The sequence below is a fragment of the Oribacterium sp. Sow4_G1_1 genome, from assembly GCF_052116105.1.
Lineage (GTDB): Bacteria > Bacillota > Clostridia > Lachnospirales > Lachnospiraceae > Oribacterium.
In genome coordinates, this window is record NZ_JBQKLS010000019.1 from 1 (window position 1) to 41,016 (window position 41,016).

Annotated in this window: 35 protein-coding genes; 2 read left to right on the forward strand and 33 right to left on the reverse strand. The window is 54.3% G+C overall.

The annotated features are described in order from the left end of the window. Window positions 1–299 precede the first annotated feature (299 nt). From ACTQ52_RS10580 to mtaB, 30 genes are all read right to left on the reverse strand, one after another. Entirely contained in the window at window positions 300–1,352 is a 1,053-nt protein-coding gene (locus ACTQ52_RS10580; protein ID WP_441226769.1) for an NAD(P)H-dependent flavin oxidoreductase, read from the reverse strand. A 192-nt stretch (window positions 1,353–1,544) separates the two neighbouring features. Beyond that, a complete protein-coding gene (locus ACTQ52_RS10585; protein WP_410042962.1) occupies window positions 1,545–1,925 on the reverse strand; it encodes a PqqD family protein in 381 nt (126 codons plus the stop codon). Between the two features lie 10 nt (window positions 1,926–1,935). Next, entirely contained in the window at window positions 1,936–3,855 is a 1,920-nt protein-coding gene (locus ACTQ52_RS10590; RefSeq protein WP_441226770.1) for an OPT family oligopeptide transporter, read from the reverse strand. A 282-nt stretch (window positions 3,856–4,137) separates the two neighbouring features. Then, the gene (locus ACTQ52_RS10595; RefSeq protein WP_441982614.1) at window positions 4,138–6,315 is read right to left on the reverse strand and encodes a Tex family protein; all 2,178 of its coding nucleotides are present in this window, start codon (window positions 6,313–6,315) and stop codon (window positions 4,138–4,140) included. Window positions 6,316–6,642: 327 nt separating this feature from the next. Continuing rightward, window positions 6,643–6,876, reverse strand: a complete 234-nt coding sequence (locus tag ACTQ52_RS10600; protein ID WP_441226772.1) for a hypothetical protein — start codon at window positions 6,874–6,876, stop codon at window positions 6,643–6,645. A gap of 239 nt (window positions 6,877–7,115) precedes the next feature. After that, the gene (locus ACTQ52_RS10605; RefSeq protein ID WP_441982615.1) at window positions 7,116–8,702 is read right to left on the reverse strand and encodes an aminotransferase class I/II-fold pyridoxal phosphate-dependent enzyme; all 1,587 of its coding nucleotides are present in this window, start codon (window positions 8,700–8,702) and stop codon (window positions 7,116–7,118) included. After that, window positions 8,689–10,083: a thioether cross-link-forming SCIFF peptide maturase gene (gene scfB / locus ACTQ52_RS10610; RefSeq protein WP_441226774.1), complete on the reverse strand. Its 1,395-nt coding sequence runs from the start codon at window positions 10,081–10,083 to the stop codon at window positions 8,689–8,691. Before scfB ends, ACTQ52_RS10605 begins: the two co-directional genes overlap by 14 nt. A 116-nt stretch (window positions 10,084–10,199) precedes the next feature. Beyond that, window positions 10,200–10,346 (reverse strand): six-cysteine ranthipeptide SCIFF, encoded by a 147-nt coding sequence (gene scfA, locus ACTQ52_RS10615; RefSeq protein WP_410042956.1) that lies wholly within the window; start codon window positions 10,344–10,346, stop codon window positions 10,200–10,202. 69 nt (window positions 10,347–10,415) lie between these two features. Then, window positions 10,416–10,919, reverse strand: a complete 504-nt coding sequence (locus ACTQ52_RS10620) for a DNA-deoxyinosine glycosylase (protein ID WP_410042955.1) — start codon at window positions 10,917–10,919, stop codon at window positions 10,416–10,418. Between the two features lie 78 nt (window positions 10,920–10,997). Beyond that, on the reverse strand, window positions 10,998–11,774 hold the full coding sequence (locus ACTQ52_RS10625) for an enhanced serine sensitivity protein SseB C-terminal domain-containing protein (RefSeq protein ID WP_441982616.1): 777 nt from the start codon (window positions 11,772–11,774) through the stop codon (window positions 10,998–11,000). Between the two features lie 118 nt (window positions 11,775–11,892). After that, on the reverse strand, window positions 11,893–12,765 hold the full coding sequence (locus ACTQ52_RS10630; RefSeq protein WP_441982617.1) for a gluconate 5-dehydrogenase: 873 nt from the start codon (window positions 12,763–12,765) through the stop codon (window positions 11,893–11,895). Window positions 12,766–13,063: 298 nt separating this feature from the next. Beyond that, a complete protein-coding gene (locus ACTQ52_RS10635; protein WP_441226777.1) occupies window positions 13,064–14,491 on the reverse strand; it encodes an APC family permease in 1,428 nt (475 codons plus the stop codon). A gap of 112 nt (window positions 14,492–14,603) precedes the next feature. Continuing rightward, entirely contained in the window at window positions 14,604–15,923 is a 1,320-nt protein-coding gene (locus ACTQ52_RS10640) for a M18 family aminopeptidase (protein ID WP_410042951.1), read from the reverse strand. A gap of 212 nt (window positions 15,924–16,135) precedes the next feature. After that, entirely contained in the window at window positions 16,136–16,684 is a 549-nt protein-coding gene (locus tag ACTQ52_RS10645; RefSeq protein ID WP_441226778.1) for a shikimate kinase, read from the reverse strand. A 103-nt stretch (window positions 16,685–16,787) separates the two neighbouring features. Further along, window positions 16,788–19,421, reverse strand: coding sequence for a pyruvate, phosphate dikinase (gene ppdK, locus ACTQ52_RS10650; protein ID WP_441982618.1), 2,634 nt, complete (start codon window positions 19,419–19,421; stop codon window positions 16,788–16,790). A gap of 277 nt (window positions 19,422–19,698) precedes the next feature. Beyond that, the gene (locus tag ACTQ52_RS10655) at window positions 19,699–20,400 is read right to left on the reverse strand and encodes a response regulator transcription factor (RefSeq protein WP_441982619.1); all 702 of its coding nucleotides are present in this window, start codon (window positions 20,398–20,400) and stop codon (window positions 19,699–19,701) included. A 3-nt stretch (window positions 20,401–20,403) separates the two neighbouring features. Then, window positions 20,404–21,450 carry a sensor histidine kinase gene (locus ACTQ52_RS10660; protein ID WP_410042947.1) on the reverse strand — a complete coding sequence of 349 codons (1,047 nt, stop codon included), beginning with the start codon at window positions 21,448–21,450 and terminating at the stop codon, window positions 20,404–20,406. Between the two features lie 167 nt (window positions 21,451–21,617). Continuing rightward, on the reverse strand, window positions 21,618–23,012 hold the full coding sequence (locus ACTQ52_RS10665; protein ID WP_410042946.1) for a glycine--tRNA ligase: 1,395 nt from the start codon (window positions 23,010–23,012) through the stop codon (window positions 21,618–21,620). Between the two features lie 144 nt (window positions 23,013–23,156). Continuing rightward, entirely contained in the window at window positions 23,157–23,801 is a 645-nt protein-coding gene (gene recO / locus ACTQ52_RS10670) for a DNA repair protein RecO (RefSeq protein WP_410042945.1), read from the reverse strand. A 5-nt stretch (window positions 23,802–23,806) separates the two neighbouring features. Further along, window positions 23,807–24,703, reverse strand: a complete 897-nt coding sequence (gene era, locus ACTQ52_RS10675; protein ID WP_410042944.1) for a GTPase Era — start codon at window positions 24,701–24,703, stop codon at window positions 23,807–23,809. After that, a complete protein-coding gene (locus ACTQ52_RS10680) occupies window positions 24,700–27,666 on the reverse strand; it encodes an insulinase family protein (RefSeq protein WP_441982620.1) in 2,967 nt (988 codons plus the stop codon). The genes era and ACTQ52_RS10680 overlap by 4 nt, the downstream gene beginning before the upstream one ends. A 16-nt stretch (window positions 27,667–27,682) precedes the next feature. Next, entirely contained in the window at window positions 27,683–28,540 is an 858-nt protein-coding gene (locus ACTQ52_RS10685) for a YdcF family protein (RefSeq protein ID WP_441226780.1), read from the reverse strand. A gap of 5 nt (window positions 28,541–28,545) precedes the next feature. Next, the gene (locus ACTQ52_RS10690; protein ID WP_441982623.1) at window positions 28,546–29,796 is read right to left on the reverse strand and encodes a peptidase U32 family protein; all 1,251 of its coding nucleotides are present in this window, start codon (window positions 29,794–29,796) and stop codon (window positions 28,546–28,548) included. Between the two features lie 84 nt (window positions 29,797–29,880). Continuing rightward, a complete protein-coding gene (locus ACTQ52_RS10695; RefSeq protein ID WP_410042941.1) occupies window positions 29,881–30,510 on the reverse strand; it encodes an O-methyltransferase in 630 nt (209 codons plus the stop codon). Window positions 30,511–30,527: 17 nt separating this feature from the next. Further along, complete coding sequence (locus tag ACTQ52_RS10700; RefSeq protein WP_441226781.1) at window positions 30,528–31,076, reverse strand: endolytic transglycosylase MltG; 549 nt, start codon at window positions 31,074–31,076, stop codon at window positions 30,528–30,530. A 3-nt stretch (window positions 31,077–31,079) separates the two neighbouring features. After that, window positions 31,080–32,750: a ribonuclease J gene (locus ACTQ52_RS10705; protein WP_441982624.1), complete on the reverse strand. Its 1,671-nt coding sequence runs from the start codon at window positions 32,748–32,750 to the stop codon at window positions 31,080–31,082. A gap of 400 nt (window positions 32,751–33,150) precedes the next feature. After that, window positions 33,151–33,417 carry a DUF1292 domain-containing protein gene (locus ACTQ52_RS10710; RefSeq protein ID WP_410042939.1) on the reverse strand — a complete coding sequence of 89 codons (267 nt, stop codon included), beginning with the start codon at window positions 33,415–33,417 and terminating at the stop codon, window positions 33,151–33,153. 79 nt (window positions 33,418–33,496) lie between these two features. Then, window positions 33,497–33,910, reverse strand: coding sequence for a Holliday junction resolvase RuvX (gene ruvX / locus ACTQ52_RS10715; protein WP_410042938.1), 414 nt, complete (start codon window positions 33,908–33,910; stop codon window positions 33,497–33,499). 145 nt (window positions 33,911–34,055) lie between these two features. After that, window positions 34,056–34,319, reverse strand: a complete 264-nt coding sequence (locus ACTQ52_RS10720) for an IreB family regulatory phosphoprotein (protein ID WP_441982621.1) — start codon at window positions 34,317–34,319, stop codon at window positions 34,056–34,058. A gap of 41 nt (window positions 34,320–34,360) precedes the next feature. Beyond that, on the reverse strand, window positions 34,361–35,890 hold the full coding sequence (gene mtaB / locus ACTQ52_RS10725; RefSeq protein ID WP_441982622.1) for a tRNA (N(6)-L-threonylcarbamoyladenosine(37)-C(2))-methylthiotransferase MtaB: 1,530 nt from the start codon (window positions 35,888–35,890) through the stop codon (window positions 34,361–34,363). Window positions 35,891–35,964: 74 nt separating this feature from the next. On the opposite strand from mtaB, the gene ACTQ52_RS10730 reads away from it, so the two are divergent. Together ACTQ52_RS10730 and thiI are read left to right on the forward strand one after the other, a co-directional pair. Then, the gene (locus ACTQ52_RS10730) at window positions 35,965–36,207 is read left to right on the forward strand and encodes an HPr family phosphocarrier protein (RefSeq protein ID WP_410042935.1); all 243 of its coding nucleotides are present in this window, start codon (window positions 35,965–35,967) and stop codon (window positions 36,205–36,207) included. A 135-nt stretch (window positions 36,208–36,342) separates the two neighbouring features. Beyond that, on the forward strand, window positions 36,343–37,536 hold the full coding sequence (gene thiI / locus ACTQ52_RS10735; protein WP_410042934.1) for a tRNA uracil 4-sulfurtransferase ThiI: 1,194 nt from the start codon (window positions 36,343–36,345) through the stop codon (window positions 37,534–37,536). Window positions 37,537–37,637: 101 nt separating this feature from the next. On the opposite strand, the gene prmA is transcribed toward thiI, so the two are convergent. The 3 genes from prmA to ACTQ52_RS10750 all read right to left on the reverse strand — a co-directional run bounded on the left by prmA (window position 37,638) and on the right by ACTQ52_RS10750 (window position 40,776). After that, on the reverse strand, window positions 37,638–38,702 hold the full coding sequence (gene prmA, locus ACTQ52_RS10740; RefSeq protein WP_441226783.1) for a 50S ribosomal protein L11 methyltransferase: 1,065 nt from the start codon (window positions 38,700–38,702) through the stop codon (window positions 37,638–37,640). Between the two features lie 60 nt (window positions 38,703–38,762). Further along, a complete protein-coding gene (locus tag ACTQ52_RS10745; RefSeq protein WP_410042932.1) occupies window positions 38,763–39,920 on the reverse strand; it encodes a cysteine desulfurase family protein in 1,158 nt (385 codons plus the stop codon). 73 nt (window positions 39,921–39,993) lie between these two features. Beyond that, the gene (locus ACTQ52_RS10750; RefSeq protein WP_410042931.1) at window positions 39,994–40,776 is read right to left on the reverse strand and encodes a 16S rRNA (uracil(1498)-N(3))-methyltransferase; all 783 of its coding nucleotides are present in this window, start codon (window positions 40,774–40,776) and stop codon (window positions 39,994–39,996) included. Window positions 40,777–41,016: the final 240 nt, after the last annotated feature.

Sequence of the window (41,016 nt, forward strand, 5' to 3'; positions counted from 1 at the left end):
ACCATTGCTGGTCTCTGAAAATTCTTTAGAATCTTCAGGGTCTGTGTATTAATCGATCTTTGATTTTCAAGGTTCGTTGTGCTCTCGTCTCGCGACAGCTTGTATATATTAGCAAACCGTTTCGCTTGTGTCAAGCACTTTTTAAAATTTCTTTTTGTCATTCGCTTGCGATGGAGCTTTGTGTCCGTTTCGCTTGCGGCGACAGTTGCATACTTTAACAGACAAACCAGGGCATGTCAAGCGTCATTTTCACTTTTTTCAAAATATTTTCAGGGTGTCAGAAGGGGCGGCATACCGTTTTATATCTCTCCTGCTACATCCTGAATGATGTCTTTTACGTGTTCCATCTTTGTGAGCCGTTCGACGTTGGCGCCGGAGAAGAAGAGCCCGTGCTCTACGTCGCCGAGTACGGCGTCTGTGAGGGCCTGTGTGATGCAGTATTTCGTTTCTGCCGGATTGCATACGGAGATGCAACGGTAGCAGTGGGTTGGGGCAACGCGGCCCTCCTCTTCCATGCGCTGAAGGAGCGGGGTGTACACGGCGCGTCCAGGCATACCGACCGGGCTCTGAATGATACGGAGATCTTCTGCCTTTGCGTTCAGAAGGACATCCTTATAGGCCTGAGAGGCGTCGCATTCATAGCTTCCGATGAAACGGGTGGCGAGCTGCACACCAGCCGCTCCGGCCGCCTGCATTGCCCGAAAATCGTCATGGTCCCAGATACCGCCCGCGGCGAACACAGGGATCGGATGGCCTGCAGCTTCCTCAAACGGCTTCAGTGCCGAAATGAGCTCCGGGATGATGTCTTCATTTCTGCGGCATCTGCCTTCCTGCAAATCCGCACGATCGAAGCCGAGATGTCCGCCGGCTTTGTATCCTTCCATCACAACGAAATCAGGATAGCGCTTATATTTCCGCTGCCACATGCGTATGATGACCGTCGCCGCCTTCGCGCTCGAGACGATCGGGGCGATCAGCGCGCTTCCCTCCGGTACAAATTCCGGCAGGTTCAGTGGTAGACCCGCACCGCAAATCACGGCATCGATGCCTGCCTTTACCGCTGCGCGGATCGCATCGCCAAACTGGCGTGTCACGACCATCGCATTGATGGCGATGAGGCCATGCCCGCCGGCGATGTCCTTCGCCTTTCGGATTTCCTTCTCCAGCGCACGCAGATTCGCCTCCTCCGGATGCTGCCTGAAATCCGGCTCGCGGAAGCCGACATCGGCTGTGCTGATACAGCCCATGGCCCCTTCCCGGGCCACAGCGCCTGCGAGTCCGCCCAGCGACACACCGACGCCCATTCCGCCCTGTAAAAGCGGCACCATCAGTTCCTTCGTTCCCAGTTTCATCTCTTCTCCTATAAAGCCTCGAATATTTTAGTTAAATTTATTTAACTATATCATCATAATGGAGCTTCATTTGATTGTCAAGACATCGATGGTGATACGCTTCGTTCTGCCTTTCCTGCCGGACCCCCTCAGCGGCACTATTACAAAAAAGGCAGCGGAGTCTCCTCCACTGCCTTCAGAGCATATTCTGTTTTATCTCACATCCGGCTTCAGCCAGAAGATGAAGTCATAGCTTTCGACGATTTCAAAGAATTTCAGCAGACGTTCATAGAGAGGCTCCGCCTTCTCTCCGAAGTGTGCGTGGACCGCCTGTGCGATGCCTGCCACGTTTGTTTTCCCATCCAGCTGCTGCCAGATATAGCTTCCCGTTTCGTCCAGATGGACATAGGAGATGCGTGGTTTTCGGAAGAGCTTCTGCATGATGGTATTCATCGCGCCCTTATTCTCGATACTGAGGGTCACGAGTCCATCCTCGCCCATCTTCCACTCTTTGATTTTCTGAGAGATCACCGGTACATAGCTGTTGTACAGTGCGATGGTCTCGTCTTTACTAAGCTTCGGCTTTTTACCCATAGAGAATTCCTTATGCGTTCTTCCTGCCGCCAAGTGTGAACTTGAACACAAGAAGAATCATCACCGCAAATACGACAGCAGAAGCGATGTTGCCAGCGCCTGCGCTGAGATTCAGTACGCCTGCCATGTTGATCTTATCGGATACACCGATAACAGCAAGAATCGCCAGAACGATGCCGACGAGACCCTCACCGGCGATCATACCAGAGCAGTAAAGTACGCCACGATTGGTCACTCTGGTCTGCTCCTGTTCGGAAGCATACTTCTTACGATCGAAGTACAGACGAACGAGACCACCGATCATGATGCATGCGTTGAGCTGAACCGGAAGATAAACACCGATGGCAAACGGAAGCACCGGGATACCGAGGATCTCAACCACACATGCAAGAACGACACCCACGATGACCAGACTCCATGGAAGCTTACCACCCATAACGCCCTCAACGATCATCTTCATCAGGGTCGCCTGCGGTGCACCGAGCTGCTCCGAGCCGAAGCCCCAGGCTGCATCGAGAAGGTAGAGAACACCACCGATGGCGATCGCCGATACGATGGTACCGATGATCTCACCATACTGCTGCTTGATCGGTGTCGCACCTACGAGGTAACCGGTCTTCAGATCCTGTGAGGTATCACCGGCGATGGCTGCTACGATACAGATCACCGTGCCGATGGCAATCGCTGCCTTCATGCCTGCTGCACCCTCTGCGCCGGTGGCCTTCAGGATGATGGTGGAGAATAGAAGTGTCGCAATCGCCATACCGGATACCGGGTTGTTGGAAGAACCAACGATACCAACCATGCGGGATGAAACGGCCGCAAAGAAGAAACCGAAGATCGCGATCAGGACTGCGCCGCCGATGCCAACCGGGATCTGCGGAAGAACACCGGTCAGAACGATAAGAACTGCAAGACAGATGACAACCACCTTCATGCTGATATTCTTATCTGTACGAAGCTCACTTCCACCCTGGCCACCCGCGAGTGCCTTCATGGAATCACGGAAGGTGGTCACGATCATCGGAAGAGACTTGATGAGGGAAATGATACCACCGGTTGCCAGTGCGCCGGCACCGATGTAGCGGATATAGCTTCCCCAGATGGCGCTCACACCACCCTGTGCAAACATCTCACCGATCGGTGCTGTGCCAGGATACAGTACGGCGTCTGAACCGAACATAACGATCAGCGGAATCAGCATCATCCAGGAGATGACACCACCGCAGAACATATAAGAAGAAATCTTCGGTCCGCAGATATAACCTACAGAGAAGACCGCCGGGTAGATCTGGGTACCTATCTGGCCCTTGAAGCTGCCGAGACCGGTACTCGGTGTGTTGATCTCACTCGGAACGAGGCCGAGACCGTCGATGACGAACTTGAAAGCAGCAGAAATTCCGAGACCCGCAAATACAACGGAAGCGGAATCGCCACCCTCCTCACCAGCGAGCAGTACCTCTGCACAGGCCTGACCTTCCGGATACGGAAGTGTGCCGTGCTCCTTCACGATCAGCGCGTTACGAAGTGGTACCATGAAGAATACACCGAGAAGACCGCCGATGAGACAGATAATCATGATCTCTACGAGATTCGGCTTCTCCATGAGACCATCCTTCGCCCACAGGAACATCGCCGGAAGCGTGAAGATCGCGCCGGCAGCCAGTGATTCACCGGCGGAACCTACGGTCTGAACGAAATTGTTCTCGAGAATAGAATCACGATGAAGAATCACACGAATGACACCCATCGAGATAACGGCTGCCGGGATCGAAGCGGACACGGTCATACCAACTCGTAATCCCAGGTAAGCATTGGCTGCACCAAAGATCACGGCGAGAATGGCACCCATAATGATCGAGAAAGCGGTCATTTCAGGAACGATCTTCTCAGCCGGGATAAATGGCTTGAACTGTTCTTTGTTATCCATTTGATAACCCCCTAATAAAAAATATCACGGCCAATTATAACACATATAACTGTTATTACAATCGATTTAAATTTTTAATGTCGGAAAGTGTTACAATTCAACGTGCTAATACATCTCGGTATCCACGGTGTCCGCAGGCAAAAATCCGGCAGAGCCCCGGAGGGCTATGCATCCGGCGCATTCGGTCCTGCCGACGGTTCAAGAATTAAGCAGGGCCCCGGAGGGATGACTTCTGTTGCCTTCCCTCCGGAGCCCTGCTTGATTTTCATCGCTATGCCGCCCTTAGCGGTGCTGGTCTACGCCTTTCATCGTGAGTGAGATCTTTTTCCGTGTCTTATCCACCGACAGCACCCGGACGCGAACGATGTCGCCGACCTTTACGACGTCGAGCGGATGCTTCACAAATCGATCCGCGAGCTGCGAGATATGCACGAGTCCATCCTGGTGCACACCGATATCGACGAACGCGCCGAAATCCACGATATTTCGAACGGTTCCCTGAAGCTCCATCTCCGGCTTCAGATCATCAAAATCGAGCACATCCGAGCGAAGCACCGGTACCGGTACATCCTCCCGAGGGTCACGTCCCGGCCGGATCAGCTCCTGCACGATATCCTCGAGCGTATAGACACCGACCTGTAGCTGTTCTGCCAGTGCCGGAATCGAGCTCTTCGCAGACTGCAGCTTCGCCGCCAGCTGCGCATTCTTCCCACTCTGAAGATCCTCCTCCGTATATCCCATCGATGTGAGAAGTGCCTTCGCAACAGCATAGCTTTCCGGATGCACCGCTGTGTTATCCAGCGCTTCCTTTCCATTCCGTATCCGCAGGAAGCCGGCACACTGCTCGTATGCCTTCGGGCCGAGCTTCGCCACCTTCAGGAGCTCCTTACGGGAGCGAAAGGCGCCCTTCTCCTCGCGGTAGGCGACGATGTTTCGTGCGATGGTCTTATTGATGCCTGACACATACGACAGGAGCGCGAAGCTTGCGGTGTTCACATCGACACCGACGCTGTTGACGCTGTCCTCGACGACACTCGACAGCTGCTCACTCAGCTTCGTCTGGTTCATATCATGCTGATACTGTCCGACACCGATCGACTTCGGATCGATCTTAACAAGTTCTGCCAGCGGATCCTGCAGCCGTCGCGCCATCGAGGTCGCCGAGCGCTGCCCTACATCGAAATTCGGGAACTCCTCTGTCGCAAGTGCGGACGCAGAATAGACAGACGCCCCCGCCTCGTTCACGATCACATACTGCACTGGCAGATGATCCTTCTTTATATAATCTGCGATGATCTGCTCGGATTCACGGGAGGCTGTACCATTGCCGAGTGAAATCACATCCACATGATACTTTCGGATCAGGTCTTCGATGGTCCGCATCGCCTCCTCCACGCGGTTCTGCGGTGCCGTCGGGAAAACCACCGTCGTATCCAGCACCTTTCCGGTCGGATCCACCACCGCGATCTTACAGCCGGTACGGAAGGCCGGATCCCAGCCCAGTACGGTCTTTCCGCTCAGCGGGGCCTGCATCAGCAGCTGCCGCAGGTTCTCACGGAAGACCTGAATCGCTCCATCCTCTGCCCGATCCGTCAGATCATTCCGGATCTCCGTCTCGATCGACGGCCCGATGAGCCGCTTATAGGCATCAACACAGGCCTCGCGAATATAGGACGCACTCGATGGATGCTGTTCTGCGCCCATCTTCTGCGCCATAAAGTGAAGAATCTCCGCCTCCGGCACCTCCAGCCGGATGCTGAGGATCTTCTCCTTTTCACCACGATTCAGTGCCAGTACACGGTGGCCCGGAATCCTACGAATCGGCTCTGAATATGCATAGTAGTTATCATATACGCTGTGTTCCGCAGCCTGCTGCTTCGTCCGGCCAGCGGATACGATGCAGCCCTCCTCCACACTCTTCCGGCGGATCCAGGCACGCAGCGCTGCACTATCCGACATCGTCTCTGCGATGATATCCTCTGCGCCCTGGATCGCCGCCTTTACATCCGGTACTTCATGCTCCGCATCGACATACTTCTCCGCCTCCACCGGAACCGCCGGCTTCCCCTGCCCCGAGAGAATGTAAAGCGCCAACGGTTCCAAGCCACGCTCACGGGCGATCATCGCACGGGTGCGACGCTTCGGCTTATATGGACGGTAGATATCCTCGAGCTTCACCGCCGTCTCTGCTTCCTCGATTTCCTTCCGCAGGGCAGCCGTCAGCTTTCCCTGCTCCTCGATCGAGGCGAGAATCGTCTCCTTCCGCTCCTCCAGATTCCGAAGATAACGCAGACGCTCATCGAAGGCACGCAGCACGTCATCGTGCATCGCACCCGTCGCCTCCTTGCGGTAACGTGCGATAAACGGGATCGTATTTCCCTCATCGATCAGTCGGATGACCGCCTCCGTCTGCCAGGTCTTCAGTCCGAGCTCCTGCGTGATTTTCTCTACTATTTTCATATATAAAAACCTTTCTCACTTTTTCCGCAGGCAACGCTCGACAGCCTCTCTCGCTACCTGCTGCCATGATCCTGCCCTCGTTTTTTCTGTTATAATGACGTTTTTTCCAGCACGGACATTATAACATGATTTTTATTCGCACTTAAACCATCTTCTCCAGATGGCAACGTCTCGGATACAGACACGGCATCAACATCCTGTAGTTTCTCCATCTCTTCAAAAAACAGAACGCGCCCAGCACTGCACTTTTTCATGCAGCGGTGGGCGCGTATATATCATATGATGCAGCTTCAGCTGGTTTTTCTGACAGAGCCTGCCGATCTTCTCTCAGATCGTATCCGCCAGTCTGGACTCCACGATCCGTCCCATGCGTCTGTAAAACGCCGCGCGATGACGCTGGCGCGCACGCTCCCGGTCGATCTCATACAGCAGATACACACTGCCCGCGCTCAGGACATAACCGATCCAGCGCACCTGGTGGAACTCACACAGGGATGCCATCACGCCCATCCCTAAAATAATCATCGCTACCAGCTCGAAAGTTTTCAGATTAATTCTCATGTGCTCTGCCTCCTTCATCAACTATCCACGTCATAACACGGTACGTTTGTTTTGTAAACAGTCGTTTGCAAATATTTGTTCTAAAAATGTATGTTTGCCTTACAGGTATAAAGATAGCATGCAGCTATGCAAAAAATTGCACATCCGCATGCTTTTACGTAAGATGCTGAAAAACCGGCGGCATCGCCACCGGTTTTTCAGCCTGTTTATATATTTTTATCACAGACAGCAGGAGCACTTCATACCTGCGTGAGACAGGCGACCCTTCCAGGCACAGCTTCCGAGCGCGAATAACGAAGTTCATCATATCGCTTATCTGCCTGCTGCAGGTAGCGGACCATCGCCTCGGTGATGCGTTCCCCCGGTACCAGAAGTGGAATCCCAGGTGGGTAGCTATAGACATACTCTCCGGAAACGCGTCCCTGGAGCGCCGCGACCGGCACCATCTCCACAGCCGCTTCCACCGCCTCGCACGGAGTCTGTACCATTTCCTTCGGTGTCGCCTCCTGCAGGCTCGGGATGTCCACCATCGCGAGGCGTGCCGATTCAGCGCTGTTTCGCACTTCCGCCATCGTATCGGTCGCACATTTTCTCCGTACGGCTTCTCTCAAGGCGGACATATCCACATCCGTCCACGTGCCATCCACCAAAGTGCGTACCGAATCTGCATTTTCATCCTCATCCAGTACCTGGTCGATCATCCGCAGCGCCTCTGCGAAACGCGGAAGCTCCGCAAAATCATCGCCCGGCCCGGTCATCGCGAGCGCATAGCCCGGCTGCGCCATCTCCAGCTCATAGTGAAAGTACATCCGCAGGAGATCCATCAGCGCATAGCCGCTGAGCCGCGTTGCGCTGCAGTCGATCACGAGCTTACTCTGATCAAATGCATAAAACGCATGTGCATTCACCGTATCTTCACCATGGCAGAGCACGCGCAGGTGTCGAAGTGACCGGATCGTTTCATCAAAGGCCCGAAGTGCTGCTGCCCAGTCCATAAAGCACTGCCGTCCCTCCTGCTCCATCCATTCGGTACAGCCCGCCAGCGACAGCATCAGCGGATACGATGGCGAAGAGCTTTCAAAGATCGACAGCTTTTCCTCGATGACGCTTTCCGATACCCGCTCTCCACGCAGATGAAGATACGCCGTCTGCGTCATGCCCAGCAGGGTTTTGTGTGCTGACTGCACACTGATGTCCGCGCCCTGGCGGGTCGCACTGTCCGGGAAGCCCGCCTCCGGCATGAGGCCGAGATGCGCGCCATGTGCTTCATCCACCATCAGCGGGATCCCATGCAGATGACAGAGATCCGCGATGCGCCGGATATCCGAAACCACGCCCTCATAGCTCGGACTCGTCAGTACCACCGCGCGGCTCTCCGGATACTCGTCGAGCAGTGCTTCCACCGCCTCCGGCCGGATGCTGTCGAAAATGCCGGTTGCCGGATCCATGGATGGCCAGAGCCAGTGCGGATGCGCATGGCGAAGCTCGATCGCATGGAACACCGAACGATGGCAGTTTCGCGCGACGATCAGTTCTCCATCATAGGGCACGATAGCAGAAACACCTGCGAGATTCCCGCAGGTGCTTCCATTGACCAGATACCAGCTTCGGTCCGCGCCATGCAGTGCACTCGTTCGTGCCATGGCGTCCTTCAGGATCCCCGACGCATGGTGGAGGTCATCCGTCCCGGAGACCTCCGTCAGATCATAACGCAGAACACACTCCGGTACGACCGCCACGCGGCGCTTATGTCCCGGCATATGCATCGGATAATACTGTTGATTCAGATACTGATCCAGCTGATCTTTCAGATTATGCTTCTTCATCTGCTTCCTGAGCCATCTCGGCCTCCGCTACCTTCATCATGAGCGCACACTCCATCCGCTTACGGAAGAGCTTACAGCCATACTCATAGACACCGTGGATATCACCGGTAGCATGCAGGGCATTGGCTGCGCAGCCGCCGGCACAGTACATACGTGCCCAGCACTCCTTACACTCCGGACGGGAGTAAACATTACACTCCTTAAACTCATCACGGATGTTCTCATGCTGCACACCATCCCAGATGTTACCGAGCTTATACTCCGGATCGTTTACGAACTGATGGCAAGGATAGAGGTCGCCCCAGGCAGTCACGGCCATATACTCCGTTCCTGAACCACAGCCGGACACACGCTTGTACACGCATGGACCGTGCTCGAGATCGATCATGTAATGATAGAAGGTGATCGGCTTACCGTCCTTCTCACGACGCAGCATATCCTTCGCGAGAATCTCATACTGCTCGTACAGAACCGGAAGGTCCTCCTCGGTCAGCGCACTCGGGCTGGACGGATCGGTGACAACCGGCTCCATAGAGAGCTCGGAGAAGCCGAGATCATCCGCCATGTGGAAGATATCGTTTGTAAAATCCGTGTTGTAGTGGGAGAAGGTTCCGCGCATATAGTAGCTCTTATCACCACGGGACTCGACGAACTTCTGGAAGTTCGGCACGATACGGTCATAGGAGCCGCGACCTGCACGATCGACACGGAAGCGGTCATGGACCTCCTTCCGTCCATCCAGTGAAAGAACGACATTGTAGCACTCCTTATTCGCCCACTCGATGACCTCGTCTGTCAGCTTGACACCGTTTGTCGTCAGCGTGAAGCGGAAGTTCTTATTGTGCGCCTTCTCGATGGAACGCGCGTACGCCACGGTTTCCTTACAGAGCTCAAAGTTCAGCAGCGGCTCACCACCGAAGAAATCGACCTCGAGATTCCGACGGTTGCCGGAATTCTCTACCAGGAAGTCGATCGCACGCTTTGCGGTCTCGATGGTCATGATCCCTTCCTTACCATGAAACTTTCCCTGGGATGCGAAGCAGTAGCTGCAGTTCAGATCACAGGTATGTGCCACGAGGAGACAGAGTGCCTTCACCACCGTGGACTGCTGCTTGAGATAGCCGGCGGCCTTCTCATAGACATCCTTCGTAAAGAGCTTTCCCTGCTCCGTCAGCTCATGGATATCCGCGAAGGTATCCGCGAGCTCCTCCGCCGATGCTTCCGGATGCACCGTGCGAAGCTCTTCCGTCGCCGCCTCCTCACTCATGCCGCTGTCGATCAGATGGATCGCGTCATAAGCCAGGTCGTCGGTCACATGAACGCTTGCGCTGTATACATCGAGAACGATGTTATAACCATTGAGTTTATACTGATGAATCATGAAATCTCCTACTCTAATGATCGAAAAACGATCAGAAAATCGATACAAAAAACCAAAATCGATAAGCAATAAAAAACCGGGGCTGTTCATGCCCCGGTCGATACACGAACCTGATATTAAGCGTTCTTGTTCTCACACTGCTGGTTAGCGATACCACAGCTGGTCTTGCAAGCAGACTGGCAGGATGTCTGGCACTCGCCACAGCCGCCCTTCTCCTCGGATCTCTTCATATCTCTTGTGTTTAATGTCATAATATGCTTCATAGAAATACCTCTTTCCTAACAGTAACTGTTATGTAATATGCCCATAATACATTTCCTTACATAAGTAAGTCAAGAATTATTTGCGATGATCTGCTGATATTCCGTCACCAGACGCTCAAAAGATACCGCACAGTTCGCCGGCGACGTCGACGAAAGCTTCACCGCATGGATACCGGTCCGCGGGTACTGATACTTTTCATAGTACTTATACGAGCTCGCACCCGTGCAGAAGATGCGCGTGATCTTCGTCTTCTTCAGGAGTCCCTCGATGTCCGTCGGAACCGGATTTCGGATGCTGGCATCCGATGCGCCCACGATATCGCACTCACTCAGCGCATCCCAGAGGGCGATGTGGTGACGCCGCATCATCGCGGACTTCTCCTCGACACTTTCGGGCAATGTCTCCGCCAGCACTGTCGCCATAACCCTCCAGAAACGATTCTGCGGATGTCCGTAGTAGAACTTCATTTCCCGCGACTTCGGCGAAGGAATCGAGCCCAGCACCAGCACCTCCGAATCCGCATCATACAGCGGTCCGAACGCACGGTGATCCACATGTGTCAACTCCGCCATCCGCCCCTCCTTTCGCCTGATCCGTCATTTTCATGCATTTTCCCCATTCAGAAGGAATCAATGCCTGCTGCTTCCGGCTTACTGCTCGACGATCTTAAACGCTCTCTGATAGAACGGCTGCTGACCCTCGATCGCCTTCGCCGCGATCGGCGCACGTGCCGACAGAAGTGCCACAGAGCGTCCACGGCTGGCACGACGTGCCGCTGCCATCAGTCTCGGGAAGGTCTCATCCATCGAACCGATGTGACGAACGATAACGCAGTAATCCGTGTGTCCATTGCGGACCATGTCACGGATGTACCCCGCCGCCACATTACGATCGCTCCGCATCGCACCGGTCAGTGCATTCAGAAGATCCGCTGTCGTCTGATCCTCCCGGACATTCTTGAAAATGATGTCTTCGTCTGCGCTGGACTTCTCACCCTCGAGTCCGAGCTCAGCGCCCTTGATCTTCGTGCGAAGATCGATGATCATCTCACGGGCGACGATGAAATCATCCGTACCCGGGTTCAGAACGAAGCCGTAGATCTGCCGATCGTTCATCGCGATATCGGCCGCCTCCTCGAAGCTGTGCTTCACGCTCTGTACCGGCTCGCTCTTAAACCATGCCTTCAGATTTGCCCGGCTCGTGAATACCATGTAGAAGTGTGCACCGTCCTTGTTTGCGGTGACACCATACAGAAGCTTACGCTCACGTGCCTTCTCGCCGACGATACGTACCGGCATGATGAACTCAGCACCCGCCATCTCCTCCATCACGATCTGCTCCGCACCTGTGTTTTCACCATTTGATGCCTTCAGTGCATGGATCGCGTCAACCAGCTTCTGGTTGGCTCTTTCAGTATAATCTGCCATATATAAACCTCCTGGTTTTCCTGTCTGCCTTCTCTCATGCAGTGTAGCATATTTTCTACTAAAAGAAAACGAGAGACTGCCGCAGCAGTCTCTCGTGAACGTATCCAGAAAACCAAGATCAGTGATCTGCTACCTTGATATCCTCAACGCCTGTAACGTCCTGGAACTTGGACTCATCGAGCTGGCTAGGATCCTGACCGATGTACGCGAGGATACCACCATCGATGTATATGACCTGACCGTTGATGAAGTCAGATGCCGGAGAAGCGAGGAATACAGCGAGACCCTCGAGGTCCTCTGTCTCGCCCCAGCGCTGTGCAGGTGTCTTCGAACGGATGAAACGATCAAACGGAGCCATGGAACCGTCTGCCTGCTTTGCACGAAGCGGAGCAGTCTGCGGAGTAGCGATGTAGCCAGGTCCGATCGCGTTACACTGAATGTTGTACTGACCATACTCAGAGCAGATGTTCTTTGTGAGCATCTTGAGGCCGCCCTTGGCAGCTGCATAAGCAGATACCGTCTCACGACCAAGCTCAGACATCATGGAGCATGCGTTGATGATCTTGCCGTAGCCCTTCTTGATCATGCCTGGAAGGACAGCCTTTGCGCAGAGGAAAGGACCGGTGAGATCGACATTAATAACCTGATCCCACTGCTGCTTCGTCATCTCAACCATCGGGATTCTCTTGATGATGCCGGCATTATTTACCAGGATATCAACACCACCGAACTTCTCCTCGATATCCTTCACGAGTGCGTTTACCTGCTCCTCGTTCGTAACATCACATACGACACCGTATGCATCGATGCCGAGCTTCTGGTACTCTGCGATACCTCTGTCTACGAGCTCCTGATTGATATCATTGAAAACGACCTTCTTTGCGCCAGCCTCAGCAAATGCCTTCGCATATGCTAGACCCAGTCCATAGGATGCGCCGGTTACCCATGCAACCTTGCCATCAAGTCTGAACTTATCAAGAATTCCAGCCATAACAAATCTCCTTTTTCTTCCATTTTTCTTACTTCTATGTTCTCAGGCACGATGCCTGAATACATCCATACCAGCATCATCATAGTTGATTTGGTACCCCGGTTCAAGCCTTCACAGGCACTCTTCACAAAGTTTGTGAATGTTGCGGTAAACCGGTTCACTTTTCTTGTCAAAATTTGCCAAGATGCAGATTTCTCTACATCCTGGCAAAGCATTTTGTATCTGTTTTCCTGTAGATGCTTTCCGGGCATACGCCATGATGCCTTTCGCTGCATCCTCTCTTTCAGCATCTGAAGGATCAGGCCTTCGCTGCATCCTCTCTCTTCTTCAGAATCGGAAGGATGATACCGAGTGCTGTCAGTACGCACGGTGTGATGATGTTGAGACACATGGTGAACAGGTCTTCATCATAAACACCGAGCAGACAGCTCGCCGCGGTCACGAAGAAGCACCAGCAGCCGAAGAACATAGCCACGTTATGATTCTTCACGAAACGATACTCCGGCTTGAACCTGTCCTCCGCCTTACGAAGTGCGATGTACGCTGCAAATACCCAGAGATAACGCATCGGCATACATACGGAGTTCAGCTTGGTGAGCTGCTTCAGAACGGTCGCTGCACCAGGAACGAAGGACTGTACGAGGATGATAGCACCGGAAAGAACCGCAACCATCTTGATACCGTTGACATAGGCACCCTTATCATTCTGTCTGAGAAGCTTCGACGGGATAAACTCACGCGCATCCTCGTTGTCAAACAGCATACGAAGCGGTGCATCGATACTGATGACAAGCGTGGAAAGCTGACCTACCGCGTTGCAGAGTGCGTAAATGATCATCAGGCTGTCACCCATATGATAGTACTCGCCCAGTCTCTGGAATGCCCAGTAGGAACCGTTCGAGTTATAGGAGTTGAAGCTCTCCTTGGACTCGTTGATGATGGTCGGATCGAACATCATGCCCATCGCGATGGTACCGAGAATCGCACAGATCACAACCATGATCGCCAGGCTAATCATCGCACGCGGGAAGCCCTTGCTCGGGTTCTCTACCTTATTAACATACGGAGAGATCTTCTCACAGCCACCGACAGCGAAAACCAGGATGGACAGGGAGGTGAAGTACTTCCAGTCGAAGGTCGGAATCAGGTTCTTCGCACTGAAATCCAGTGTCACGAAGGAAGAAGCCGGATTGATGGCACGCGCACCGAACATCATGATGATGTAGAGGATGGACATGATGAACATGCTGGTACCTGCCAGTGTCGCCATCTTCTTCAGCGGGTTCAGACCACGGCTTGCGATATAGCAGAACAGAATCAGGATACAGAAGGTGATCAGCTGTACTGCCAGTGTAGGGAAGGTATCGTATGCTTCCGCGTTACGGAACACAGCCCAGCTCAATGCCTTCAGACCACCGGAGGACTTACTTGCGATGTAGGTGATATGGCATGCCCAGTAGGTCCAGCCTGCATAGTACGCAAGCTTCGGTCCTGTCGTCTTCAGAATCCATGAGCTCACACCACCACCGGACTCCTTAAATGCGGAACCCAGCTCACCGACCATCAGTGCGTATGGTACGAAGTAAAGCGCAAACATGAGGATCCAGCTGAAAATAACCTGGATACCGTTGAAGTAGATGAAGCCGTTCAGTACATTTCCGAAGCCCCAGACCGTCGAAAACGCCATGAACGCGAGCGTCGTCCATTTAATGTGTTTTGAATCCATATGTATACTCCTTTTTTGTTGTTTAGCGAAACGAATTCAGATTTCGCTTTGTTTTGAAAGCCCGGTGATCAGCATTCGCCTGTTCCACGGGCTCATCCACACATGATCATGATCAGAAGATCAGTCTGTAATTGCCGTCCCCGTTTCCTTCAAAGCTCGAGCTGAACAGTACCCGCGCCGCCTCGATCAGATACGCGGTATCCCGCGCACCGGCCGTCTCATACGGAGAGTGCATCGCGAGCTGTGGCAGTCCGATATCGACGGTGTTCAGCGCAACCTGCGCCTGCGAAATATTTCCCAGCGTCGAGCCGCCGAGCATATCGGAGCGGTTGGTGAAGGTCTGACATGGCACAGCTGCCTTCTTACAGATCGCGCGCATCACAGCGCCGGAAACACCATCGGTCGTATACTTCTGGTTCGCGCTGTACTTGATGACGATTCCCCGGTTCATATACGGGCGGTTGGTCGGATCTGCCTTCTCGGCATGGTTCGGATGCACGGCATGTGCATTATCTGCAGATACCATGAAGCTCGAAGCGATGCTCATGAGGTACTGCTCCTCGCTGCGTCCCATCGCGCGGCTGATGCGCTGGAGTGTATCTTTCAGGAAGGTGCTGGCGGCACCCTGTTTCGTACCGGAGCCGACCTCCTCGTTATCATAGACACAGTGAACAGCGATGGACTGTTTCAGCTCGGCCGCGAGGAAGCCCTTCAGAGATGCAAATGCACACTGGAGATCATCCAGACGTCCACTTGCGATGAACTCGCCATGGAGGCCGAGCGTCGTTCCCTTCATGCGGTTATACAGGAAGAGATCCGTATCCAGGATGTCCTCCACCTGCACAGCTGCCTCGTCTGCGATCAGCTGCATGAACTGGTTCTTCTCCTCACCCTGCTCACAGAACAGCGGCAGCATATCCACCTGTGCATTAAATGCATAACCGTCATTGACCTGACGATTCATATGGATCGCCACGTTCGGAATGATGAGAAGATCCCGATCAACATTGACCAGCTTCGTCGCGATGCCCTCCTCCGTCTGAACGACTACACGACCGGCAACGGAAAGCGGACGATCCAGCCATGGTGCACAGAGCATACCGCCATACTTCTCGACATTCAGCTTGACATAGCTGTTGTCCACGACGATCTCTGCGTTCGTCTTGATCTTAAAAACCGGTGAATCGCAGTGGCTCGCCATGATCTGGAAGCCCTTATACTCACCCTCCGGTATACGAAAGGCGATGATGGCCGAATCGTTCCGTGTCACATAGTAGCCATGGCCCTCGGACAGTGTCCACGGGCAGCCCTCATAGAGGCGGGTGAAACCGGCGTCCTCGAGTTCCTTCTGCATATTGGCTACTGCATAAAATGCATTCGGGCTATGATCCAGAAAATGGAGCAGTTCCTTATTCACTTCCTGATGATTCATTTTCTATCCTCACAATCTGTGTAAAACATGACGATTATTCGCAAGTGGAATATGTCTTATTCGTGAAAATTATATTATAGCTTCGTTAATTTCGCAACAAAATTATAAAAAAATTATAAACTGGCGCAGAATAAGCGCCAAAAGCAGCATACAAAAACCGCGTTATTGCGCACTTTTCAACACAATAACGCGGTCCTGTACTATTTATATAATTATGAGTAATCCTTCATTTTCTGCATAATTTCACAGCAGATCGTCTCCACATCCTTCCCGTCCGTCGCGACGCATATATCCGCTGCCGCCTCATACGCCGGCCGGCGCTTCTCCTGCAACATACGGATATACGCGACATCCATATGTCCGTTCAGGATCGGACGATCCGCAGAATCCTTCACCCGAAGGAGCGTCGTCTCCGGGGTCGCCGTCAGAAAAACAATGATGCAGGATGTACGCAGATTTTTAACATTTTCCGGATTCATCACGAGACCCCCGCCACAGGAGATCACCGCCGCATGCACATCCTGAAAACGCAGCACCACGTCGTGCTCAAGCTGCCGGAAATACGCCTCTCCATCCGTCGCAAAAATCTCCGTAATCGGGCGTCCCTCCTGGCGCACGATTTCCTGATCCGTATCGATCTCTGTCAGTCCATACAGTGCTCTGAGTGCATGTGATACTGTCGTTTTTCCGGCACCCATAAAACCGATCAGCGCGATGTTTTTCATTTCTTCTTTATTTAGTCCGCTATGATCTCCAGCCATAATTCCCCCCTGTCCATACCTGTGTACGATATAAAACACCGGAGAATGTCGAGGACAGTCTCCGGTGTTTATCATCACTTATTTAATCCACGATCCTGTGAAATTACTTTCTCGGATTGTTGATCTCAGCCTGTGCTGCTGCAAGTCTTGCTACCGGTACACGGAACGGTGAGCAGGATACATAGTCGAGGCCGATGTTGTGGCAGAACTCTACAGAAGAAGGATCGCCGCCGTGCTCGCCGCAGATACCGCAGTGGAGGTTCGGGTTCACCGGCTTACCAAGCTTCAGTGACATATCCATGAGCTTACCAACACCCTTCTGATCGAGCTTTGCGAACGGATCCTGCTCGTAGATCTTGGTGTCATAGTAGCTGTTCAGGAACTTACCGGCATCATCACGTGAGAAGCCGAAGGTCATCTGTGTAAGGTCGTTTGTACCGAAGCAGAAGAAATCAGCCTCTGCAGCGATCTCGTCAGCTGTAAGAGCAGCTCTCGGGATCTCGATCATGGTACCAACCTCATACTTGAGCTCTACGCCAGCCGCTGCGATTTCCTCGTCTGCGGTCTTTACGACGATGTCCTTCACGAACTTGAACTCCTTCACCTCGCCAACGAGCGGAATCATGATCTCCGGAACGAGGTTCCAGTCAGCATGTGCTTTCTTTACCTCGATGGCTGCACGGATGATCGCCTGTGTCTGCATAACTGCGATCTCAGGATAGGTTACGGTCAGACGGCATCCTCTGTGACCCATCATCGGGTTGAACTCGTGGAGACCGGTAATGATCGCCTTGATCTGCTCAACCGTCTTGCCCATCTTCTCTGCAAGTGCCTTGATCTCCGGCTCCGTGGTCGGAACGAACTCGTGAAGAGGCGGATCCAGGAAACGAATGGTAACAGGGTTGCCTTCCATCGCCTCGAAGAGCTGTCTGAAGTCATCCTGCTGATACGGCTCGATCTTCTCGAGTGCCTTCTTACGCTCTTCAACCGTATCGGAGCAGATCATCTCACGGAATGCTTCGATTCTCTCCGGGTCGAAGAACATGTGCTCTGTACGGCAGAGGCCGATACCCTCCGCACCGAGCTCACGTGCCTTTGCAGCATCGCGCGGTGTATCCGCGTTGGTTCTTACGCCGAGCTTTCTATACTTATCAGCCCAGCCCATGATACGACCGAAGTCGCCGGAAATCTGAGCATCTACGGTAGCGATCTTACCCTCGTAGATGTTACCGGTTGTACCATCGATGGAAATGAAATCTCCCTCCTTGATGGTCTTTCCGCCGAGTGTGAACTTCTTGTTCTCCTCATCCATCACGATATCACCGCAGCCGGATACGCAGCACTCACCCATACCACGGGCAACAACGGCTGCATGGCTGGTCATACCGCCACGAACGGTCAGGATACCCTCGGAAGACTTCATACCTGTGATATCCTCTGGGGAAGTCTCGAGACGAACGAGAATCACCTTCTCGCCACGTGCGTTCCACGCCTCTGCATCCTCTGCAGTGAAGACGACCTTACCACATGCCGCTCCTGGGGAAGCACCGAGGCCCTTACCCATCGGAACCGCTGCCTTCAGCGCATCCTTATCGAACTGCGGGTGAAGAAGTGTATCGAGGTTACGTGGATCGATCATCGCAACGGCTTCCTTCTCGCTTCTCATGCCCTCATATACGAGGTCGCAGGCGATCTTCAGCGCAGCCTGTGCGGTTCTCTTACCATTTCTGGTCTGCAGCATGTACAGCTTACCGTGCTCAACGGTAAACTCCATATCCTGCATATCTCTATAATGCTTCTCGAGGGTCTCGCATACCTTTACGAACTCTGCGAATGCCTCCGGGAACTTCTGCTCCATCTCCTGGATGTGCATCGGCGTACGAACACCTGCGACAACGTCCTCGCCCTGTGCGTTCGTAAGGAACTCACCGAAGAGGCCCTTTGCACCGGTAGCCGGATCTCTCGTGAAGGCTACACCGGTACCACAGTCATCACCCATGTTACCGAATGCCATGGACTGTACGTTTACAGCAGTACCCCAGGAATATGGGATATCATTGTCACGACGATAAACGTTTGCACGTGGGTTATCCCATGAACGGAATACGGCCTTGATTGCGCCATAGAGCTGTGCCTTCGGGTCTGCCGGGAAGTCCTCACCGAGTGCTTCCTTATACTTCGCCTTGAACTGCTCTGCGAGATCATGAAGATCCTCTGCGCTCAGCTCGACATCGAGCTTTACACCCTTCTCTTCCTTCTTCTTATCGATCAGCTTCTCAAACTCGCTCTTGGAAACTTCCATAACGACATCTGAGTACATCTGAATAAATCTTCTGTAGGAATCCCATGCCCAACGTGGGTTACCGGACTTCTCAGAAAGAACCTTTACAACGTCCTCGTTAAGACCAAGGTTCAGAATGGTGTCCATCATACCCGGCATGGAAGCACGTGCACCGGAACGTACCGATACCAGAAGCGGATTCTCGTGATCACCGAACTTCTTACCGGTAATCTCCTCCATCTTTTCGATATGCTCGTCGATCTGACCCATGATCTCCGCATTGATCTCACGACCGTCCTCGTAGTACTGTGTGCAGGCCTCTGTCGTGATGGTGAAGCCCTGTGGAACCGGGAGACCGATATTGGTCATCTCTGCAAGGTTTGCACCCTTACCACCCAGAAGCTCACGCATGTCTGCGTTACCCTCCGTGAACAAGTAAACCCATTTCTTAGCCATCGCTTATCCTCCTAATCCTATGTATGTTGATGAGTGCATCTCTTAAAAAAAGGCCGTACACATGGACGGCGATCTCTGCAAAACGACTCATACGATTTAACCCATGTCGAGGAAAAATCTCTATTCGAATTATACTTTAGGAAAAATTGTTAGTAAAGTCTGAACAGAAAATGTAAACGTTTACATCGTGAATTATTTTTCCCACACAAAAAAGCCTAAGAAATTCCATCGTAAATCAAAGAATTTCAAAGGCTTTATAAATCTGGACAGCTCACGGTCAGACCTTAAAGCGGTATCCGACACCCCAGATGGTTTCGATATACTGTGGCTTCGCAGAATCCATCTCGATCTTCTCGCGGATCTTCTTGATATGCACCGTGACGGTCGCGATGTCACCGACGGAATCCATCTTCCAGATCTCCTTGAAGAGCTCCGCCTTCGTGTATACATGATTCGGATGCGAGGCGAGGAAGTAGAGAAGGTCGAACTCCTTCGTCGTAAAGGTCCGCTCCTCTCCGTTCACGAATACGCGGCGGGCACTCGGATCGATCTTCAGTCCATGAATCTCGATGACCCCGCTCTCCTCCCGGCCGCTGCCGACGAGACGTGCATACCGTGCCATGTGCGCCTTCACCCGTGCCACCATCTCCGAAGCAGAAAACGGCTTCGTCACATAATCATCGGCACCGAGACCAAGCCCTCGGATCTTATCGATATCATCCTTCCGTGCAGAAACGATGATGATCGGTATATCCTTCATCTCCCGGACCTCCTTACATACCTGGAAGCCGTCCTTTCCCGGCAGCATCAGATCCAGGATGATGAGTGCATAGTCGCCCTCCAGTGCCTTCTGAAGACCGGTATCACCATCGGATGCGATATCGACGGAAAAGCCGGAAATCTCCAGATAATCCCGCTCCAGCTCCGCAATCGACTGCTCATCCTCTATAATCAGTATGTTCTTCTTATCCTCATCCATAGTTTACGCCTCCTTCGGGCTCTTGATGTATTTACGTAAAACGAAATGAATCGTGGTTTCCTCGCCCTCCTTCGAGCTCGCCCAGATCCGTCCGCCACTGTCCTCTATGATCTTCTTCACGATGGAAAGGCCGATACCGGATCCCCCCTTCATCGAATTGCGCGAGCTGTCCGCCCGGAAGAAACGCTGGAAAATATACGGCAGATCCGAGCGGGAGATGCCCTTTCCGTTATCCCGGATATTCACCTGGATGAAATCCCCGGCATCCTCCAGACTCAGCGCGATCTCCTTTTCTTCCTTATCCATATATTTCACAGAATTCGAAATGATGTTACTGATCACCTTCCGGAGCTGCTCCGGATCCGCGATCATCTCCACCTCCGGGTCGATCGTATTGCGATAGCTGAATCGGATTCCCTGCGAATCCATATCGAGTCCGATCTCCTCCGCACAGTCCTGGAAATAATCCTTCACACAGATATGCTGAAAATCATACGGGATCTTATCCGACTCGACCTTCACATAGTAGCGCAGCTCGTCGATCAGGCGATCCATCTCCGCCGCCTTGTTGTTGATGGTCCGAATATACTTCCGCTGCATCTCCGGACTGCTGGCGACCCCATCGAGCAGGCCCTCGCTGTAGCCCTTGATCGCCGTCAGCGGCGTCTTCAGATCATGGGCAATGTTGGAGACCAGCTCACGGTTGGCTGTATCGTTTCGTATCTTCTCCTCCTGGGTTTCCTTGAGACGAATCCGCATCTCATCGAAGGCCTGCATCAGCTCACCGAACTCGTCGTTCGTCTCTGCTTCCAGCGTGAAATCGAGATCTCCGGACTCGATGCGCTTCGCCGCCGCCTTCAGCTCATCGACCGGACGCACGATCCCCATATAGATCCAGCAGATCAGAAAAAGACCTGCAAGAATCAGAATCGCCATATTCGTTCCCATCGTGATGTCTCCGCGGAACATCAGAAACATCAGCACCAGTGGCAGCACCGTGCTGACGAAGAAGCTGACGCCCACACGCCCCATCAGTCCTATATGCTTCATAAGCATTCTCTCCTGTTTCAATCCTCTTCTACTATACAGGATTATATTATAATTTCCATATGTTACGAATTTGTGAAGTAAACCTCCGTCGAGAGCCCAAACACTCCGTTTACCAAAAGGCCCACCCCGAATCCCGGGATGGGCCTCTATTCAGACGCTATAAAAACTTAGAATGCGAGCTTCTCCTCGAAGTAGCTCTTCAGCTGATCGATCGGAATACGCTCCTGTGCCATGGAATCACGCTCACGGATCGTGACGCAGTGATCGTTCTCCGAATCGAAATCATAGGTTACGCAGTACGGTGTACCGATCTCATCCTGTCTTCTGTAACGCTTACCGATGTTTCCACGGTCGTCGTACTCGACGTTCCAGTACTTCGCAAGCTCATCATGGATGGCCTGTGCCGGCTCTGCCAGCTTCTTCGAAAGCGGAAGGATACCTACCTTTACAGGTGCGATGGCCGGATGGAAACGAAGGACGGTACGCTCATCGCCACCCTCCAGCTCTTCCACATCATATGCTGCGCAGAGGAAGGCAAGGGTGACACGATCCGCACCGAGGGACGGCTCAATAACATACGGGATGTAATGCGTGTTGGTCTCCTCATCGAAGTAGGTCATATCCTGACCGGAGGTCTTCTCGTGCTGTCCGAGATCGTAATCGGTTCTGTCCGCGATACCCCAGAGCTCACCCCAGCCAAACGGGAAGGTGAACTCGAGATCGGTGGTTGCCTTCGAATAGAAGCAGAGCTCCTCCGGAGAGTGGTCTCTGGCACGAAGCATATCCTTCGGAATGCCGAGCGAAAGCAGCCAGTCAAGGCAGAACTGCTTCCAGTATGCAAACCACTCGAGGTCCGTATCCGGCTTACAGAAGAACTCGAGCTCCATCTGCTCGAACTCTCTCGTACGGAAGGTAAAGTTACCCGGTGTGATCTCGTTACGGAAGGACTTACCGATCTGACCGATACCAAACGGAAGTTTCTTACGGGAAGAACGCTGTACATTCTTGAAGTTTACGAAGATACCCTGTGCGGTCTCCGGACGGAGATATACGGCATTCTTCGCATCCTCTGTAACGCCCTGGAAGGTCTTGAACATAAGGTTGAACTGACGGATACCGGTGAAGTTATGCTTACCGCAGGTAGGACATGGAACCTGATGTTCCTCGATGAATGCTTCCATCTCTTCCTTCGACATCGCATCCGCGGAACCACCGATATCGATACCGTTTGCCTCTGCGAAATCCTCGATCAGCTTATCTGCTCGGAAACGCTCGTGACACTCCTTACAGTCCATCAGCGGATCGGAGAAGGATGCGAGATGTCCGGATGCGACCCAGGTCTGCGGATTCATCAGGATCGCGCAGTCGATACCGACGTTATATTTGGACTCCTGAATAAATTTCTTCCACCAGGCTCTCTTTACGTTGTTCTTTAACTCAACGCCGAGATTGCCGTAGTCCCAGGTATTTGCGAGACCACCGTAGATCTCAGAACCCGGATAAACAAAACCTCTTGACTTCGCAAGAGAAACGATGGTGTCCATGGTGTAATTCTTTGGCATGTTTTCCTCTTTCTGTCGCCGGAGTGCGACCAAGAATAAAGTTAATCAGTACTGCGCCGATAGACGCTTCATCCAACTATACATCGGGACCGTCGAAAAATCCAGCCCCTGCCTGTTTTTGCGCCCGTACAAACAGACGTCGCGTCACAGTGCTTTCAGGATATCGAGCGAGCGGAAGTGGTACGGCAACGCGTCGCGGAGCACGAGATCCACGTTCTGCGAAAACTCAATGAGTACGCCCGGGGTCAGCGTGAAGGTGTAGAGCTTCGTGAGCGGCGACTCCAGTACATACTGCCAGGCATAGCAGCAGGCGTCGGAGGCCTCGAGTGGCGGAAGCTCTGTGTACTCGCCATTTAAAAGGAGCACCCGAAGCTCGTAGATACGCCGTACCAGCTCGTTCGGGATACTCTCCTTCAGAATCGCCCGGAGCGACAGGTAGATGAGATTCACCAGCTCCTCCGCCGGAAGATTCTCCTGGGCGACGAGCTCCGCCAGCTCCAGCAGATACGAACCGTAGCAGGCGTTGACGAGATCCAGCGCGATGTCCTCGAAATACTCGTTCACCTTCACCGAGCGGAGATTATAGCCGGCCCTTCCCTTCGTCACGCTGAACGCACCGAAGACGAAATTCCGTGTCGCCGCCATGAGCGGGGAACCCGGCTTCTTCGCGCCCGACGCCCAGACGGTGATCTTTCCCTGCTCCTTCGTGAGAACACAGAGCCGCTTATCAAAATCACGGGACGAGGCCGAGTTCAGCACCAGCCCGTGAAAAACAAGTTCCTCCTGCATGGCGCTCAGGTCTCGTCCTTAAAGCCGTAGTTCTTCAGGAAGGTATCCGAATCACGCCAGTCCTTTCGTACCTTGACGAAAAGCTGGAGATTCACCTTATCCTCCGTCATACGCTCGATCTGGATACGGGCACCGGTACCGATGCGCTTCAGCATCGCGCCGCCCTTTCCGATGATGATACCCTTATGCGCATCCCGCTCGCAGACGATGGTCGCCTTGATGTCCCAGATGCCGGTCTTCCGCTGGTGCATCTCGTCGATCAGCACCGCGATGCCATGTGGCACCTCATCCTTCAGCTTCCGAAGCGCCTGCTCACGGATCAGCTCACCCGCGATCTCACGCATCGTCTGGTCGGTCACGGTATCCTCATCATAGTAACGAGGCCCTTCCGGAAGGTACTGAAAAATCACCTTTTTCAGTTCGTCAATGTTTCGGGCACGCGCGGCAGAGACCGGAACGATCTCTGTGAACTCCATAAGGTCACGATACTTCTCGATGGCCGCCGTCAGCTCGACCGCCGGATCCTTTAGGGTATCGATCTTATTGATCACGAGGATCTTCGGCTTGTCGTACTTCTTCATCACCTCCGCGATGTGCTGCTCACCGGCGCCGATATAGGTGGTCGGCTCCACGAGCCAGACGATAACATCGACGTCCTCGAGGGTTTTCTCCGCCACATGGTCCATGTACTCGCCGAGCTTATTGGCCGCCTTGTGAATACCCGGCGTGTCGAGAAAGATGATCTGGCCGCGTTCGTCGTCATAGACCGTCTGGATACGGCCACGGGTCGTCTGTGGCTTCTCCGAGGTGATGGCGATCTTCTGGCCGATCACGTGATTCATCAAGGTTGATTTTCCTACATTCGGGCGCCCCACGAGCGCCACAAAGCCTGTCTTGATCATTTAAAAAGCTCCTCTGTTGTCAGGAAGAGATCCTGATGTGCATCGATTTCTGTTCCACTGCCGATGGTGCAGCCGGCACCGGTCGCCAGCACCGCCTCCACATAGTCCGAAAGTGCGCGGATATCCTCTACCGTCGTCGCGAGCACCTGGTCGCGCTCTCGCTGCAGTGCCTCGTTCGACACATGGGAGAGGAAGGCGCTGACGCTGAGGGCGGCAACATTGGCGTTCGTACGCGGCGTATCCAGCTCACTGATGGCGCCGATGATGTACTTCGTCATATCCCGCTCGCTTGCGCTGAAGCTCCGGATATACGCCGGAAGCGCCTCATAGCAGGCCAGGGTCTCCTGAATATGCGGATCCCGGTAGGAGCAGAGATAGCCCTCACCGGAGCGGCCGAAGCCGGCCATGCAGCCATAGGCGCCGCCCTTCACACGGAGATTGAGCCAGAGATAGTCGTAGTTCAGAATCATCTTCAGTACGCGCAGGGCACCGGTATACGGATGCTTCGTCGGATCGTACCAGCCGGCCCTGGCGACATAATTTACCTGGGACGGGGTTCGGAAGCCCTCGTTCCGGCTGCCGTGGAGGATGAGCTGCGGCTTTTCTTCATCGGCTTCTGTATGGGTACCGGCGATATAGTCCGCATCCAGTATCTCGCGGAGCAGCTCCTTCTCGCGAAGATCACGGCGGTAGTTTTCCTTCCATGTCGGATAGATCTGCTCGAACGCCGCGATGCCCTGTGGCTCCGCCGTTATCGACACAAACATGTTCTCAAGGCGGAACAGCTTATCCGCGATCTCCCAGAGCTTCCGGCCGAGGGTCGTCGGATCCGCATGAAAGGCATCCGCGACGCGGTTGATGAAGTGGTAGTAGCTGATGCCGCCCACGAGATCCTGGTATCGTCCGGTGCCGGAGAAGCAGGCGCTTGCACGGTTCACGGCATAGCTGTGGCCGGCGCCCTCGATCTTCATCCGCTCCCGGGAGCGGGCCTCCGCGAGGATCTCCGCCATCCGCTTCGTATCCTCGAACTTCGTCGTATGCAGGATCTCACGGATCAGTGCGAGGACACGGTCCAGGTGCTCGTAGAGCAGCTTCACCTCCACACTGAAGATGCCGGTATAGTGATTATAGTGATCGAGGTCCGGATACGCGTTCATATCGAAGTTCATGCCGCCGGTATGCAGCAGAACATCCGAGGACAGGTCCTGGAAGCTATGCTGCTTCGTATCCATATACGCGAGCACGGTCTTCAGGAAACCAGCGTACGGCAGCTCCTCCTCGGTGAGGCACTGCGTATTGAAATTCAAGCGGAGATACATCACGCCGCGGGTATCCCGACTCGTCTCGAGCAGCAGAGTATCCTCCACCCGCTTCTCCTCCCAGTGATAGCGCTCGGCCTGCTTTCCGATATCAGAGATGCTGAGCAGCGGAAGCTTCCGGAGGTTTTCGTCGGAGGTCGGTTCCTCCTGATAAGCCTTCAGCGCCTTCGTCTGGTCAATGCAGGCGATCCGCTCCGCCTGTGTCATCCCTTTTTTCATCGTCGCCAGCTTCTTCGCGAGCGCCTGCTCCCGTTTCTCGGTGAGCCCGCGCTCCGGCTTACAGATCACGAGGGCTGCATGCGGATTGTCCAGCAGACACTCTGCGATCAGCTTCTCGAAGTAGCCATGCTTCGCGTCCTCGCGGAGCTCCTGATAGCACTGCGTACAGAAGAGATACTCCCATGGTTCCCGGCCATAGAGCCAGGTATCCATCGCAGTCAGTGCATAGACGAGGCCCTTCGGTGAACGTCCGTAGTCCGCCTCACGGTACTGGAACTCATCATGATTGATGGCGGCGAGGATCGCCTGCTGGTCGAGGCCCTCCTTCACCAGCTTCCGGAGGGTCGTGTCGATGATGGAGAGGAAGCGCTTCTTATCCTTCGCATCCGCGCCCTTCGCACAGACAGAAAAATACGGCTGGCGGATACCATCCTCGAAGCCGCCGAAGATATCATCTCCGATACCGGCCTCGACGAGGGCCTGCTTGAGCGGCGCACCCGGTGAGGAAAGCAGCACATAGTCCAGGATATCGAGGGCGAGGTTCCGCTTATTATCGAGTGCATCCACCACGACGTTCCAGGCGAGGTAGGTATTTTTTGTGAGCGACTCATGCGCTCCGACGGAATACGCGATTTCCTCCTCATGGAGCTCGGTAAACGCCGGCTGCAGCGGGATATCGGAATCCGGATCGATCGCATCGAACTCCGAGAGGTAGGCCTCATCGAGCCACGCGAGCTTCTTCTCCATATCCATATCGCCGTACAGGATGATGTAGGCATTGGACGGATGATAGTAGCGCGCATGGAACGCGCGGAACTGGTCGAAGCTAAGCTCCGGGATCACCGCCGGATCACCGCCGGACTCGTTCGCGTAGCAGGTATCCGGGAAGAGGGCGTTCATGATGTAGCGCTCGAGCACCGACTCCGGGTTCGAGAAGACACCCTTCATCTCGTTGTAGACGACGCCGTTATAGCGAAGCGCATCCTGCTCGTCCATCATCTCATAGTGCCAGCCCTCCTGCTGGAGGATACGCGGATCCTCGACGCAGTTCGGATGGAACACCGCGTCGAGGTAGACATCCATCAGATGCTCGAAGTCCTTCTCGTTGCGGGAGGCAACCGGATACACGGTCTTATCCGGATACGTCATCGCGTTCAGGAAGGTGTTGAGGGAGCCCTTTGCAAGCTCCACAAACGGATCCTTCAGCGGAAACTTCGCAGATCCGCACAGCACGGAGTGCTCCGTGATGTGGGCCACGCCGGTGCTGTCCTCCGCCGGGGTGCGAAAGGCGATACTGAAGACCTTATTGTCATCCGTGTTCTTCATGGTAAAGATGCGGGCACCGCTCTTCGTATGACGGTAGATGCACGCATCGGTCGAAAGTTCATCGATCCTTCTGGTCTCGATCAGCTCATAATTCTTCATTCAGCTTCCTCTTTTTCTATATATTTCCGATCAGACGATCCTTGAAGACCGCGATGGCTTCCCGAACGCTCAGGTGAACGAGCATCAGTTCACTCGTCTCGGTCGCCATCGGACAGGCATCCGGATAGCCGAAGCGCGCCGCGATGCGGCAGGCCCGGAAGAGATTAAACTCGGAGGTGATGATCCCGAGGGTGATCGGCTTTTCCTCCCCCAGGATGACCCCGATTTCCTCCCCGTCTGTACTGCGCAGCGGCACCATAAGTCCCGGGTGCGTCTTCGCTCTTTCCCGGAGACGGGCCTCCTGATCCTGCTGTATCGTTCGAAGCGAGAAGCCGATCTTCTCCTGCGTGGAGTGGGAGTAGAACTCGAGCAGAAGACGGTTCTCCGGGATGCCGGCCTTGATCATGTAGTAGTACATGACCGTCGCTTCGGTGCTTCGATCATAATCGCTCCGGCCGCCGGACAGCACGAAGATGGTGTCCGGATTTTCCTTCGCATACGCGACGGCACAGTCCAGACGCTTCTTCAGTGACGGTGAGATCCGGTTATCGACGAGATCTGCCCCCATCACGATCACATAGTCGAGGTTCTTCTGCTCGACCGTATGTGCATTAAAGAAGATCGTGCCGAGAAGCGCGAGCAGCACCAGCATCCAGAGACCATAGCTCGTAAAGATGAACACGAAGGGGCCTGGATGGATCCGCTTCTTCTCCCGCTGTTTTCTGCGGACATAGCGTACCAGTGCAAACATAAGGAACTGGACCGCTGCAAAAAGCGGCCAGAACCATAGAAAGCTGGTCAGTCCATGAATCATGATGATCGCGATCACATACAGCAGGGACGCGACCCCCAGAACGATGAAAATTCCTTCCATACGCGTTAGTCAAGCGCCTGCTTCTCAGCGCTTTCCTTTCTGATGATATCGCCGGCCTCCGGAGCTGTACTGAAGCGCACCTTCAGCTGCTGACAGGCATGCGAGCAGGATGTCTGTACGACATCGGTCGCCGCATCCCGGATCTCCAGCACCGTGATCGGCAGATCCCGGCCATCCGGCTTCATGATCTCGAGCTGCTCTCCCACGGAGAACTTGTTCTTCTGCTCGAGGTAGCTCCAGCCCTCTGCATCGCTCTCACGGATCGTGCCGAGGTAGATGGAACCCGTCACATAGGTGTTGCTGTCATAGATATGATCATCCTGCGTCGGACGTCCATAGTAGAAGCCCGTCGTAAACTCACGGTAGGTACACTTCGCGATTTCCTGCTTGTACCACTCCATGTTGGCGCGGTACTTTTCTTCGCTCTCCTTATAATCATCGATGGCCTTGCGATAGGTCCGTGCGACCGTCGCAACATAGAGCGCGGTCTTCATACGGCCCTCGATCTTCAGTGAATCGATGCCGGCCTCGATCAGCTCTGGAATATGCTCGATCATGCAGAGATCCTTCGAGTTAAAGATATAGGTGCCACGCTCGTTCTCAACCACCGGAAAATACTCACCCGGACGGGTCTCCTCGACGAGACTGTACTTCCAGCGACACGGATGTGTGCAGGCACCCCGGTTCGCATCGCGACCGGTCAGGAAATTACTCAACATGCAGCGCCCGGAATAGGACATGCACATCGCACCATGCACGAAGGCCTCGATGTCCATCTCCTCCGGAATATGACGACGCAGCTCCCGGATCTCGTTCAGGCTCAATTCACGTGCACAGACGACCCGCTTCGCGCCGAGCTGCCACCAGAAGAGGAAGGTCTGCCAGTTCGTGTTGTTCGCCTGGGTCGAGATATGCAGCTCGATGGACGCCGGAAGGACCTCCTTCGCGATCATAAACACACCCGGGTCCGCGATCAGCACCGCATCGATGCAGGTCTCCGCCAGCTCCTGGAAGTAGGTACGCACACCATCGAGGTCGTAATTATGGGCGAAGATGTTCGCGGTGACGAAAACCTTCACCTGATGTGCATGTGCGTAGGCGACACCCTCGCGGATCTCCTCCAGTGTAAAGTTTTTTGCATTGGCCCGAAGACCGAAGGCCTCACCGCCTAAGTAAACGGCATTCGCCCCATAGTTCACGGCGGTCTTTAATACGTCCAGCGAACCTGCCGGAATCAAAAGCTCTGTTTCTTTCAGCATATGCTCTCTCCATCTATCTGACATCATCTACTCGATGTGCATCCATCTGACACTCATCGATGCGACGTTTATCTATGTGTTTTATTTTCGAACACTGATCGACACGCCATCGCCGACCGGCAGGATCGCGGTTTCCAGTGCCTCTTCATGCTTCAGGCGGAAGAGATACTCCCGCATGCGGGTATGGATGGTGCGGTCCCTCCGCTCCACCTGGTAACGGCTCTCGATGATGCTGCCGTCCTGCAGGATATTGTCGCTGACGAGCACGCTGCCCGGCGACATCAGTCGGAGGATGTCCGGCAGCCAGACGATATACTGCGCCTTCGCCGCATCCATAAAAATAAAATCGAAGTGCTGCCCCTCCTCAACCAGGCGTCGGAGCAGTGCACCCGCATCCCCCGGAACCAGCGTGATGCGATCCCGGTACGGGCTGCGCGCGAAGTTCCATGTCGCCGCTTCGATTCTCGGTGGATAGCTCTCCACCGTCAGCAGCTCCGCCTGCCCGTCGCAGGCCTCTTCCATGCAGAGGGCGGAGTAGCCGACCGCCGCACCGATCTCCAGAATCCGCTTCGGTCGAAGCATCCTCATGAAACACTTAAGAAGCGCCGCCGTTTCATCCCGGATAATCGGGATTTCCGCTGCGAGCGCTTCTGCTCTGATGGTTTCAAGAAGCTCACTACGATCCGGTTCCAGTGAATGAATATAATTCACAAGCCGTTCATCCGTAATCAAGGGTTCTTTTCCTCACTATCTGCTGTTGTCATGGCACGGGCCGCATCCTGCTGGATGAGGTTTTCGTCCTCCGTACCGCCGACGATTTCCGTACCGTCCGCACCGGTCTCTTCCGCTGCCGCTGTACTTTCCTGTGCTGCCAGCAGATTCTTATCCGCCAGCTCCTTGTTCTTCGTGCCCTCCTGACTCAGGTGCTCGATGATGTCGACCACCGTCATCGACGGGCTCAGTGTATAGCTTCCAGGTTCGATCTCGAGTTCATAGAGATGCGCCTGCAGCACGAAGGCCTGACGATTATCGATCAGCCCGGCCTCCTCAAGGTCTTTCGCAAGCCGGTCCAAGCTCTCGCCATCGGTGATGACGAACGCCTGCTCCGGTGCACCGGCACCAGCCAGGGCATGCTCATAGAACAGTCCGTGACCATAGCTGTACGCCACCCTGATCCCCTGCAGCAGCAGGAAAATGATGGCTGCAATCAGAATAACGCGCCAGGCCATGCCGGTGATGAAGCCGGCTGTCCTGGACACGGAATCGTTTCGGCGCATGCCTTAAACCTCCATAATGATCGGAAGGATCACCGGATCACGCTTGATCTTCTTCCAGAGAAAGTCAGACAGCGAATCCTTGATGATATTTTTAATCTTGCCCCAGTCGTTCACGTGGCGTACGAGGCAGTCATCGACCGCATCCTGCACCTGTACGCGTGCCTCCTCCATGAGGTCCTCGGACTCCCGTACATAGACGAAGCCACGCGACACGAGGTCCGGACCAGCCAGCAGGTGACCTGAATACTTCTCGAGCGTCAGTACGACGACGATGATACCGTTCTGCGCCAGGTTCTGACGATCGCGGATGACGATGTTTCCGACATCGCCGACACCGAGACCATCGACGAAGACGCCACCGGCCTGGACATGATCCTTGATCAGTGCCTCCGACTTTCCGCTTCGTGTCGTGAGCTCCAGTACGTCACCGTTCTCGATCATGAGACAGTGGTCACGCTCGACACCGACCGAGGCGGCGAGACGTGATGCGGTATCCCGCATATGATACTCGCCGTGGATCGGAATCGCGAACTCCGGCTTGACGAGCGAGTACAGGAGCTTGAGGTCCTCGCCGCAGGCATGGCCGGATACGTGGGTATCCTGCAGGATGACCTGTGCATGAAGCATACTCAGCTCGTTGATGACCTTATCCACCGCGAGCTCGTTACCAGGAATTGGGTGAGATGAAAGCACGACAACATCGTTCGGCTTGATATGAACCTTCCGGTGCATACCGCTCGCCATACGGCTCAGTGCCGCCATGGACTCACCCTGAGATCCAGTCGTGATCAGTACGGTCTGCTCATCCGGATAGCTCTTCAGCTCATCGATGCTGATGAGGGTACCCTCTGGGATATCGATATAGTGAAGCTCGGACGCTACGGTGATGACATTCACCATGGAACGACCCTCCACCACGACCTTCCGCTTATACTTCGCGGCGGTATTGATGATCTGCTGTACACGATCGACGTTCGACGCAAAGGTCGCCACGATGATACGGTTCTGCTGGTGCTCGGCAAAGATACGCTCGAAGGTACCCCCGACGGTGCGCTCCGACATCGTAGATCCCGGCTTCTCCGCATTCGTCGAATCAGACATCATCGCCAGGACGCCTTCCTTACCGAGCTCAGCGAAGCGCTGCAGATCGATCGGATCACCGAAGACCGGTGTATAGTCGACCTTGAAGTCGCCGGTGTGAACGATGGTACCGGCCGGTGTGAAGATCGCGAGCGCGGCTGCATCCTGGATGGAGTGATTCGTCTTGATGAACTCCACCTTGATATCGCCGAAGTCGACGATATCACCGAAGGCCTGTACGTTCAGCTTCACCAGGCGGTCGAGTCCGCGCTCACGCAGCTTTCCCTCGATGAGTGCAAGCGTCAGCCGTGTTCCATACACAGGCACATTGATCTGCTGCAGAACATATGGCAGCGCACCGATGTGGTCCTCATGTCCGTGGGTGATGACGAAGCCCTTGATCTTCGACATGTGGCTCTTCAGATAGGAGATGTCCGGGATGACCAGGTCGATCCCCAGCATATCGTTGGATGGAAAAGCCAGACCGCAGTCCACGATGATGATGCTGTCATCACTCTCAAACGCGGTAATGTTCATGCCGATCTGATCGAGTCCGCCGAGCGGAATGATCTTAATACTGCCGTTCTTCTTCATCTGTACTTCATCTGACTTCTTTCTTCTGCTGCTGCGGTGGCTTCGGCTGGCGCTCTTCTGCTGTTCCGGTACCTCCACGACTGCACCGGCTGCAGATGCCGCTGCACTCACCATATTCTCATGTGTCTCGGCTTTTCGTGTGCTTCGTCTCCGTGTGGAGCTTCGCTTCGCTGCAGGTGCCTCTTCCTTCACCGCACTGTCCGCTGCCGCACTCTGCAGAGCAGCCGTGCTCTCGGTGTCCTGCGTGCTCTCTCTGCCCTTCGTGGATGGGCGCCTCCGTCTGCGGTGGGTCGGACGCTTCGCCGCCTCACCGGTAGGAAGCTCTGCATGATTTACTTCTTTTACTTTTTTTACTTCTTTTACTTCTTTTACTTCTGCTGCCTTCTCTCCGGCAGTGTGTTCATGATTTCTCAATCGTTATACCTTCTCCTTCTAGGAGCGCAGAAAAGATCTGCATCAATGCTTCGGATTCCTGATCATCTACAAACTCGTAGTCTGCCTCTGCATCCTCCGGGCCGGAAACGTCCTTCATGACGTAGCACTCGCCGTCCTCACCCTCCGGTGCATCCGTAACCAGAATATAATTCACGCCCTGGACGGTCGTCTCCTCCAGGATCTCAAGTTCCAGATTTCCATCTTCTGATGTCAGTCGGATAGTATTTTCCATGTCCGCTCCTTTGTCATGTTCATGGCCGCACCCGCGCGGAAGCCCGGCATGCGACGTCGATGTTTATCCTTGAAGGGTCTCAGCCCCTCAGATACTGTTCCAGGATGAGCTGTGCGGCGACCTGATCGATCACCTTCTTCTGCTCACTCCGCGGGATACCACTCTGATCGAGGATTTCCTCTGCCTCCATCGTGGTGAGGCGCTCATCGGTAAACTCGATCGGAACCGCCACACGTAGCTTCAGCTTCTCTGCGAAGTCTCTCGTTTTCGCTGCGCGATCCCCCTCGGTATCATCCATATTAAGAGGCAGTCCCATCACGATTTTCTTGATCTGGTACTGCTCGACGATTTCTGCAATTTCAGACAGGGTCTGCCGAAGCTTCGACTCCCGGTCCCGCTGGATGGTCTTATACGGCTGTACCGTCATGCCGAGCGCGTCGGTCATCGCGACGCCGACGGTCTTCGAGCCGTAATCGAGTCCCAGTATTCTCATAAATGCTTATCCTATCCGTATGTTCTGAGTGGATGCCGTCCCGCGCAGGTCCCTTCACGGGATTCCTGCGCCAGAATGCCGGTCTCCTCTTTTCATTACCCAAAAAGAGTCTGTCCCACAGGACAGACTCTTCATCATCAACACATTACCTGCTCAGCTTCGCGTCCACGTACGTCTTCATCAGCTCTTCGATGATCTCGTCGCGTTCCACCTTCATAATCAGGCTTCTCGCCCCCTTTTGGCTGGTAATGTACGTCGGATCTCCCGACATAATGTATCCAACGATCTGATTAATCGGATTATAGCCTTTTTCCGTGAGTGCCTCATAGACACGGGCCAGAACCTCTGTCACATCCAGATCGCACTCCTGCATCGGTCGGATAATCTGTGTACTGCCTAAATCATTCATTTTGTCACGTCCTCTTAATAACTCAATTAATTTTATAACATTTATAAAACCAATGCAAGTACACATCCTCCACAGATTTCCTGTCCACATACCTGCATTATTTGGCCGATTTTACAAGCTCCCTCTGCCGCATCCGAAAGAGGAATCAGATAGCGCACATAGCACCGGTTATAGCCACGAAGATACGGGCGCCCCTCGATCTCGACGATTTCCTCCGGAATCACGTCCTCGTTCCGGCCGAGAAAGCGGCGGCGGAAGGCCTCGGACTGCTGCGCGTCAAGCTTCATCAGTCGTTCGGAGCGCTCGGACTTCACACGATCCGTAAGCTGCGCCGGCATGCGGTCGGCCGCCGTTCCCTGCCGCCGGCTGTACTTGAAAACATGCAGCTCGTAGAAGCCGATCTCCTCGACGAAGCGACAGGAATCCTCGAAATCCGCTTCACTCTCCCCCGGAAAGCCGACGATGACATCCGTTGTGATCGCCATCTCGGGCCAGGCTGCACGAAGAAGCGCGACCGAGTGACGGAAGGCTGCCGTATCATAGTGCCGGTTCATCGCTGCCAGGATGCGGTCTGAACCACTCTGGAGCGAAAGGTGGAAGTGCGGGCATAGCTCCGGAATCGCCCGCAGCTCCTCGACGAACGACTCCGTGATGATACGCGGCTCGAGGCTGCCGAGACGAACCCGCGCGATGCCCGGTACTGCCGCCACCGCACGGATCAGTGCGAGGAGATGCGTCGACGGAATCTCATGGTTCATCGCATATTCATAGTTCGCATGATCGAAATCGAGGCCGTAGGAAGAGAGGTGGATGCCGGTCAGCACAACCTCGTGATAGCCGCGACGGGCGAAATCTGCGACCTCCTTCACCGTGTCCTCGATGGAACGCGAGCGGATGCGTCCGCGCACGTATGGGATGATGCAGTAGGCACAGAACTGATTGCAGCCATCCTGCACCTTGATGAAGACCCGTCCCTGATCGGCGATCTCACCGGCCCGGAGCTTCGCGTACGGCTGTGGCTCTGCGATATCCGACACGAAGCAGGCAGCGTTTGATCGGTCCGCCTGCGCCTGGTCGATCACTGCAGTCCGGTCGGCGGCAGCGTCCACGGACGAAGCGGCGGGCACACGGACCTCCGGATCGGTATATACGTGCCGCTCGTCTGCATCAGCGCCGGAAGCACGGAGGGACGCTGGAAGCCTGTCCGGGTGGGTCGTCCAGTACGCCTCGAGAATCGACAGCAGACGGCCCTTCTCCTGATTACCGACGAGGATATCCACCGCGGTATCCATCTGAAGCTCCGCGGCGCGCGCCTGTACATAGCAGCCGGCTGCGATTACGACGGCCGCCGGATTCATGCTCCGGGCCTTATGAATCATCTGCCGCGACTTCCGGTCGGCGATGTTTGTGACGGAGCAGGTATTGATGATATAGATGTCGGCTGCGGCGCTCTCCCAGGGCACGATCCGTATGCCGGCGCGGCGGAGCTCCTCGAGCATCGCGTCCGCTTCATAGGCATTGACCTTGCAACCCAGATTATGCATGGCAGCAGTTAATTTAAAGTATTCCATTCTATTGACTTTTGATAAGCGTTTTCCTAGAATTAATCTGTATTATGAATAATATTTTTAAGGAGGACTAAATCGTGAAAACCGTTCGTATCTCGCTTAATTCTATCGATAAAGTAAAGTCTTTTGTCAATGAGCTCGTGAAGTTCACTGATGTTGACTTCGACCTCGTATCAGGCCGCTATGTAATCGATGCCAAGTCCATCATGGGTATCTTCTCCCTGGACCTCAGCAAGCCGATCGATCTGAACATTCACGCGGACGCAGGTCGCATGGATGAGATCGTCAATGCGCTGACACCTTATATCATCGCGCAGTAATCGTATCATTAAGCTGATAAATTAACAAGTATCATGATGAGTGCGCGCTGTTCGGTGCGTACTCATTTTTTGTCTGGCGGGCACGGTGCGGATAGCATCGGCGGCTCGCTTCATCCCTGTACAGAAAGAGGTTTTATGCAGTATCAGAGCTTTCTCATCAAGTATGCGGAGATCGGCACGAAGGGGAAGAATCGTTATATCTTCGAGGATGCCCTCGTGCATGACATCCGGAAGAAGCTAGAGCGCGTCGAGGGTGAGTTCCGTGTCACCCGTGAGCGCGGACGTATCTATGTAACGGCGAAGTCGGAGAACTATGACTACGAAGAGACCGTGGATGCACTTCAGCACGTTTTCGGTATCGTCGGCATCTGCCCGATGATCCAGATGGAGAACACACATGACTATCGTGCTATCAGTGATCAGGTGCTTACGTATTTCGGCGAGGTCTACGGTGATCGTACGCTGACCTTCAAGTGCCGCACGACCCGTGCCGACAAGGAGTTCCCGATGAGCTCCACGGAAATCGACGCTGAGCTCGGCTACGATATCCTGACGAAGTACCCGAACACCACCGTCGATGTACATCATCCGGATGTGCTGCTTCGCGTCGAGATCCGTCAGTATGTCAACATTTTCTCCGAGGTGCTTCCGGGCGCCGGCGGTATGCCGCTCGGTACAAACGGCAAGGCGATGCTCTGCCTCTCCGGCGGTATCGACAGCCCGGTGGCCGGCTACATGATTTCACGTCGTGGTGCCGTACTCGAGGCGACCTACTTCCATGCACCGCCATACACCTCCGAGCGTGCGAAACAGAAGGTCGTGGATCTGGCCAATGAAGTCGCCCGCTACACAGGACCGATCGCGCTGCATGTCGTCAACTTCACGGATATCCAGCTGAAGATCTACGAGGAGTGCCCGCACGAGGAGCTGACGATCATCATGCGTCGTTATATGATGCGTATCGCCGAGGCCATCGCCGAGAAGCGAAACTGTATCGCACTCATCACCGGTGAGTCCATCGGTCAGGTTGCGAGCCAGACCATGCAGTCCCTCGTCTGCACCAACGAGGTCTGCCATCTTCCGGTCTACCGTCCGGTCATCGCCTTCGATAAGCAGGAGATCATCGACATCGCCCAGAAGATCGGCACGTATGAAACCTCCATCGAGCCGTTTGAGGACTGCTGCACCATCTTCGTCGCGAAGCATCCGGTCACGAAGCCGGTACCGGAGAAGATCCGCGCTTCCGAGCAGATCGTGTATGACGCGATGATCCCGATGGTTGAAAAGGCTGTAAACGAAGCCGAGCTCATCTGGTGTAACGGCAAGTAAGAAACATATCCGTATCTTCATCGAATCACCATTCAGATACGGTCAGAAAAAGGCGTCCCGCAGAGAACGGGGCGCCTTTTTGATGTGTTTTTCTGATGTGATCACTTACGGCGTGCGGTCACATTGACCCACTCGCCCTGGTGGTTGACTTCCAGTACCTCCCAGATGTCCTCATGCTGGCGGAAAGCCTCGAGGACCTCTGCCTCACGCTGGTCGAGGATACCGGAGGTGATGAAGAGGCCACCCTTCTTAAGAAGCGGTCCCACCTCAGCAGTCAGCAGTACGATGACCGGTGCCAGGATGTTCGCCACCACGATGTCGTACTTTCCGAGACCCATCCGGGTCTTGATATCCTCATCGCCGATCACATTGCCCACCACCATATCGAAGCAGCTCTCCGGGAGCTCGTTCGCCTGCAGATTATCGTGCACCGCCGGCACAGCTTCCTCATCGAGGTCCGTTCCGTAGACATGGCCGGCGCCGAGCTTCAGCGCGGTGATGCCGAGGATACCGGAGCCTGTACCGATGTCCGCGATTTCATCACCCGCCTGCATGTACTTCTGCAGCTGGCGGATGCAGAGCTGGGTGGTCTCATGCATGCCGGTGCCGAAGGCGGTACCCGGATCGATCGCGATGACGAGCTTATCCCGATCCTCCTCCGGAACGGCTTCCCAGGTCGGCTTGATCAGGAGATCCCCGACGGTAAACGGGTGGAAGAAGGTCTTCCAGTTATTGATCCAGTCCTTATCCTCTGTGTCGGAGGTATCGATCGTGCCGAGGCCGATATCGACATACTGCTTCATCTCATCGAGGGTTTCCTGCACCTCCTGAAGCAGCTTCTTCAGCTCCTGCGGAGTATAGACGTTTGAGGTGTTCGGCATGTAGCTGGCGTCGACCGCTGGATCCTCCATCATCTTCTGTACCTTCGTGAGCCGGTCCTGCTTCTGCTCCGGATCCAGCACCTCGACATAGAAGCTTACCTCCGCTGTGCCGTCATCCGGTCCGATCTCCGGCAGGATATCGATAAACATCCCCTTCGTATCCTCCTCGGACAGCGGGATGCGATCCTCGATCTGTACGCCGTCAATGCCGAGCTCCGCCAGGTTTGCACTGAGGATATCCTCCGCCTCGGTCGTCGTATGAATCGTAAATTTTCTCCAGATCATCTTCTACTCTCTTTCTAGAAATTCACTTTCTGTGTTATAAAGGACACTTCGATTTTTGGGTCAGAATCGTGTAAAACGACGAAGCACCGGAAGCAGCTCACGGAGCGCGTCCATGCAGATATCGACCTCTTCCTTCGTATTTTCGGCACCGAAGGAGAAACGGATCGTGGAGTCCAGCAGCTCCGGCTTCACACCGATCGCCTTCAGCGCACCGGAAATACCCGGGTGATTGCTGGAGCAGGCACTACCGGAGCTGACATAGATGCCTTTCTCCTCGAGTGCATGCAGCAGTACCTCCGCACGCACCTTCTCGAAGGATACCGAGAGAATATTTGGTGCGGACAGTGCGCCGCGCTCGGAATTGATGGTGACACCCTCGAGGGTTTCCAGAGAATCGATGAAGTAGTCCTTCAGTGCCTCGAGGGAGGCCTTATTCTCCTCGAGATGTGCGCAGGCCATCTCGGCGGCGAGACCGAGGCCCGCGATGCCCGGAACATCATGGGTACCGGAGCGCATATCCTCCTGCTGACCGCCACCATAAATCAGCGGGCGCAGTCGGATCTTCTCGTCCTTATAGAGAAAACCGACTCCCTTCGGGCCATGCAGCTTATGACCGGATACCGACATCATATCAACATGCTGCAGCTTCGGACGAAGTGGAATCTTGCCATAGGCCTGGATCGCATCCGTGTGGAACCATGTATTCGGATTACACTCCTTCACGACACGTCCGATCTCCTCGATCGGCTCGATCGCACCCATCTCGTTGTTCACGGTCATGATCGTCACCAGGATGGTATCCGGACGGATCGCCGCACGAAGATCATCGAGGGAAATATGTCCCTTCGCATCTACTGGAAGATAGGTCACCTCGTAGCCGAGCTCGACGAGCACATCCAGCGGACGGTAGATCGCCGCATGCTCGAACGCGGAAGAGATGATATGCTTTCCCTGCTTTCGCTTCGCCATCGCCGTCCCGAAAATCACGGTATTGTTTGACTCCGTGCCGCCGGAGGTGAAGAAGATCTCCTTCGGCTTCACCTTCAGGGTCGCAGCCACCTGCTCCCGCGCATGACGGAAATACTTCTCGGCGTCGAAGCCCTTCGTGTGCTTCGAGGACGGATTTCCGTAATCCTCGGTCAGGGTCTTCATCATCAGCTCCACAACCTCCGGATACGGCTTCGTCGTTGCAGAATTATCAAAATAAATTTCTCTCATGTTTATGTCCTGTCTTTCTATGAACGGCCGTGACATATCCCGAAACATGTTCACCGGCTTTCGCTTTTCAGGCTTACGCCTCGATCGATTCCAGGGTCAGCATCAGGATGCTCATACTGGTGATTGCTGCTGTTTCTGTACGTAAAATGCGTTTTCCGAGGGTGATCGGCTCGATGCCATGCGCCATGGCATCCTCGATTTCCACATCCGCAAATCCGCCCTCCGGTCCGATGAAAACCGCGATCTTTCCATGCTTCGGAAGCTTCCGAAGCTCCTCCATGGTATGACGGATATCCTTCGCGTTTTCATACGGGATCAGCCGGAGATCGAAGTTTTCCACGAAGCGCATGGCATCCTTCCACTTCATGACCGGCATCACCTCCGGGATGATGGAACGCTTCGACTGCTTCGCAGCCGCCTCAGCGATCGCCTGCCAGCGCTCGACCTTCTTCGCTGCCCGCTTCTCATCGAGCTTTACGACGGTGTTTTTCGTATCGAGCGGGATCACCGCATGGGCACCGAGTTCGACGGCCTTCTGCACGATGAGCTCCATCTTATCCTGCTTCGGAAGCCCCTGAAACAGATAGATATCCGCCGGCAGCTCATGCATCTCCTCCACGAAATCGATATGGAGCAGCACCTCCTCCGCGCTCATCTCCGCCTCCGCGCACCCGTCCGCATCATGAATCTCTGAAACCGTGCACTCATAGTCCGTCCCCTCGCCATCGGAAATCAGAACCTTCTCCCCCGGCTTCGCCCGAAGCACCTGTCTGAGATGCCGGTAATTCTCACCCGTGAGCCGCACCAGCCGTGCCTCGGTATCGATGTCTGTTCTATCTACAAAAAAATGATGCATTTCTTCCTCACATGCGTACTCGCGTATCGCATCAAACGAAATCTGATGTTAAACCGCCGCTATTATAACAGACGATACAGAAAAGTGGAAGAATCTAAAAAAACAGCCCCGGAGGACAGCTACTGCAGTCTGATATGCTACCCCTAAGTAGGACATTGAAAAATGAAACCTACTTGGGGGTATTGTTATGTCCAGGAAAAGTAAGATAGACCCAGTACTCAAGATAAAAGCAGTTGAAGA

Coding starts and splice junctions, on each gene's coding strand:
- ACTQ52_RS10580 (WP_441226769.1), bottom strand. CDS start 1,352: ATGAAACTGGGAACGAAGGAACTGATGGTGCCGCTTTTACAGGGCGGA.
- ACTQ52_RS10585 (WP_410042962.1), bottom strand. CDS start 1,925: ATGGGTAAAAAGCCGAAGCTTAGTAAAGACGAGACCATCGCACTGTAC.
- ACTQ52_RS10590 (WP_441226770.1), bottom strand. CDS start 3,855: ATGGATAACAAAGAACAGTTCAAGCCATTTATCCCGGCTGAGAAGATC.
- ACTQ52_RS10595 (WP_441982614.1), bottom strand. CDS start 6,315: ATGAAAATAGTAGAGAAAATCACGCAGGAGCTCGGACTGAAGACCTGG.
- ACTQ52_RS10600 (WP_441226772.1), bottom strand. CDS start 6,876: ATGAGAATTAATCTGAAAACTTTCGAGCTGGTAGCGATGATTATTTTA.
- ACTQ52_RS10605 (WP_441982615.1), bottom strand. CDS start 8,702: ATGAAGAAGCATAATCTGAAAGATCAGCTGGATCAGTATCTGAATCAA.
- scfB (WP_441226774.1), bottom strand. CDS start 10,083: ATGATTCATCAGTATAAACTCAATGGTTATAACATCGTTCTCGATGTA.
- scfA (WP_410042956.1), bottom strand. CDS start 10,346: ATGAAGCATATTATGACATTAAACACAAGAGATATGAAGAGATCCGAG.
- ACTQ52_RS10620 (WP_410042955.1), bottom strand. CDS start 10,919: ATGGCGGAGTTGACACATGTGGATCACCGTGCGTTCGGACCGCTGTAT.
- ACTQ52_RS10625 (WP_441982616.1), bottom strand. CDS start 11,774: ATGGCAGATTATACTGAAAGAGCCAACCAGAAGCTGGTTGACGCGATC.
- ACTQ52_RS10630 (WP_441982617.1), bottom strand. CDS start 12,765: ATGGCTGGAATTCTTGATAAGTTCAGACTTGATGGCAAGGTTGCATGG.
- ACTQ52_RS10635 (WP_441226777.1), bottom strand. CDS start 14,491: ATGGATTCAAAACACATTAAATGGACGACGCTCGCGTTCATGGCGTTT.
- ACTQ52_RS10640 (WP_410042951.1), bottom strand. CDS start 15,923: ATGAATCATCAGGAAGTGAATAAGGAACTGCTCCATTTTCTGGATCAT.
- ACTQ52_RS10645 (WP_441226778.1), bottom strand. CDS start 16,684: ATGGCTGGAGATCATAGCGGACTAAATAAAGAAGAAATGAAAAACATC.
- ppdK (WP_441982618.1), bottom strand. CDS start 19,421: ATGGCTAAGAAATGGGTTTACTTGTTCACGGAGGGTAACGCAGACATG.
- ACTQ52_RS10655 (WP_441982619.1), bottom strand. CDS start 20,400: ATGGATGAGGATAAGAAGAACATACTGATTATAGAGGATGAGCAGTCG.
- ACTQ52_RS10660 (WP_410042947.1), bottom strand. CDS start 21,450: ATGAAGCATATAGGACTGATGGGGCGTGTGGGCGTCAGCTTCTTCGTC.
- ACTQ52_RS10665 (WP_410042946.1), bottom strand. CDS start 23,012: ATGCCAAAGAATTACACCATGGACACCATCGTTTCTCTTGCGAAGTCA.
- recO (WP_410042945.1), bottom strand. CDS start 23,801: ATGCAGGAGGAACTTGTTTTTCACGGGCTGGTGCTGAACTCGGCCTCG.
- era (WP_410042944.1), bottom strand. CDS start 24,703: ATGATCAAGACAGGCTTTGTGGCGCTCGTGGGGCGCCCGAATGTAGGA.
- ACTQ52_RS10680 (WP_441982620.1), bottom strand. CDS start 27,666: ATGAAGAATTATGAGCTGATCGAGACCAGAAGGATCGATGAACTTTCG.
- ACTQ52_RS10685 (WP_441226780.1), bottom strand. CDS start 28,540: ATGGAAGGAATTTTCATCGTTCTGGGGGTCGCGTCCCTGCTGTATGTG.
- ACTQ52_RS10700 (WP_441226781.1), bottom strand. CDS start 31,076: ATGCGCCGAAACGATTCCGTGTCCAGGACAGCCGGCTTCATCACCGGC.
- ACTQ52_RS10705 (WP_441982624.1), bottom strand. CDS start 32,750: ATGAAGAAGAACGGCAGTATTAAGATCATTCCGCTCGGCGGACTCGAT.
- ACTQ52_RS10710 (WP_410042939.1), bottom strand. CDS start 33,417: ATGGAAAATACTATCCGACTGACATCAGAAGATGGAAATCTGGAACTT.
- ruvX (WP_410042938.1), bottom strand. CDS start 33,910: ATGAGAATACTGGGACTCGATTACGGCTCGAAGACCGTCGGCGTCGCG.
- ACTQ52_RS10720 (WP_441982621.1), bottom strand. CDS start 34,319: ATGAATGATTTAGGCAGTACACAGATTATCCGACCGATGCAGGAGTGC.
- mtaB (WP_441982622.1), bottom strand. CDS start 35,890: ATGGAATACTTTAAATTAACTGCTGCCATGCATAATCTGGGTTGCAAG.
- thiI (WP_410042934.1), top strand. CDS start 36,343: ATGCAGTATCAGAGCTTTCTCATCAAGTATGCGGAGATCGGCACGAAG.
- prmA (WP_441226783.1), bottom strand. CDS start 38,702: ATGATCTGGAGAAAATTTACGATTCATACGACGACCGAGGCGGAGGAT.
- ACTQ52_RS10745 (WP_410042932.1), bottom strand. CDS start 39,920: ATGAGAGAAATTTATTTTGATAATTCTGCAACGACGAAGCCGTATCCG.
- ACTQ52_RS10750 (WP_410042931.1), bottom strand. CDS start 40,776: ATGCATCATTTTTTTGTAGATAGAACAGACATCGATACCGAGGCACGG.